At 31.9% G+C, this 57,671-nt stretch carries 48 protein-coding genes (1 of these 48 cut by a window edge); 28 read left to right on the forward strand and 20 right to left on the reverse strand.

What is annotated here, in order from left to right; genetic code table 11:
- Positions 1–292, forward strand: the 3' portion of a protein-coding gene (locus tag DFQ10_RS17500; RefSeq protein WP_115818738.1) for a LysM peptidoglycan-binding domain-containing protein. The gene continues 86 nt to the left of window position 1, outside the view; 292 of the gene's 378 nt are visible here — the last part of the coding sequence; its start codon lies beyond the left edge, outside the window; it ends in the stop codon at positions 290–292.
- A gap of 45 nt (positions 293–337) precedes the next feature.
- On the opposite strand, the gene cmk is transcribed toward DFQ10_RS17500, so the two are convergent.
- From cmk to lon, 4 genes are all read right to left on the reverse strand, one after another.
- Entirely contained in the window at positions 338–1,027 is a 690-nt protein-coding gene (gene cmk / locus DFQ10_RS17505; protein WP_115818790.1) for a (d)CMP kinase, read from the reverse strand.
- A 16-nt stretch (positions 1,028–1,043) separates the two neighbouring features.
- Positions 1,044–2,075 carry a type IX secretion system protein PorQ gene (porQ, locus tag DFQ10_RS17510; protein WP_147299244.1) on the reverse strand — a complete coding sequence of 344 codons (1,032 nt, stop codon included), beginning with the start codon at positions 2,073–2,075 and terminating at the stop codon, positions 1,044–1,046.
- A 73-nt stretch (positions 2,076–2,148) separates the two neighbouring features.
- Entirely contained in the window at positions 2,149–2,925 is a 777-nt protein-coding gene (locus DFQ10_RS17515) for a LysM peptidoglycan-binding domain-containing protein (RefSeq protein ID WP_115818739.1), read from the reverse strand.
- Positions 2,909–5,362 (reverse strand): endopeptidase La, encoded by a 2,454-nt coding sequence (lon, locus tag DFQ10_RS17520; protein WP_115818740.1) that lies wholly within the window; start codon positions 5,360–5,362, stop codon positions 2,909–2,911. The genes DFQ10_RS17515 and lon overlap by 17 nt, the downstream gene beginning before the upstream one ends.
- Positions 5,363–5,751: 389 nt before the next feature.
- Between lon and DFQ10_RS17525 the strand changes: the two genes are divergently transcribed.
- The 8 genes from DFQ10_RS17525 to miaE all read left to right on the forward strand — a co-directional run bounded on the left by DFQ10_RS17525 (position 5,752) and on the right by miaE (position 12,434).
- On the forward strand, positions 5,752–6,306 hold the full coding sequence (locus tag DFQ10_RS17525) for an RNA polymerase sigma factor (protein ID WP_115818741.1): 555 nt from the start codon (positions 5,752–5,754) through the stop codon (positions 6,304–6,306).
- An 8-nt stretch (positions 6,307–6,314) separates the two neighbouring features.
- The gene (locus DFQ10_RS17530) at positions 6,315–6,878 is read left to right on the forward strand and encodes a hypothetical protein (RefSeq protein WP_115818742.1); all 564 of its coding nucleotides are present in this window, start codon (positions 6,315–6,317) and stop codon (positions 6,876–6,878) included.
- Complete coding sequence (locus DFQ10_RS17535; RefSeq protein WP_115818743.1) at positions 6,856–7,944, forward strand: hypothetical protein; 1,089 nt, start codon at positions 6,856–6,858, stop codon at positions 7,942–7,944. Before DFQ10_RS17530 ends, DFQ10_RS17535 begins: the two co-directional genes overlap by 23 nt.
- A gap of 51 nt (positions 7,945–7,995) precedes the next feature.
- On the forward strand, positions 7,996–8,724 hold the full coding sequence (locus DFQ10_RS17540) for a head GIN domain-containing protein (protein ID WP_115818744.1): 729 nt from the start codon (positions 7,996–7,998) through the stop codon (positions 8,722–8,724).
- A 192-nt stretch (positions 8,725–8,916) separates the two neighbouring features.
- The gene (gene dnaX / locus DFQ10_RS17545) at positions 8,917–10,638 is read left to right on the forward strand and encodes a DNA polymerase III subunit gamma/tau (protein WP_115818745.1); all 1,722 of its coding nucleotides are present in this window, start codon (positions 8,917–8,919) and stop codon (positions 10,636–10,638) included.
- 3 nt (positions 10,639–10,641) lie between these two features.
- Positions 10,642–11,235 (forward strand): DUF6985 domain-containing protein, encoded by a 594-nt coding sequence (locus tag DFQ10_RS17550; protein ID WP_245940764.1) that lies wholly within the window; start codon positions 10,642–10,644, stop codon positions 11,233–11,235.
- Positions 11,236–11,265: 30 nt separating this feature from the next.
- Positions 11,266–11,850, forward strand: a complete 585-nt coding sequence (locus DFQ10_RS17555; RefSeq protein ID WP_115818747.1) for a hypothetical protein — start codon at positions 11,266–11,268, stop codon at positions 11,848–11,850.
- Positions 11,851–11,852: 2 nt separating this feature from the next.
- Positions 11,853–12,434 carry a tRNA-(ms[2]io[6]A)-hydroxylase gene (miaE, locus tag DFQ10_RS17560; RefSeq protein WP_115818748.1) on the forward strand — a complete coding sequence of 194 codons (582 nt, stop codon included), beginning with the start codon at positions 11,853–11,855 and terminating at the stop codon, positions 12,432–12,434.
- Positions 12,435–12,532: 98 nt separating this feature from the next.
- Here the strand turns inward: miaE and DFQ10_RS17565 are convergent, their stop codons facing one another.
- Genes DFQ10_RS17565 through DFQ10_RS17580 form a run of 4 tightly spaced genes read right to left on the reverse strand, consistent with a single transcriptional unit; the run spans position 12,533 to position 17,700 of the window.
- Positions 12,533–13,486 (reverse strand): AAA family ATPase, encoded by a 954-nt coding sequence (locus DFQ10_RS17565; RefSeq protein ID WP_115818749.1) that lies wholly within the window; start codon positions 13,484–13,486, stop codon positions 12,533–12,535.
- A 6-nt stretch (positions 13,487–13,492) separates the two neighbouring features.
- On the reverse strand, positions 13,493–14,947 hold the full coding sequence (locus DFQ10_RS17570; protein ID WP_115818750.1) for a peptidylprolyl isomerase: 1,455 nt from the start codon (positions 14,945–14,947) through the stop codon (positions 13,493–13,495).
- Complete coding sequence (locus DFQ10_RS17575) at positions 14,895–15,746, reverse strand: peptidyl-prolyl cis-trans isomerase (protein WP_245940765.1); 852 nt, start codon at positions 15,744–15,746, stop codon at positions 14,895–14,897. Before DFQ10_RS17575 ends, DFQ10_RS17570 begins: the two co-directional genes overlap by 53 nt.
- Before the next feature lie 10 nt (positions 15,747–15,756).
- Entirely contained in the window at positions 15,757–17,700 is a 1,944-nt protein-coding gene (locus DFQ10_RS17580) for a peptidylprolyl isomerase (RefSeq protein ID WP_115818793.1), read from the reverse strand.
- A gap of 247 nt (positions 17,701–17,947) precedes the next feature.
- On the opposite strand from DFQ10_RS17580, the gene DFQ10_RS17585 reads away from it, so the two are divergent.
- Both DFQ10_RS17585 and DFQ10_RS17590 read left to right on the forward strand, forming a co-directional pair.
- The gene (locus DFQ10_RS17585) at positions 17,948–18,406 is read left to right on the forward strand and encodes an SRPBCC family protein (RefSeq protein ID WP_115818751.1); all 459 of its coding nucleotides are present in this window, start codon (positions 17,948–17,950) and stop codon (positions 18,404–18,406) included.
- Positions 18,407–18,420: 14 nt separating this feature from the next.
- Complete coding sequence (locus DFQ10_RS17590) at positions 18,421–18,660, forward strand: hypothetical protein (RefSeq protein WP_115818752.1); 240 nt, start codon at positions 18,421–18,423, stop codon at positions 18,658–18,660.
- A gap of 16 nt (positions 18,661–18,676) precedes the next feature.
- On the opposite strand, the gene DFQ10_RS17595 is transcribed toward DFQ10_RS17590, so the two are convergent.
- The 4 genes from DFQ10_RS17595 to DFQ10_RS17610 all read right to left on the reverse strand — a co-directional run bounded on the left by DFQ10_RS17595 (position 18,677) and on the right by DFQ10_RS17610 (position 23,689).
- Positions 18,677–19,816, reverse strand: coding sequence for a lycopene cyclase family protein (locus tag DFQ10_RS17595; RefSeq protein ID WP_115818753.1), 1,140 nt, complete (start codon positions 19,814–19,816; stop codon positions 18,677–18,679).
- Between the two features lie 100 nt (positions 19,817–19,916).
- Positions 19,917–20,720, reverse strand: a complete 804-nt coding sequence (locus tag DFQ10_RS17600; RefSeq protein ID WP_147299245.1) for a hypothetical protein — start codon at positions 20,718–20,720, stop codon at positions 19,917–19,919.
- A 117-nt stretch (positions 20,721–20,837) separates the two neighbouring features.
- Positions 20,838–21,722 (reverse strand): patatin-like phospholipase family protein, encoded by an 885-nt coding sequence (locus DFQ10_RS17605; protein WP_115818755.1) that lies wholly within the window; start codon positions 21,720–21,722, stop codon positions 20,838–20,840.
- Positions 21,722–23,689 (reverse strand): M1 family metallopeptidase, encoded by a 1,968-nt coding sequence (locus DFQ10_RS17610; RefSeq protein WP_115818756.1) that lies wholly within the window; start codon positions 23,687–23,689, stop codon positions 21,722–21,724. The genes DFQ10_RS17605 and DFQ10_RS17610 overlap by 1 nt, the downstream gene beginning before the upstream one ends.
- A gap of 344 nt (positions 23,690–24,033) precedes the next feature.
- Between DFQ10_RS17610 and DFQ10_RS17615 the strand changes: the two genes are divergently transcribed.
- From DFQ10_RS17615 to DFQ10_RS17635, 5 genes are all read left to right on the forward strand, one after another.
- A complete protein-coding gene (locus tag DFQ10_RS17615; protein WP_115818757.1) occupies positions 24,034–24,636 on the forward strand; it encodes an acyltransferase in 603 nt (200 codons plus the stop codon).
- A gap of 136 nt (positions 24,637–24,772) precedes the next feature.
- The gene (locus tag DFQ10_RS17620) at positions 24,773–25,024 is read left to right on the forward strand and encodes an acyl carrier protein (protein WP_245940766.1); all 252 of its coding nucleotides are present in this window, start codon (positions 24,773–24,775) and stop codon (positions 25,022–25,024) included.
- Positions 25,025–25,048: 24 nt separating this feature from the next.
- Positions 25,049–27,046 (forward strand): asparagine synthase (glutamine-hydrolyzing), encoded by a 1,998-nt coding sequence (asnB, locus tag DFQ10_RS17625; protein WP_115818759.1) that lies wholly within the window; start codon positions 25,049–25,051, stop codon positions 27,044–27,046.
- Positions 27,047–27,048: 2 nt separating this feature from the next.
- The gene (gene nadE, locus DFQ10_RS17630; RefSeq protein ID WP_115818760.1) at positions 27,049–28,029 is read left to right on the forward strand and encodes an NAD(+) synthase; all 981 of its coding nucleotides are present in this window, start codon (positions 27,049–27,051) and stop codon (positions 28,027–28,029) included.
- A 12-nt stretch (positions 28,030–28,041) separates the two neighbouring features.
- Entirely contained in the window at positions 28,042–29,502 is a 1,461-nt protein-coding gene (locus DFQ10_RS17635) for an AMP-binding protein (protein ID WP_115818761.1), read from the forward strand.
- A 73-nt stretch (positions 29,503–29,575) separates the two neighbouring features.
- Here the strand turns inward: DFQ10_RS17635 and DFQ10_RS17640 are convergent, their stop codons facing one another.
- Positions 29,576–32,761, reverse strand: coding sequence for an endonuclease (locus tag DFQ10_RS17640; RefSeq protein WP_115818762.1), 3,186 nt, complete (start codon positions 32,759–32,761; stop codon positions 29,576–29,578).
- A gap of 276 nt (positions 32,762–33,037) precedes the next feature.
- Between DFQ10_RS17640 and recG the strand changes: the two genes are divergently transcribed.
- Positions 33,038–35,140 (forward strand): ATP-dependent DNA helicase RecG, encoded by a 2,103-nt coding sequence (gene recG / locus DFQ10_RS17645; protein WP_115818763.1) that lies wholly within the window; start codon positions 33,038–33,040, stop codon positions 35,138–35,140.
- 102 nt (positions 35,141–35,242) lie between these two features.
- On the opposite strand, the gene DFQ10_RS17650 is transcribed toward recG, so the two are convergent.
- Both DFQ10_RS17650 and DFQ10_RS17655 read right to left on the reverse strand, forming a co-directional pair.
- A complete protein-coding gene (locus tag DFQ10_RS17650) occupies positions 35,243–35,803 on the reverse strand; it encodes a type 1 glutamine amidotransferase domain-containing protein (protein ID WP_115818764.1) in 561 nt (186 codons plus the stop codon).
- Positions 35,804–35,874: 71 nt separating this feature from the next.
- Complete coding sequence (locus DFQ10_RS17655) at positions 35,875–36,516, reverse strand: SDR family oxidoreductase (protein ID WP_115818765.1); 642 nt, start codon at positions 36,514–36,516, stop codon at positions 35,875–35,877.
- A gap of 324 nt (positions 36,517–36,840) precedes the next feature.
- On the opposite strand from DFQ10_RS17655, the gene DFQ10_RS17660 reads away from it, so the two are divergent.
- Both DFQ10_RS17660 and pheT read left to right on the forward strand, forming a co-directional pair.
- Positions 36,841–37,611, forward strand: a complete 771-nt coding sequence (locus tag DFQ10_RS17660; RefSeq protein WP_115818766.1) for an SDR family NAD(P)-dependent oxidoreductase — start codon at positions 36,841–36,843, stop codon at positions 37,609–37,611.
- Between the two features lie 138 nt (positions 37,612–37,749).
- The gene (gene pheT / locus DFQ10_RS17665; RefSeq protein ID WP_115818767.1) at positions 37,750–40,176 is read left to right on the forward strand and encodes a phenylalanine--tRNA ligase subunit beta; all 2,427 of its coding nucleotides are present in this window, start codon (positions 37,750–37,752) and stop codon (positions 40,174–40,176) included.
- Between the two features lie 106 nt (positions 40,177–40,282).
- On the opposite strand, the gene DFQ10_RS17670 is transcribed toward pheT, so the two are convergent.
- Positions 40,283–40,990, reverse strand: coding sequence for a hypothetical protein (locus DFQ10_RS17670; RefSeq protein WP_115818768.1), 708 nt, complete (start codon positions 40,988–40,990; stop codon positions 40,283–40,285).
- A gap of 312 nt (positions 40,991–41,302) precedes the next feature.
- Between DFQ10_RS17670 and tpx the strand changes: the two genes are divergently transcribed.
- From tpx to ribB, 7 genes are all read left to right on the forward strand, one after another.
- The gene (tpx, locus tag DFQ10_RS17675) at positions 41,303–41,803 is read left to right on the forward strand and encodes a thiol peroxidase (RefSeq protein ID WP_115818769.1); all 501 of its coding nucleotides are present in this window, start codon (positions 41,303–41,305) and stop codon (positions 41,801–41,803) included.
- Between the two features lie 52 nt (positions 41,804–41,855).
- Positions 41,856–42,224: a diacylglycerol kinase family protein gene (locus DFQ10_RS17680; RefSeq protein WP_115818770.1), complete on the forward strand. Its 369-nt coding sequence runs from the start codon at positions 41,856–41,858 to the stop codon at positions 42,222–42,224.
- Positions 42,225–42,361: 137 nt separating this feature from the next.
- The gene (locus DFQ10_RS17685; RefSeq protein ID WP_115818771.1) at positions 42,362–43,135 is read left to right on the forward strand and encodes a M15 family metallopeptidase; all 774 of its coding nucleotides are present in this window, start codon (positions 42,362–42,364) and stop codon (positions 43,133–43,135) included.
- A gap of 54 nt (positions 43,136–43,189) precedes the next feature.
- A complete protein-coding gene (locus DFQ10_RS17690) occupies positions 43,190–45,628 on the forward strand; it encodes an FtsK/SpoIIIE family DNA translocase (RefSeq protein ID WP_115818772.1) in 2,439 nt (812 codons plus the stop codon).
- 52 nt (positions 45,629–45,680) lie between these two features.
- Positions 45,681–46,322: a LolA family protein gene (locus DFQ10_RS17695; RefSeq protein WP_115818773.1), complete on the forward strand. Its 642-nt coding sequence runs from the start codon at positions 45,681–45,683 to the stop codon at positions 46,320–46,322.
- An 88-nt stretch (positions 46,323–46,410) separates the two neighbouring features.
- Positions 46,411–48,396, forward strand: a complete 1,986-nt coding sequence (locus DFQ10_RS17700) for an LptF/LptG family permease (RefSeq protein WP_115818774.1) — start codon at positions 46,411–46,413, stop codon at positions 48,394–48,396.
- Positions 48,397–48,427: 31 nt separating this feature from the next.
- The gene (gene ribB / locus DFQ10_RS17705) at positions 48,428–49,576 is read left to right on the forward strand and encodes a 3,4-dihydroxy-2-butanone-4-phosphate synthase (RefSeq protein ID WP_115818775.1); all 1,149 of its coding nucleotides are present in this window, start codon (positions 48,428–48,430) and stop codon (positions 49,574–49,576) included.
- Between the two features lie 98 nt (positions 49,577–49,674).
- Here the strand turns inward: ribB and DFQ10_RS17710 are convergent, their stop codons facing one another.
- From DFQ10_RS17710 to DFQ10_RS17725, 4 genes are all read right to left on the reverse strand, one after another.
- On the reverse strand, positions 49,675–51,414 hold the full coding sequence (locus DFQ10_RS17710) for a hypothetical protein (protein WP_147299246.1): 1,740 nt from the start codon (positions 51,412–51,414) through the stop codon (positions 49,675–49,677).
- A gap of 363 nt (positions 51,415–51,777) precedes the next feature.
- Entirely contained in the window at positions 51,778–54,399 is a 2,622-nt protein-coding gene (locus tag DFQ10_RS17715) for a response regulator (RefSeq protein WP_115818777.1), read from the reverse strand.
- Positions 54,400–54,491: 92 nt separating this feature from the next.
- A complete protein-coding gene (locus DFQ10_RS17720; protein ID WP_115818778.1) occupies positions 54,492–55,688 on the reverse strand; it encodes a DegT/DnrJ/EryC1/StrS family aminotransferase in 1,197 nt (398 codons plus the stop codon).
- Positions 55,689–55,763: 75 nt separating this feature from the next.
- Positions 55,764–56,393 carry an NAD(P)H-dependent oxidoreductase gene (locus DFQ10_RS17725; protein ID WP_115818779.1) on the reverse strand — a complete coding sequence of 210 codons (630 nt, stop codon included), beginning with the start codon at positions 56,391–56,393 and terminating at the stop codon, positions 55,764–55,766.
- 123 nt (positions 56,394–56,516) lie between these two features.
- On the opposite strand from DFQ10_RS17725, the gene murQ reads away from it, so the two are divergent.
- Positions 56,517–57,329, forward strand: coding sequence for an N-acetylmuramic acid 6-phosphate etherase (gene murQ, locus DFQ10_RS17730; protein WP_115818780.1), 813 nt, complete (start codon positions 56,517–56,519; stop codon positions 57,327–57,329).
- On the forward strand, positions 57,316–57,555 hold the full coding sequence (locus DFQ10_RS17735) for a DUF6095 family protein (RefSeq protein WP_115818781.1): 240 nt from the start codon (positions 57,316–57,318) through the stop codon (positions 57,553–57,555). Before murQ ends, DFQ10_RS17735 begins: the two co-directional genes overlap by 14 nt.
- Positions 57,556–57,671: the final 116 nt, after the last annotated feature.

The raw sequence follows: 57,671 nt of genomic DNA on the forward strand, positions 1-57,671 counted from the left end.
ACTTCAAGTAAAAGGTACAGCTGCTACACAATACGATAAAAACTTAATCTGGGATAAGATCAAAGAAGTTGGTGGAGATAATCCTGCTGATATTATGGCAGATATTAAAGTAGCTGATGAATCAGTTTACGCAAGACATACTGTAGTTTCTGGTGAAACTTTAGGTAAAATTGCTAAACAATATTATGGTGAGCCAGGTAAATATCAAAAAATATTTCAAGCTAATACTGACATTTTAAAGAATCCAGATGTTATTCATCCTGGTCAGGAATTAATTATTCCTAATCTTTAATAAGGAAACAGACATTTTTAAAAAGCGACTTTAGAGTCGCTTTTTTTATTTAGAAATAATTTGATTTGCTTTTTCAATCAATGTATTCAATTGCTCATCTATTGTTAAATCAGAATTATCAATTTCTATAGCATCTTCTGCTTTTACAAGTGGCGAATCTTCTCTTGTAGAATCGATATGATCTCTAGTAGTTACATTTTCTAAAACATCTTCGTAGCTTAAGTTATGGCCACGCTCTAATAATTCTTTATAACGACGTTTGGCACGTGTTTCTGCAGAGGCTGTCATAAAGATTTTTAATTCGGCATTAGGAAAAACAACAGTTCCAATATCTCTTCCATCCATTACAATACCTCTATCTTTTCCCATGAGTTGTTGTTGCTCTACTAATTTGCGTCTTACTTCAGATAAAGTTGCCACAGGACTCACATATTTTGAAACTCTAAGTGTTCTAATTTCGGCTTCTATATTTTTACCATTTAAATACACTTCTGCAAAACCAGCGGCTTCATTAAACTTAAAAGTGATACTAATATCTCCTAGCCTATCAATTAAGGCAGCTTCATTAAAAAAATCTTCTCCAATAAATTCATTTTCAAGCGCAAAATAAGTGACCGCTCTATACATTGCTCCAGTATCTACATAGATATAATTAAGCTCTTTAGCTAGTTGTTTAGCAACTGTACTCTTTCCTGTGGAAGAAAAACCGTCTATTGCAATGATAATTTTATTCATTATAAATGTGTTTAATTTATCTTCGTCTACCATCTAAATCAATCTGCAGTCCGAAAAAACTAGTATTTGAAGCACTTGTATATCTTGCATGCGTATAACTAAATCGCATATTATTAATTTTAATTCCTACACCTACTGAGAGTCCAGAAAAATTTCTTTGATCCTCAATTCTTAGCTCTTCTGCACGTCTAAAATTATAACCTAATCGGATATTAAAACCTCCTTCCGGAAATAATTCAGCTCCCAAGATAAGATGACGCAAGCCTTTATTAAAAAAACTAACCTTCTCTTCTGTTTGGTTGCCATCTAAATCTGTTGTTGCTCTAGCCGGATTAGAGACTCCTATAGGCCATTTTTGCAAATTCTCTAATGTTAAATGCCAACGTAATGGCACATTCTCTAGAGTTTGAGACATTCCAAAATTAATTTCAAATGGCAATGGTTCATGTTGTCCTGCATAGGTAGAAAACTGAGTTCCCACATTTCTTACTGTTAAGGCTGCATGGAAATCTAGCTTTTCATTAATATACATGGCTCCAAAATCGAAGGCGCCTCCTACAGAGTTATATTGTTCTAAAAGCGATGTTATAATTTTTAAATTAGCACCAATGTAAAAATCGGTGTAAGGAATATTGTAGTTGTAACCAAAAGATATAGCCGTCTCGTTTCCATTAAAGGATCCTGTAGAATTACCACTTACATCATAACCATCAAAAGAACCATAATTGATATAAGTGACTCCAAAATGAAAAGTTTGTACATGCCTATCCCAAGTATAAGCGTAAGCTGCTGTTCCGTAACTAATTCCACCTAAATAGCTCGAATAATTAACCGCTAACTGATTGTTCATCTTCCAATTAATAGAAGCCGGATTGTAAAGTGCTTCAGTAACATCGTGATCAAAATTAGTTATAATTTTACCACCTAAAGCAGCCTGTCTCGGTGAAGATACTAAATTAAGAAATTGATAGGTAGATTCCCCACCCAATTGCGCAAACGCAGGCAATGCCAAAAGCATAATAAATAAGGTAAGAATCCTCTTAATCATAGATTTTGCAAAATAACTAAATCTATCTTAAAACGACGATATGATTTTTTTATTTTTTCAGTCGAAAATTTTTCTATCGCAATAGTAATTTCTGACCTACTGTTATAAGGTTACTTGATAATCCGTTTAAACGTTTTATTTCGTTAACAGACGTTCCGTTTTTTAAAGCAATACGATATAAGTTATCTCCAGTCTTAACGATATAAACGGATTGCTTAGTATCTTCAGTTGAAGTTTCATTTTTTTTAACTCGTAGTTTTTGACCAACATTAATAAGGTTGGTCTCTAAACTATTTATTCTTTTTAAGTCTTGTACGCTTAAATTATATTGTCTAGAGATACTAAATAAGGTATTCCCTTTTTGGACTATATGATAATTAGCATTTGCATTTTCAGATAAATCATCAGTTGATGTCATCGTTTCTGATTTTACATCAAAATTTCTAACACGTAGTCTCTGTCCTTTATTTATTAATGTGGTTTCTAAATTATTAGCTTGTTTTAATTGCGTTAAAGAGACATTGTATCTCCTTGCAACATCCAATAAGGTCTCATTATCTTTAACAACATATATATCAGAAGCATCATCAACTTCTCCAACACCTTTAGAATTAATAATGCCATCCGAATTGGATGGCATTATTGATTTTGTAAGCACTGAATCTATATTAGACTCAACAACGTTATCTTCTATTTTAACTAATACAATTTCACCAGTAGCAATATTTAATTTTGCAGGCTTACCATCTAATAATACATCCTTAAATTTAACTTGAGTTTGGGCAATAACAGCCAATCCAAAAGCATGACAAATTAAAAATGTAACTATTAGTTTAAAGCTCTTTTGCATTTTTTACTTTTTGTTTAGTAAGTGCTAGTTTTAGAACATCACTCATATCCGTAACGTAATGAAACGTTAACCCTTTTAAATATTCTGGTTTAATCTCATTGATATCTCTTCTATTATCTTCACAAAGTAAAATCTCTTTAATACGCGCACGCTTAGCTGCCAAGATTTTTTCTTTGATCCCTCCAACCGGTAATACTTTACCTCTTAAAGTGATTTCTCCTGTCATAGCCAAACTCTTTTTCACTTTACGTTGTGTAAACAAAGATACTAAAGAAGTTAACATAGTAACACCTGCACTTGGACCATCTTTTGGAGTTGCTCCTTCTGGCACGTGAATGTGAACATTATATTTTTCAAATACTTCAGGATTAATCCCAAATTCTTCTGCGTTTGCCTTTATATATTCCATAGCAATAGTAGCAGATTCCTTCATCACCTTCCCTAAATTACCTGTAATACTTAAAGTCCCTTTTCCTTTAGATAAAATAGATTCTATAAACAGAATATCACCTCCAACGCTTGTCCATGCTAAACCTGTTACAACACCTGCAACATCATTGTTTTCATATTTATCACGTTCCATTCTAGGACTTCCTAAAATTTCAATGATATCTTCATTAGATATTTTTATATTGTACTCCTCTTCCATTGCAATATTCTTGGCCGCATAACGTACCATTTTTGCAATTTGTTTTTCTAGTCCTCTTACTCCAGATTCACGTGTGTAACCTTCAACAATTTTTTCGAGTTGTGGCTTTGCTATTTTTAAAGCTTTGTCATCTAAACCATGCTCTTTTAATTGTTTTGGCAATAAGTGACGCTTAGCGATTTCTACCTTTTCTTCAATCGTATAACCAGTAACATTAATAATCTCCATACGATCTCTTAATGCTGGCTGAATAGTATTCATGCTATTAGACGTAGCAATAAACATCACTTTAGATAAATCGTATCCCATCTCTAGGAAATTATCATAAAACTCATTGTTTTGCTCCGGATCTAACACTTCTAACATGGCAGACGAAGGATCTCCTTGGTGACCTGCAGATAATTTATCTATTTCATCTAAAACAAAGACAGGATTTGAAGTCCCTGCTTTCTTTAAACTCTGAATAATTCGTCCTGGCATAGCACCAATATAGGTTTTTCTATGACCTCTAATTTCAGCTTCATCTCTTAATCCGCCTAATGAAATACGCACATATTCTCTACCCAAGGCCTCTGCAATAGATTTACCCAACGATGTTTTACCAACACCTGGAGGTCCATATAAACAAAGAATTGGCGACTTCATATCATTTCGCAGTTTTAAAACCGCTAAATACTCTATGATTCTCTTCTTAACATCTTCTAATCCAAAATGGTCACGATCTAAGATTTTTATAGCTCGTTTTAAATCGAATTTATCCTTACTAAACTCATTCCAAGGCAAATCTAAAAAGAGATCTAAATAATTACGTTGAATAGAATACTCAGCTACCTGAGGATTCATACGCTGCATTTTTGCTAATTCTTTTTCAAAATGTTCCTTTACTTTATCGTCCCATTTTTTATCCTTAGCACGCATTTTCATATCTTCTATATCTTCACCAGAAGACACGCCTCCACCCAATTCTTCTTGAATGGTTTTCATTTGCTGATGCAAGAAATATTCGCGTTGTTGTTGATTCATATCACTCTGAACCTTATTCTGAATATCGTTTTTAAGCTCTAGCTTTTGATATTCAAGATTCATGAATTTTAAAGTTTGAAGCGCACGTTCTTTAAGATCATTAATCTTTAATAATTCTTGCTTCTCCTCTACTCTAAGATTCATGTTAGAGGATACAAAATTCACTAAAAACGAATCACTTTCAATATTTTTGATAGCAAAACTTGCTTCAGAAGGAATATTTGGACTTTCCTTTATAATATCTAAAGACAATTCTTTAATAGAATCAATTATAGCTCTAAATTCTTCATTCTCTTTTGCTGGTTTAGCTTCAGGAATATCAGATATTGTTGCTGTTAAATAAGGTTTTTCTGAAACCACTTCATTAATAGAAAAACGCTTTTTACCTTGAATAATTACTGTGGTATTGCCATCTGGCATTTTCAGCACCTTTAAGATCCTAGCAACGGTTCCTGTTTTATAGATATCTTTTGCTGTAGGGTTTTCAACAGCCTCATCTTTTTGAGACACCACTCCAATGACTTTTCCTCCTTTGTTAGCATCATTAATTAACTTAATTGATGCATCTCTACCTGCAGTAATAGGAATAACTACACCAGGAAATAAAACCGTATTTCGTAATGGCAAAATTGGCAAAGAGTCTGGCAGAGACTCGCTATTAATTAATTCTTCATCTTCAGGTGTCATTAATGGAATTAATTCTGAATTCTCATCGAAATCCTGAAATGACAGATTGTCTAAATTTAAAAATTTTGATTTTTTCATATATATTTTATAGCCATTCTGTCATAAACTCTTACAGATCAGCATTATTTTAAATGTATTAATAATTAACTTTACACTGAATACCAGTACATTATAAGATATTCAAAGTTATTCACACTTATGTAATTTCAATTGTTATGCCATTACCTTTGATTGACATGAAACCTTTTCTAATTTTAAATAAAATTAGTGACTTCAAGTGAATTTATATAATGATAATCAGGATAATTAGCATCGAGACATAATTAAAAAAAATATTCTCGATACATAATAGTCGTGACTTAGCTAATACTCTAACGAACTAAAGGCATTAAAAATTTAAAACTTTTTTCATTAAAACTGTAACACTTTAAAAAAGATACCATCTATTAATAAAAGCAAATGTTTTTTTGACATCAACCAATCAAAATATCGAACAGTTATTACTGCTTTGTCAATCTGGAAACCAACGTGCACAGTTGGAAATTTATAACAGATACCACAAAGCGATGTATAACACAGCCATAAGAATTGTAAAAGATTCCTTTAAGGCTGAAGACATAATGCAAGAGTCTTTTTTAACGGCTTTTACAAAAATAAACACTCTAGATGACACTCAGTTATTTGGTGCTTGGTTAAAACGGATTGTAATTAATAATAGTATTGGTTACTACCACAAAACCATAAAACAAAACGAAGTGCCTTTAGAATCTGTAATTTATAAAGTTGAAGACGACGATGGCATTGTTGAGCCAGATCAGAATAATGAGAAAGTGAAACAAATTTTAAATGTTATGAAAACTTTAAAACCCAATTACAATTTGAGTTTAACATTACATTTAATTGAAGGTTACGATTACGAAGAAATCTGCGAGATTATGAATATCTCTTATGCCAATTGCAGAACTTTAATATCGAGAGCGAAAGAGAGCTTAAGAAAAAAATTAGTACTAAAAGCATCCTAAAATTAATTATGGAAAAAGATAATTTAGAAAGTTTATTTGATGGTTTGAAGGATCAATTTGATATTGAAACACCTCAAAGCAATCATGAACAACGATTTTTAGACAAGTTGAAATCTAATACTATAGCTTCAACCGAAGTTAAAAAGATATCGCGTTTTAACTGGAAGCCTTTTTTAGCCGTTGCAGCTTCTATTATCATTTGTTTAGGTCTGTTTACAACGTTACAAAATCAGCCTGAAGATTTAGATTTAGCAAGCGTATCGCCAGAAATGTCAGAAACACAAGACTTTTTTACGGTTACTATTGAAAACGAATTAAAAAAACTAAACAAAGAACGTTCACCATTAACAGAACAAATTATCACAGATGCTTTAGTACAAATTCAACTTTTAGAAACAGATTATAAAAAATTAAAAACAGATTTAACTGAAAGCGGAAAAAACCAACGTGTTATTTACGCAATGATTTCAAACTTTCAGAATAGAATTGACATTCTAAACTCCGTTTTAGAACAAATTGAAACAATTAAAGAACTTAAAACAAATACAAATGAACCTAAAAATACAATATAGAATCGCTTTTTTGCTTTTACTCCTACCGAGTATTGTATTAGCAATTACAGGTGAAGACCTTATAAAATCCTCTAAAGAGCGAAGCATTAAAAAATCATTTAATGTATCATCTAATGCGACATTAAAAGTAGATAACAGCTTTGGGAATGTTGATGTAATTACTTGGGAAGAAAACCGAATTGACTTTGATATACTTATTAAAGTTACGGGTAACAATGCAGAAAAAGTTCAAGAAAAAATTGATGGTATTAATATAGAATTCTCATCTACTAACGATTTGGTATCTGCTATTACACATATCAGTAAAAATAAAAGTAACTGGTGGAATTGGGGAAAAAACATGAGCCTTCAAATTGAAATCAATTATGTTATTAAAATGCCTATTTCTGGTAATGTAGACTTAAGTCAAGACTATGGTTCTATAAATTTAGATCGCTTAAACGGTGTTGCAAAAATCAGTTGCGATTATGGTAAAATAACTACCAAAGAACTCATGGCTGATAACAATGACATAAGATTTGACTATAGCTCTAATTGTTATTTTGAATACATAAAAGGCGGAAAAATAACAGCAGATTATAGCGGGTTTACAGTCGCAAAAACTAAGAATCTAATCGTAAAAGCAGATTATACTAAGTCCATTATAGAAGTCGGAGAAAACGTTAGCTACAACTGTGATTATGGCTCATTGAAAGTGGACAATGTCAATAATTTTAATGGTAAAGGTGATTACTTAACTTTAAGACTAGGGAGTGTTTTTAAAAACGTAAAAATTGATGCTAATTACGGTTCTGTAAAAATTGACCGCATAGCATCTAAAGCAAAAAATATAGATATTAATGCCGATTTTACAGGTATCACAATAGGACATGATGTTGACTATAATTTCAGTTTTGATATTGATTTAGAATATGCATCGTTACGCGAATCAGACGGTTTTAATTTTATAAATAAAGAAATAGATATGACCGAAAAAAAATATAGCGGTTATTATGGTACACAAAATTCCGGGAATTTTGTAAAGATTAAATCAGAGTACGGAAGCGTGAGCTTCAAAAAGTTCTAAACATTCATTATTTCTAATAACACATAACATCAATTAAAAAATCAAACAATCATGAAACTATTACAATCAATTACAGTATTAGCTTTTCTTTTATGTACAACACTATCTTGTGCTCAATGGGGAAATGGAAAAAAGATTAAAGGTGATGGCAACATTACAACCCAAACCATAACAACAGCTTCTTACGACGGTATAAAAGCTGCAGGACCAATGGACTTTAAATTGGTAAAAGGCTCTGAAGGCGAAATTTCAATTAAAGGTGATGCCAACCTTATGGATTATATAATTGTCGAGGTAAAAAACAATTTAGTTTATGCTAAAGTAAAAGATGGTTATAATCTAAAACCCACCCAAACCATTGTAATTACAATTCCTTATGAATCTATAAGTTCAGTTTCGCTAGCTGGTTCTGGTGATATTGAAAACTCAGGCACCATAGAAGCTAATGACTTTAGTGTTGCCTTAGCAGGCTCTGGTGATATAGATTTAAATATTAACGCAAAATCTATAGAAAGTAGTATTGCTGGTTCTGGTGATATTGAATTAGAAGGCTCTGCTAAAGACTTAACTATAAAAATTGCCGGTTCTGGAGATTTTGATGGCAAAGCATTACAGAGTACTAATGTGACGACTAAAATTACAGGATCAGGATCTGCTAATGTGGTTTGCAACGGTGACTTATTAGCTAGAATAACAGGTTCTGGTGATTTAAACTATACAGGAAAACCAACACACAAAGACACTAAGATTACAGGTTCTGGTAGCGTTAGCAATAAATAATTAAATCTGTATTCTAATTGATAAATGGTTTATTAAATATGAGCTTTTAATTGTTATCAATCATATTTAAAATGAAAACTGTTAATAACTCAAATAAACTTAGCTCTATTTAAACCCTAAATTGAGCTTCTTTTTTTAAATTTGTATTTCAGATTATTAAAATAATATCACACAAGCAAATTCAGTATAGAATTGGAACATTTTGTAGTATCAGCTCGTAAATACAGACCACAAACCTTTAAGGATGTTGTGGGTCAGCAGGCTATTACAAATACTTTGCTTAATGCTATTGAAAATAATCACCTAGCCCAAGCTTTATTATTTACAGGACCTCGTGGAGTTGGTAAAACAACTTGTGCACGTATTCTTTCAAAAATGATTAATAGTGATGGCAACACAAGTGAAGACGAAGATTTTGCTTTCAACATTTTTGAACTCGATGCGGCTTCAAATAACTCGGTTGATGATATTAGAAGCTTAACCGATCAGGTTAGAATTCCGCCACAAGTAGGAAAGTACAAAGTTTATATCATTGATGAGGTGCATATGTTATCTCAAGCGGCTTTTAATGCGTTTTTAAAAACATTAGAAGAACCACCTAAGCATTGTATCTTTATTTTAGCGACCACTGAAAAGCATAAAATTATCCCGACGATACTATCGCGTTGTCAAATATTCGATTTTAAACGTATCACCGTTTCTGATGCTAAATCGTATTTAAAATATATTGCTGAAGAGCAAGGTATTAACGCAGAAGATGATGCCCTTCATATTATAGCTCAAAAAGCAGATGGCGCCATGCGAGATGCACTTTCAATTTTTGATCGTGTAGTTAGCTTTTCTGGTAAAAACTTAACAAGGCAAGCCGTAACTGAAAACTTAAACGTTTTAGATTACGAAACCTATTTTACAAGTACAGATTTTATCTTAGAAAATAAGATCCCTGATTTACTGATACAATTCAACACAATTCTTTCTAAAGGATTTGATGGTCATCATTATATTGCAGGTCTAGCGTCTCATTTTAGAGATTTAATGGTTTGTAAAAATCCTTCAACAATTCCTTTGTTAGAAGTTGGTGAAGATACCAGTCAAAAATACATGGAACAATCACAAAAAACGACTCATACCTTTCTAATGGAAGGCATTCGGATGGCGAATGACTGTGATTTAAAATATAAAACGAGTAAAAATCAACGCTTATTAGTTGAATTAACGCTTATGCAATTAGCCTCTATCACTTTTGATGGAGAAAAAAAAAATCTTAGGCACTTCATAATTCCGCCTTCGTATTTTAAAGCAAAAGGTATTACTCCTATTCCGGTTACTAAACCAAAAGTTGAAGCAAAAACACCTGTAAGCACCAGTACTACTAAAGAAAACACAAAGCCAACTGCTGCTGCAGTAGCTGAGCCTGTTATTAGTATTCCTAAGATATCCATAAATCAACCTAAAAAATCTACTTCTGGTTTATCATTAAGAAGTATTAGAGAAAAAAAAGAACATCAATTACGCCAAATGGATGTGGTTATTGATGAAGATGATTTACCAAAAGAGCCTGTAACGCAAGAAGCCTTAGATGAAGCTTGGAAAATCTATACGGCTCAAATGGATAAGAAAGGTGAAAAAATTATGGCATCTATTTTACAAATGGATCAACCAAAATTAAAAGGTACTACCATTTATTTAACCTATTCTAATAACACCAATAAGATAGAATTAGAACGTGCTGAGTTTCCGTTAATGACCTTTTTAAAGAAAAAATTGCTTAATTACGACTTAAAATTAGATATTACAGTAAACGAAGAGATTGCAAAAAAATACGCTTTTACACCCTTAGAAAAATACGAAAAACTAAAAGAAAAAAATCCGAATATTGAGGTTTTACGCCAAACATTTGGATTGGATATCTAAATAATGGCAAGTATTAAAAGTGACATAATCGGCGAATTAAATCAAGACAATCAATTTGAAGATTGGTGGCATAGTTTACCTATTAAAATTCCCTTTTTCAATAACAAAACGGTAGAAATTGCCTTTATGGGTTTTGTTCCCGAAAGTGATGCTTTATTTATTAAAGATGCTGATGAAGCTCTCAAAACATTTTTAGAAAAATCAGAAACTGATCGCTTATCACTATCTCATCTGGCCTATAAAAACTGTATGGACTTTTTAAATGCAATAGAATTTGATGAGGCCGACCAACCACTATGGAATATTAAAGATGAAAATGAAATTTGGAATTTTATTTATCCTCAAACTATTTTTGTCACTAGAAGACATAGACACGATGAAAACATTTATATTAATGTAACGTGTGAATGCGAATGGGAACAAGAGCATGGGCTTCAATTGGTGTTTAGGCAAGGAAAGATATTAACCAGAATTAGTGCTCAAGATGGACATATCACTGAAGCTGATGCCTACAACAAACCTGATAACGAAGATAAGTTACTCAGTCAATTTAACGCATCCACTACAACATCTAAATGGTGGAAATTTTGGAATTAAAATTATTTATAAATATATAATCAAATTAATATGAAACATGTATTAGGATTATTATTAATTATAGCTATTGGCTTCACAAGCTGTGAAAACAAAAAAACGAAACAACAAGCATTGTCTGAAAGTATTGAAGCATTCAAAAAAACAGTGAACTTTGAAACTCATGTTTATATACCAGAAACCTATCTAGAACAAGAAATAGATACTTTAATGAGTAATGGTTTCCGTGTGAAAATAAAAACCTATTCTGATATGTCTAATACTGTTCGTTTTTCAAAAATTAAAGACACTATAAATCATCAAACGCACTATAGAAATTTCAAATTTGATATTAGTGTTACCAAAGACAATAAGGAAATATATCGTGAGACTTTTGATAAACAAAAAGTGAATGAGGCATTCAGTTACAATGAAAATTTAGTGACTGGTTCTGATTTATATAATTTTGATACGCTTGCTATTTTAAAATCGATTAATGTTAATGATGACCCAACGTATACAAATATGGTATTAATAGACATTACGTATGCCATTCCAGAATCTGATAAATATTCGTCTCATACATTATTTATAGATGATAAGGGAAAGTCAAATATTGTTCACCTTGAAGTAAAATAATTATGTTAGGACTAAAATTACCAACCGATCCAAGATGGGTTAATATTGTAGAAAAAAATATTGAAGATATTTTAACCGACCATGCTTACTGCGAGCAAAAAGCGGCAAGCACAGCCATTTCTCTAATTGTAGGTTTCCCTGAGTACACAGATCTTGTTCAAGAAATGATAGCTTTGGTGGAAGAAGAAATGAGTCATTTTAAAATGGTGCATGATAGAATATTAGAAAACGGCTGGACGCTTGGTAGAGATCGTAAAGATGATTATGTATTAGCTCTTATAAAATTCTTCCCTAAAGGCGGAAGCCGAACCACACAATTAGTGCACAGACTTTTGTACGCTGCATTAATAGAAGCGCGCAGTTGCGAACGTTTTAGATTATTGTCTGAAGAATTAGAAGACAAGAAACTGGCAAAATTTTATCGTAAACTAATGATTAGCGAAGCAGGTCATTACACTATGTTTTTAAATTTTGCGAGACAATATGGAGACCGAACTGAGGTTGATGAAAAATGGGAAGCACTACTCGATTATGAAGCTGAGATTATGAAAAACTTAGGAAATAAGGAAACAATACATGGGTAAGTAGACATTTATTGATACTCAGCGTTACTAACTAAAACAAAAAACGACCATCAATTTTGATAGTCGTTTTTTTTATATTCAAAATATATTCAGAAGTCTTAAAACAAACTCTCAATAATCTTCTCGTCAGTAATACCTTCCGCTTCTGCTTTGTAATTTTTAATAATTCTATGTCTTAGAATTCCTGTAGCTACAGCTTGAATATTTTCTATATCTGGTGAAAATTTCCCTTTAGTAGCAGCATGTGTTTTAGCTGCTAATATTAAATTTTGAGAAGCTCTTGGTCCTGCTCCCCAATCTACAAACTCTTTTACAATATCTGCAGCTGTGTCCTCTTTTGGTCTTGTTTTACCCACTAAAGCTACTGCATATTCAATGACATTATCTGCTACTGGAATACGACGAATTACATTCTGAAAATCGATAATTTCTTGTGCCGTAAATAAAGCATTTACAGAAGCTTTAACATCTGTTGTAGTTGCTTTAACCACATCTACTTCCTCTTGAAACGAAGGATATTGCAAATTAATAGAAAACATAAATCGGTCTAATTGTGCTTCTGGCAAAGGATAAGTTCCTTCTTGCTCAATTGGGTTTTGTGTTGCTAAAACAAAATAAGGTAAACTTAGTTTATATTGATGACCAGCCACTGTAACCGAACGCTCCTGCATCGCTTCTAATAAGGCTGCTTGCGTTTTTGGTGGAGTTCTGTTAATCTCATCGGCCAAAATAATATTAGAAAAAATTGGACCTTTTATAAACTTGAATTGTCGATTTTCATCTAAAATTTCGCTACCAAGAATATCGCTAGGCATTAAATCTGGTGTAAACTGAATACGTTTAAAGTTTAAACCTAAAGCTTGTGCTATAGTGTTAACCATTAACGTTTTTGCTAAACCAGGTACACCAACTAAAAGTGAATGTCCTCCAGAAAAAATAGAAATCAATACCTCATCAACCACTTTATCTTGGCCGATGATAACTTTAGCAACCTCTTGCTTTAGCGCAGCGTATTTTTTAACAAAATTTTCAATTATAGCAACATCAGACATATTCTATTATTTTTTTAACCAGTTACTTTGAAAGTCACAATCTCTATACTCTCCATTAATTTTAATGTAAGTATCCACAATAGTTTCTTTTTGCCATTTTTCTACAGCTCTAATCTGCTTATCTTGTAAGGCTAGATTTTTAATCTTTAAATAATCTTTAGCAAAGTCTGCTTCGTGATCATCTATACGGTCTGTAACGGTTAAAATCTTAAATTTGATTCTATTTATACGATCTTCATCTTGTAACACTTCGCTAATTTCACCATCTTTTAAATCTTGTATTTGAGAATACAATTCTGGATCCATTCTGGTTAATTCAAAATTAAAATCTTGTGTTGTAGGATTTGTCATTTGTCCACCTTCAAATTTAGTTTCTTTTTGATCACTAAACTCTCTAGCTGCTTCAGCAAATGTTAGAGTACCATCAATGATTTTTGCTCTAACTTCATCAATTTCGTCCTTAGCTTTTTTAATAGCTTCTTGTGTTAATTCTGGACGTAATAATATATGTCTTACATCATATTCTTGACCTCTAATTTTCTCTAAGTAAATAATATGGTATCCAAAATCAGTTTCAAAAGGTTCAGAAATTTCACCTTCTTGCATTGAGAACGCAACATCTCTAAACTCTTTAACCATTCTTGGTTGTTTTCTGTTCAATGTATATTTTCCTCCATCTGGTTTAGAAGCAGCATCTTCAGTGTAAAACAATACTTTAGTTGTAAAACTAGAACCGTTTTCCTCTATATCTACTTTAAAACCTTTTAATTTATCAATTACAGCTTGCTTTGCTTCTTCTGTTACTTCAGGAATGATTACAATTTCTGCTAGCTTTAATTCTGTACCAAACGTAGGACGTTCGTCTTTAGGAATATCATTAAAAAAGGTACGCACTTCTTCTGGAGTAACTTCTATATCCCCTGTTACTTTACCTTGCATTTCTTGAGCGAGATAAGCATTTTTGTTAATTTCATACATTTCATCTCTCAATGCTTGCTCAGAATCCTTTTTATAAAATTTAAGTAATTTAGACATGTCGCCATTTAATTGACCTAAAATACCTTGAATTTGTTGGTCTACACGCGACTTTATGTATAACTCATTTACAATAACACTATCTTGAATTGCTTGGTGAGCATACAATTTACTTTCTAACAAACTACCAAAAAGTTCACATCTCGTTAAACCTTTTAAATCTGCTCCTTGTGCCTTTAACTGAGCAATTTCTCTGTCTAGATCGGATTCTAGAATAATAAAATCACCAACTACAGCAGCAACACCATCCGCTTTTATACGTGTGGTATTTACAACTGAATCTTTTGCTTTTTCAACCTGTGGAGCTTCGTCCTCAATGATTTCTTGAGCATTGCTAAAGTTGAATGACATAAAGCCAACCAAAAGGGCAGCTTTAATTATAAATTTGGAATTTATTGTTTTTAATCGCATCTTTTGTAATATCATTTTCGAGTTGCTTGATGAGCTCTAATTTTCTCTTGTTTATAACAATTTTATTAATTGACGTTTTTACATAATCCATTGGAGCGTAGTCGTTTTGAAGTCGTACGTCATTAACTTGCATCAAATATAGGTTTAATGAATCTTTGAGTTGTAAGAAATTAGTTTTTTTTAACAGTTGATTTTTATTTGAACTGTTTATTATCGGAATTTTTTCTGCTACACGATTTAATTTTACCCAAATTGAGTCATTTAAGGAATATGATTTAAATTGAACTGAAATAGAATCTAAATACCTCTTATCCTTAGCTTCAAACCGTTTAAAACGTGTTTTTATGGTATCTAGATTTATTGGGTTTAACGGTAAACTTACGTACCTAAACTGAATTAAATCGTCATTGAGCTTAAATGATTCTTTGTTGGCCTCGTAGAATAACTCTGCTTCTTCCGTTTTTACTAAACTATCAATATTTTTCTTAACCAAACCTTCTAAATAAGCCTTAGCATATAAATCGTTTTTATATTGTTCTACTAACCTAGAAAATTCATTTTGCTTTTTTTCTGATAAATTAATCAAAGCTCCATCCATTAAAAGCAGTTGCCTAGCCCAACGGTTAATGTAAGCGTTGACAACTAAAGTACTATCTTCTTTAGATGCTCCTTTTGGTACTACATCAATAATATCTTCTTTATAAAGATAAGTTTCATTAACTCTAGCCACTGGATCAACACCCTCTGACTTTTTAAAGAAGTCACAGCTTACCAAAAGCAGACTAATAAGAAATATGTATGGAGTATGTTTCAAAAAAAATAAATTAGTGTCCTATTTTAGCCTTAATAGTTTTTAATACGTCTTCGTTAACCTCTATCTTAAAACGATTATATAGATCATTAATCCAATTAGTTTCTATTTCTGATTGGTAATCATTAATAACATTTCCTTTAGCTTCCTCTAACGTTTTTTGTCCTGCAGGCATTACCGCTTTTACATCAATAACATGAAAAGCATCATGATGTGTATAAATATCAGAAACTCCTTTTTTAACCTTAAAGCCTTCAGGTAAAATAGAATCATCTATTTTGTATGTACCTTTTGTAAAAATAACATTCTGCTTATCTGAAGTATTTAAAGCTTTATTAATAGCTTCTTCAGATTTTCCTTTTTTCATCAATTTAAGGATTTTCTTCATGTTAGATTTTTCTGCTGAAGATGCCATAACCACATCTACGCGATCACTCCATTGGTATTTAGATTTATTTTTATTGTAGTAAGTCTCTAAACCAACGCTATCTTTTGATGCTTTGTTCCAAACTTCCTTTTCCATTAAATCGAATAACAAAAGTCCGTCTCTATATTCTTTTAATATGTTAGCAAATTCTTCGTTTTCTACTTCTAAGTTATCCTCTCTAAATTGAAAAATAGATTTTTCAAAAAAGCTTTTAAACTCCTCGTCTATTATACTTGTAAAAGGTGTGTTTTTACCAGTATAGATACGTTGTGCTGTTTTTAGATGATTTCCAAAATCCTCGTATGTAAATATCTTATTGTTTATAGAAAAAAGAGTTTCCTTCTTATTAAAATTATCTGGCAATTCCCATGTACGGTTATAAAACTCTTTAGTTAAAATTGACGTAAAATAAGCCTTAGCTTTAGCATTATAATCAATTTTATATTTCTTTTTCAGCTTAGCAACCATAGCCTCATTAATCAATTTAGATCTCGAGTCTCTTTTTACTTTAGTTTCAAAAGATGCTTTTAAATCTTCAAATGACTCAATTGGCTTAAGATGGATTCGTTTTACAATATGCCAACCATAAGCTGTTTTAAAAGGTTTACTAACATCACCATCATTTTTTAAATCAAATGCTTGGTTTTCAAATTCAATAGAACTTAATTGACCGCTTTTAAATGGAATAATTTCTCCACCTTTTGATGCAGAACTTTTATCTTCAGAAAATTGCTTCGCTAATGATTCAAATTTTTCACCTTGATTGAGTTTCTTATAAATTTCACTAATTCTTTGTTCCGGATCTCTCAGTGAATCTTTAGATGATAAGTTCACCATGATATGAGCAGCAGTAATAGTACCTCTAGATGCTCTTTTATCATTAACTTTTACAACGTGATAACCAAATTGTGTTCTAAACGGCATTGAAATTTCACCTACAGGAGTATTATATGCTGCGGATTCAAAATCATAAACCATTTTAAATGCTGAGAAATATCCTAAATCTTCAAGAAAAATAGTGTTTCCGTTGTGCATTTCTGCTTTAACCTCATCAAACCCTTCTTTTAAAACACGATTTCTTAAAGCTAACACTTCGTTGTATGCACTTATGGTATCTGTTGCAGTTGCGTCTAAACGCACTAAAATGTGAGCCGCATTAATATCTAAATTACTACGATCGTAAGCTTCTCTTACTAAAGCGTCTGTAACCTTGTTTTCTGAAATGTAATTATTAATAAGTTGCTTTTTATATCTAGCAAACTCACGTTGATAATTTTTGTCTTCGTCTAATTTTAAACGTTTAGCTTCTTTAAGCTTTAATTGATATTCAGTAAATAATTTTAAATAACCATCTATATCTTTCTGGCTTTCATCTTTTACTAAATCAAGGTTTTTATTATAAACTCTTAAAAATTCTGAAGCCATTATTGGTTGTCCATCAACCTTAAGAAGCACAGCATCTTTATCTTGTGAAAAAGAAAAATTTAGTGCAAAAAACACTAAAAACAAACATTTTAATTTAAGACTCATAATTAACTTCTTTTGTATTGCATTTTTAGTTATAAATAATTTGCTTTTCAAACTCAGCAAAAATAACATAAATAGCGTATTTAGCAAGTAGTTTACAAAGCAATATTTGCTAGTTACGTAGTAAAAATCATACCATAATAGCTTCTTATAATAATTAACGATGATTTTAACAATAATATCAGTCTAACGTCGATTAGATGAAACTATTGCCAACACTTTTTTATACATTTATAAAAAATCCCTCAGCATGCAATACGTTACTGAAATACTAATTAATAAGCCTATTTCAGAGGTCATTAAAAATTTAAGCTCTATTGACAACTTAAAACATTGGCAAGCAGGCTTAACTAGCACATCTCACATCTCTGGAACTCCAAACGAACTTGGAGCAAAACTAAAGCTTAATTATAATTTTGGAAATCGAAAAATGGAAATTATTGAAACCATTACAAAACAAAATTTTCCTAATGAATTTCATTTAACTTACAGCGGAAAAGGTGTACGTAATATTCAAGAAAACTACTTTAAAATTACAGACAACAATAGCACCAAATGGATTTCAGTAAATGATTACCAACCCACCAAATTAAAAATGAGCATGATGCTATTATTGATGCCAAGAATCTTTAAAAAGCAAACAAAAACTTACATGACAAACTTTAAGAATTTTGTTGAGAATGGAACTTCAATTCAGAACTATAATTAATAGCTATTGAAGCCATGCGAAAATTAAAATTGATTTGGGATTTTAGAGGACCTGCAGGACAAAAAACAGCCGAACATCACTTAATTCATTTAAAGGAATACATCGCCATTAACAAACTGGATATCACTATTACTGGTATTGAAACTATAAGCGACATGCATAGCTTAGCCTATTTGGTTGTAGACGAATCTGAAATGAAACCAATAAGAGATGCATTAAAACCTCATAGAGGACAAGTTTTTACAGAAAATTAAATGCCCCTCTTTTCTTTTAAAGCAAGCGCTTAAAAAATGCTTGAATAAATCGCTTTGGTGGAACAGACAGAATTATCTTTATATCTTCTAAAAGCGTTGATTCTTCATCTAAAAACCTAAAAATTGTCTTCGTTTTCGATTTTTTAAACATGGAAGAAAATAAGGCTGCACCTTCTTCATTATGATTAGCTAAAACATCTAGAAATATTAAATCGTAAAACCAGTACTTTGTCCATTTATGAAACTTAGACAGATCATTTTCACGTTTTAAAAATGTAATAACTTCTTTCGTCTTTACAGTGGTATTTTTAAAGGTGTAACCTGTACTTGCTTTGGTCCAACCTCCTGCTGTTCCTATATTTAAAATATGTTTTGAGTTTAATTCGCTAAACTTAAAAGACGTCATAGGTATATTGCCTTTTTCCTTTTCAATAATTTTATAATTTGTTATCTTATTATTCTTTAGATAATTCTCAATAGTGTCTTCATATTCAGACCGTTCTAACAATTCTTTTGAGAACAAAGTATATTCAAGCAAAGCTGTTTTTTTATCTATTGGCATTACATACATAAAACGCGTGTTTCCGTTTTGTGGCACTGTAAAATCCATAAAGGTTGCTGTGGCATCATCAAAAGCATCGTCTTCTGTTTTCACAAACCAACCTATAAAATGTTGATGAATTAATGGAAACTTATCTTGTGATTTATAAACTTCAGAATTTGCTAGACTATTGAATACTTTACTACCAAAATAACTACTCTTATCAGTTATTACCTCAACACCTGTGCTTAACTCAGTAAAAGTATTTACACTATCTTCAATAAAAGTAAAATTAGCTTTTGTGTGTATGTGTCCCCAAAGCGATTTGTAAAATGCTTCACTTCTAATCATTTTATATTGATAAGGAGAAATGGTATATGTTTTTAAAAATAAATCACTACCAAAGAAAATCTGCGACCATGTTTTAGTTAAAATCTCATCCCATTCACCTACTCCATCTTCCCAATAACACCAGGTTCTATCATTTCCTTTATCTTTTGCTTTATCGATAATTAAGATTGACTTATCATCAAAAAAAGTATCTTTAGACATTCGGTATGCTAAAAGTAACCCTGAAGCTCCAGCTCCTAAAATGATGTAATCGTAATTAGCCAAGATGATATATTATAAAAATTGAATTGTAAAGCTAAATCATTTTCTCTTGATTCAATAGTAATCATCTAGACTTTATTGATGCTATTTAGACACTTTAGAACTACTGAATTGAAACAGAAACTTTACCATTTAAAGTATCTCCATTTCTTAAAACGGTATTACAAAAAATTAAGGTTAATGTCTCTCCATCATTTTCAACAAATAATTCAGTTTCAGGAGTAGATCTACTTCCTATAAGTACTTGGTTAGTGGATTTAACAAGCTCTCTATTGAGATAAGTTATATCAAACTCATAATCCACACCGAAGTATTGACCCGTTTTTGGATAGCCATTATTCTGCTCATTAAAATTAATTTCATAGATGTTAGGCCAGTTTCCAAATCTAACTCCAACATTGCCTTCATCACAACATAGAGGATCCGTAATTTGAGTATAAGCACTTTGCCATGTACCTGAAATACTTACATAATTATTTTGTGTATGAGTACAAGAAATATCTGAAGTAGTAAACGACTCCCAATCAAATTCTTCACTAGATCCATTTTTTGTAGTGGCAGTATAGTAATAAGTTGTATTAGGTTCTAATAAATCAATATCATAATGAAAATTATAGATACCATTGTAATATGGCACTTCTCCTTCTAGCTCGATAACTTGACCATTACTAGCATCATTTTCATCACCTGTTCTAAATATAAACCCAACATTATAAGAGTCTTCTTCTTGAAAAACAATATTAGAAAAATCAATAAAACCATTAAGTGTTACAGAATTCTGAGAAGTATAAGACACATAAGATCTTACACTTGGAGCATCATAAATTTGAGAATCGTCACCACTAGAAGAATCACTACAAGAACTCACAAAACATATAACAAATAAGGAAATAAATAGATTTTTCAATTGAAATTATTTTTAGAATTAAGTGCTAAATATACCCAATTAGAACTAACTAAAACCACAAAAGCAGTTATGAATATTGCTTTAGGCTTAGGATTGATAAACCTTTAAGACAAAATCCTATTGATCATGTCGTTGCTCCGCGTACTCATAACCCTCTTTCCACCATTTTTCCATTAAGCGTTTGCTAAAAATCAATGAGTTCTCTGTAAGACTAGTTGGAGTATAATATAAATTCAATTTTACATTTCTATGTTTTGCTGCTAATTTTCCAATAATGATGTCATTTTTCTCTACTTGATCTAACAAATGACCAAACAGACTAATCATTAATGAAAATGGGTTTTTTCCTAAAACTTTTTGTTTCCCCAACGTCTCCGCTTCCAAAACAATAGCATCAACTTCGGTTGCTCCACGCCTTATAGCTTCTCTAATAGGTATTACACTGCCTAGTCCACCATCAGCATACTCATAACCATCAACTTTTGCTAAAGACATAAATGGAATATAGTTACAAGAAATCCATATCCAATTACAGAATTCCTCGTACGAACACTCTTGAATGGATTTATACTCAACACGATTCATAGACAAGTTTGAAACCGTCACTACAACATCATGCTTTTCTTTTCTAATTTTTAAATACTCTTCGTAAGTTACATGCTTTCTAATGTGTCTTCTTAAGGCCTTGCTTTCGCCAAAAGTACGTCTCCGTCTCATAAATTGCCAAAGTGAATTCACAAAATCAATAGACACATATTCTCTATCTCCTTTTTTTCGTTGTACAAAAGGACTGATACTAAAAATATCGTGCTGCTGTACGTTTGTAAAAATATCGTAGAGCTTTCCAATTTCATTTACGGCTAAATGTGGCACTAATAGACTTCCTGTAGAAGTCCCTAAAAACATATCGTAATTATGTTTTTCGCGTTCCATTAAATATTGCGCAACACCACCTGCAAACGCACCTTTACTTCCTCCACCAGATATTACTAAAGCTCGCATTAGTTTTTATTTTGTTCTAATTTTTCAGATAATTCTTTTGCAAACTTAACCAATCTCCAGTTATGATGTGACTTTGCTGATTCTAAATTCTTTTTACAATCTTCATTACAAGATTTAATTAGATCTAAATATTTAAATGCATTAATTCTTACATCTGCATTATATGATGCATCTGTATAATTAACTAACTCATTAAACAACTCATATTTACTATCGGCTTCATAATAAGGTGTATTTAAATTTAAAACAATCCACAGCATACGCACATTCTTATCACTAAAACCAACGATTTTTCTAGTTTTTGCAAGATATTTAGCACGTTCTAAAGGAAAATTCACCCAAAGATTATAAAGTGCTTTCTCAATAGTGATATAAGATTTATCATTAAGCAAAGACTCGTAATCTTCCTTTAACGATGCAGGTATTATAGTTACATGTTCCGAAATGGCTTGCCTAACTATAAAACTATTTTTAAAGGTATCTGAAGTCACCAACTCTGGCACTTGCGATATCACCTTTACTTTAGCTTCATCTGAAACATAATACTTAAGATAATCTGCACATTTAGAAGATTTAGCTTCACAGTCTACCATTGCATACTCATTTACAAACACGGATTGTCTTTTTAAAATTGTAAAAGCTTCATCGTAAGGAAAGGCTTTATTTTTAATCCAGTAATTAACAAAACTCGTTAAGGATTTCCCATACAGTTTTTCAACTTCCTCAATAAAATCTGACGTTTCTACATTTTCAAATTGGTACTTATTCAAGTAATTTTTAACAGCTTTCTTAAAAACGACATCACCAACTTTATCTCGTAGCACATGTAAAACCCATGCTCCACGTTGATAAAATGTTAAACTACTAGATTTAGGATCTAGTAGTGATGTACCGTTACCCGAAAGATCTTGCCTACTTAAATCAAGTACAGACTCAAGCAATTTATAATAGAAGTAATTATCACCAAAAACATCACGCTCTGCCAAAAGTGCATAATAGGTTGCAAATCCTTCTTGTAACCAATGATGTTCACCAGATTTAGCTGTCACCAGATCACCAAACCATTGATGCGCCAACTCGTGTGCATTAACGTTTACGTAGTTTTTATCGTTAAAAGCAATAGCATCAACAACAAAAGCATCTGAAAAAATTGTAAGACTTGTATTCTCCATACCTGCATATAAAAAATCGTGTACTGGCACTTGCTTATAGTTTTGCCAAGGATAGGCAACACCTATTTCTTCTTCTAAAAAATCGAACATTTGTTTAGAATAGCGATAAGTAGGCTCAACTTTTAAGGAATCTTCGGGATAAAAGTAGTATTCTAACGGAATACCACTTTTAGAAGTTTCTGTTTTTTTATTGTATTTACCAATTACTAATGCTGCTAAGTAGCTAGACATTGGTTGTTTCATATCGTATTTCCAAGTCGTTAAGGAATCTCCAACATGCTTATCTATTAGTTTTCCATTAGCCAAAACCTCATAATCATTTTGGTATGTAATTGAAAAATCATACTCAATTTTATCATTTACATCATCTAAACTTGGCAACCAATTACTGGTGTATTTGCCCTGTCCTTGCGTCCAGATTTGATTGTCATTATCCCTATTAAGAAAATAAAGTGCCTTTTTAGGATTAGCTTCAAATTTTAAACTTAAAACATTGTCTTTAGAAGGCTTAAACTTATGAATCAACCAAAACTTATCGTTCTCAACATAATAATTAATGCTATCATTATTATTCAACGACACTATGTAACCATTAATATTTTTCGAATCTAAAAATATAGAATCAACTGGCTTGAGTACATCAAACATATAATCTACCTTACCTGTTACCTTTTTTAAATTTTCATCAAAAGCATCTAGCGAAACTTCGGCTTTCTTAAAATCTACATATTCTGTTTGCTGAGCATAAAGAACACTCGATACAAATACATAAAATACAACAACAATTTTCTTCATAAATTAAAAATAAGCAAGAATAAGACCAAAATACAATATTAAGTCATTGCAGAGAAGCCTCACTCAAATTATATGATTTCTATCTTTGATAATAGCCAAATAAAAACACGAAATTTATTCTGTCTTGTATATTTAAACTAGACATAATTATAAATATTAAATGACAATTCTTTCTAAGCAACATTAAGCAAAAACCGAAAAAAGAATGATCTTATTGTGTCCTTAAATGGCTAAAAAAAAACTTATCAACTAAATGATAAATATCATTATAACTTTAACATTTAATCTCTACATTTATATAACAATTAGCTCTAAATAACTAATACCTCATTAAAACAAATATAATGAACACCAACCCATTTGAAATTGGCTATTACTATGACGATGAATTAAAATCATTGGGATTTAAATCTATTGGTTCTAATGTTAAGATTGCCAAGAATTGTTTAATTGTTGGTATTCCAAACATCTCAATTGGCAACAATGTAATTATTGATTCTTTTTGCTCAATTATAGCTTCTGGAAAAGGTTATTTAACAATAGGTTCTTATGTACATGTTGCATCCTTTTGTCATTTACTAGCTTCTGAAGGCATTGAATTAAAGGATTTCTGCGGAATATCTCAAGGTGTAAAAATATATAGTAAAACAGATGATTACTCTGGAAATTCACTAACAAACCCAACAATTCCTAACACCTATAAATCTATAAAGAAAGGAAAAGTTATAATTAACGAGCATAGCATTATTGGCGCAGGTTGTGTTATTCTTCCTAACGTTACTATTGGCGAAGGTACGTCGGTTGGAGCCTTATCACTTATTGGGTCTAATTTAGACTCATGGACCATCTATGTTGGTAATCCTCTAAAAAAACTCACAAAGAGATCTAAAAACTTATTACAAAAAAAACAAGATTTCCTTGCTGATTTAGAACAAAACAAGAACTAATTACGATACATGCATTTCAGCGTCAAAATGTATTAATTAATCAAATTTAATATGTAAAAATTGATGCAAGTATCACATTTAACTATCTTTAATATGCCTATTATTTTTATTAACTCCAAACTAAATGAACAACACTATGATGAATGTAGACACAGACCTAAAATCTAAGATAAAAGACTACATTATTGAATCTACATTAGACGATGTAGAAAAAATAAATGACAATACACTTATTTTTGAAGAAGGCATCCTTGACTCTATGGGATTACTGTTTTTAATTGAATTTTTAAAGGATGAATTCAATATTGAAACTAATGATGAAGAACTTGTAGTTGAAAATTTTCAATCTATCAATAGTATTTTGAATTTCGTAGAACAAAAGATTTAATTTATAATTTATAAATCTCGTATTATGTGTGGGATTTCTGGCTTTTATAATTGTAATTTAAGTCCAGACAATAAAACTAATATATTAAGGCATATGCTTACAAGAATTAAGCATAGAGGACCTGATGAAAGTGGAATTTACCTAGCTAAAAAAGTTGGGCTTGGTAGCGTTCGCCTAAGCATAGTAGACTTAGCAACAGGCACAATGCCATTGTCTAATGCCGACGAGTCATTATGGATTGTATTTAATGGCGAAATCTTTAACCATATAGAATTAAGAGAAGAACTATTAGCAAAAAACCACACCTTCAAAACACAAAGCGACACGGAAGTAATTGTTCATTTATATGAAGAATACGGTCCGGAGTTTCTTAATAAATTAAATGGCCAATTCGCTATTGCTATTTGGGATAAAACTAAACAAGAATTATTTTTAGCAAGAGACAGAGTTGGTATTAGACCACTGTTTTACACCACAATTGGAAACACTTTTGTATTTGCTTCTGAAATTAAATCCTTTTTAGAATTCCCTGGGTTTCATCCAAAGATTTCCGAAAAAACATTATCAGAATATTTCACATTTTGGACATCATTATCCGCTGACACAATTTTTGAAGGAGTCTCTGAGTTGCCGCCAGGAAGCTACATGACTATTAATGCGCATTCAAAATCCATTAAAACCTACTGGAAGCTACCTATTACAAAGCCGAACGAATATCAATTTAACACTCCAAAAGAAGCCGCAGAAGCGTTTGAAACTATATTTACTGATGCTGTAAAATTAAGATTAAGAGCAGATGTACCAGTTGCAGCCTATTTGAGTGGCGGCTTAGACTCTAGTATTACTACGGCTTTTATAAAAAAAATATCACCAAATAATCTTCGTACTTTTTCAATTGGTTTTACGGAAAAAGATTTTGACGAGTCATCATACCAAAACATTGCTAGAGATTATTTTGAGATACAGCATTCTAGCGTCACCTGCACCCCTAAAGACATTTCAGATAGTTTTAAAAATGTCGTTTGGCACGCAGAAGCACCACTGCTACGTACAGCTCCTACTCCAATGAGTATATTAGCCAAAAGCGTAAGAGATCAGAATATCAAAGTGGTGATTACCGGAGAAGGTGCAGATGAACTTTTTGGAGGTTACAACATATTTAAAGAAACCAAGATTAAACACTTTTGGGCTAAAGATCCGCAATCTAAGTATCGTCCATTGTTGCTAAAAAAACTATATCCATATATTCCACAAATTAGCAAAGCGAATAACAACATATTAAAACTCTTTTTTGGATATAAACTGAGCGAGACCTCATCACCTATTTACTCACATTTATTGCGATGGAATAACACCTCTCGCATCAATAATTACTTATCTAAAGACTATAAAATAGCCATTTCTAATTACCATCCAATTTCTAAAATTGAAGAACAATTAAAAGACCAACTAAACGGTTACGATTACCTCACAAAAGCGCAGTGGATTGAGATGACCTTTTTTATGTCTAAATATTTATTGTCTTCACAAGGAGATCGCATGGGAATGGCAAACTCTATAGAAGGTCGCTATCCATTTTTAGACCACAGAGTGATTGAGTTTTGCATGCAATTAAATCCAGATCTAAAACTTAAAGGCCTAAATGAGAAATATCTTTTAAAATATATGATGAAAGGCAGAATCCCAGAATCCATATTAAACAGATCTAAACAAGCCTATAGAGCACCAATAAGAAGTACTTTCTTTTCTGAAGAGATGCCTCCCTATTTAAGCAGCATGTTATCTGAAGAAAACATTACAGGTTATGGAATTTTTAATCTAGACTTTGTAAATCAGCTCATAAATAAAATGAAACTAAACAAACAAGTTTCTGAAATTGATAATATGGCAATTACAGCCGTTTTATCAACTCAAATATTATATGACCTATTTATTAATAAATCAATTCCAAAACTACAAGAGCATGAGCTCGTAATACTGAATAAAACAATAATAGATTCATCAACTATAACAATAAACTAATTATGAAAACACCAAATAAACCTTTTTCTAAAGACATATTGCATATTGAAAATATTGAAATCGTTTGCAATGACATCATAAAAAAACTAAAAACAGATGTTGCAAAAAAATTGCAACGTAGAGGTGCTGTGATTGGCATTAGCGGAGGCATTGACTCATCTGTTTGTTTGGCATTATCAGCTAAAGCTTTTGGACCAAATAAGGTTACAGCCATCATGCTGCCTGAACAAGACTCAAGTGATGACAGCAGAATACTTGCCGAAAAATTAGCAGCAAAATTTGATGTTACTGACACCTTAGTAGAGGATATTACACAAGCTTTAAATGGTTTTGGCTGCTACCAAAGACGAGATGAAGCTATCGCTAGAGTTATTACTGATTTTAACCCAACTGTTGATAAAGCAAAAATTGAAATAAAACAAGAGGCAGCCTCTAATTTACCACCAGCCTTTTCCGTAACGGTTATAAAACCAAATGGAGAAGTTATAAGTAAATTATTACCCGTTAGAGAATACCTTCAAATTGTAGCATCTACAAACTTTAAACAACGCAGCCGAATGAGCATGCTTTATTATCACGCAGAACGGTTACATTATGCCGTAATTGGCACACCAAACAAACACGAAGTAGAACAAGGCTTCTTTGTTAAACATGGTGATGGAGCTGCAGATGTAATGCCAATTGGTCATTTATACAAAACACAAGTTTATCAAATCGCAAAACATTTAGGAGTACCTCAAGAAATTATAGACAGAACACCTACCACAGATACCTATACCGCAGAACAAACCCAAGAAGATTTCTTTTATCAAATGCCATTTAAACAAATGGATCTCATGTGGTATGGTTGGGAGAACAACTATTCAGCTGAAGAAGTTAGTAAAGTGATGAATAAAACTAAAGAAGAGATTGAGAGCATCTATAAAAACTTTGAGCGCAAAAAAAAGACTACCGAATACTTAAGAATGCGACCAATATTTTAAAAACCTATTCTTATGAATGTTTTTGATTACCTGTTTAACACCTCTAAAAATCTTGATAAGGATTTCTTATTAGGCTCAAAAGAAACAGCCTCTTTTAAAAAATTATATAACGATAGTTTAAGTCTTGCATCGTACTTAAGAGATTCCGTAGGCGAAGGTCAAAACATCCTATTAATAAGTTCAAACTCTGCTTTTTTTATAACCGCCTATTTAGGAATTTTAAAATCTGGAAATACATGTGTTCCTATAGATTTTTCTATTGAACAAAGTAATTTAGATTACATAATTGACACTACAGAAAGTAAAACCATTTTTGTAGATAAATTAGCGCAACGAAAATTAGAATTCAATTCAGAAATCAATCTAATTGACGAAAACAAAAAACCACAACTAATTAAAAATAAAATAAATAAAACCATTACCTCAACTATTAGTTTAAATACTATTGCAGAGATAATTTTTACTTCTGGCTCTACAGGAAAACCCAAAGGCGTCATGATTAGCCATCATAATATCATATCAAACACTAATTCTATAATTGAATATCTTAAGCTGAGCTCCAAGGACATTATGGCAGTTGTATTGCCGTTCTATTACTGTTATGGCCTATCATTATTACATACACATTTAAAAGTTGGAGGTTCAATTGTTATAAACAATAATTTTATGTTTCTAGGAACAGTAATCAACGATTTAAAAAACTATAATTGCACTGGTTTTGCTGGAGTTCCTAGTCATTTTCAAATCCTATTAAAAAAATCGCAATCTTTTAAAACTGAAGCATTCCCAAGTTTAAGATATGCGACACAAGCTGGCGGAAAACTACATTCCGTTTTTATTGACGAATTCACAACAACACTCCCTACCAAAGAGCTCTTTATCATGTACGGACAAACTGAAGCCACAGCGCGCTTAACTTATTTACCTCCAGAATTCATAAAAACAAAAATAAGTTCTATAGGAAAAGCCATACCAAATGTTGAATTAAAAATTATTAATAAGAATGGGGAAATCACAAAAACCAACGAAGAAGGCGAATTATTAGCGCGTGGAGAAAACATTATGTTAGGTTATTACAAAGATGAAACAGCAACCAACCTAGCCATAAAAAATGGCTGGCTCCACACTGGTGATTTAGCGAGAATAGACGACGATGGTTTTATATACATTGTAGCACGTAAAAAAGAAATCATAAAAGCAGGTGGAAAAAGAATAAGTCCAAAAGAAATTGAAGAAGTAATTCTATCTATACCAGAAGTCATAGACTGTACAATCTCTGGTTACGAAGACGACCTTCTAGGAGAAGCCATACAAGCTATAATCACACTTAACACTTCAATTAACGAAAACGAAATAAAGGAAAGCATATTAAAAAAATGCGCCAAAAACTTAGCCTTTTACAAAATACCTCAAAGGATTATTTTTGAAAAAACGATACAAATGAGTGCTACCGGCAAGAAAAAGATTAATTAAATTCTACAATTAAGACTCCTACGTTTTCAGACACAACAAAATCAACTGGTTTGTAAACTTATTCGATAGGATATTATTTTATAATCAATTTCTTAGTTTTTACTTCATTTTTGTTAAATACTTTTACAATATATACACCTGAAGTTACAGTAGAAGCGTCCAAAGTATTAAACGCACTAGACTCATCTAAGGTCTTACTTATAATGAGTCGTCCTTGTATATCATATAAGTTAACACTAGTAGTACCACTTAAATTTCCGCTTATAATTACCTCTCTAGGGCTTGATGATGCATATATAACCAGATTATCCCAATTAATAGTTGCTACAGCTAATATAGAAGATGAAAACCTAAGAAAAAAACGACCTACACCACTTAAATCATCAATTGGAGTAAAAATATAATTCGAATCATTTAATAAAATTTGCGTATTAGTTGTGGTATCTTCTAAGTACACATTTATATTTCCTGGCAATGTTGATACGTCATCAATACCAATACTTAGTTGAACACCTCCTGCCGCATTTATTCCAAGCGGAATCACAACATCACTTAAATCTATAAAAGGTAAGGTTTGAATCGCCAAATCTAAGCCACTATTTTCTTCTACTAAATTTGAATAAATTGAAAATTCTGCCTCATTCCCATAATATAAACCTGCATCGTAGCCATTATCCAAACCTCGTGTAGTGCCTTCTATAAAAAAAACATCTGTTGAAGCCAACTTATCGTTTGTATTAGCAAGACTTAGCTTACACAGCACAGCGCTATTAGCTGATGATCTATTTAAAATAAAATCATCCGAAGATCCCGATACTCGCATTGCTGTAGTAAAATCAACCGATCCTCCTCCAGATTTTGCTTTCACAAAGAAACCTTGACCAGGAGCAATTAATTCAACTAAACTCCCTTCTTCAATCGTTGCTTGATTCCATACAGTCCAACCATCAGAAGCATCTCCATCATAACCATATATAGCCTGAAATGGACCTGAGGAATTAAACTCATCTTTATTAGCTTGAAAAAAAGTATCAAAATCAATATACGATGGATACGGATTCCCAATAAGATTCCAACCAAAACCAGCTGCGGTATCCAAAACAGAAACACCTAAAACATCAGCAGACCCTATACTTCCTGTGAAATTTAGATTACTACCAGTATCTGTTGCCGCTCTAAAACCTATACCACTAGCTATTAATGTCCCATTATTAACAGTTGTATCATAATTTTCATAATTACCTGTTGTAGTATTATATGGAGCAAAAGCACGTACAGTTCCTGATGCTGCTAAATCAGCATTCGCAGTATTAAAATCACCAAAATTTTGACCTATAAGTGGTGCCGAAATTAAATCATTAGAACCAGCCGGAAATACTTGAGCTGTATACCTACTATAACTCACCGTACCATATATTGTTCCATTAGAAATTATACTCGAAAAAGATTGTGATGTAGAGTTAAGAGCGACTGTATTTGTTGTTAAAACAACACCAGAATTTACAGTAATTGAAGCACCCGCGTTTACAATAAGATTATTGCAGTTTAAATCATTGTCCAAAACTAAATCTCCTGAATCTACGATAACATCATCTATCATTGTGGATACTCCCGTGGGATTACTAGGAGACCAGCTACCTGAATAAGTGTATACAACAGCCAATGGTGTTATTGTATGTATACCAAGATCTGAACATGAATCTTGAGAAGAATTAGACCATTGAGCTGAAATATAAGTTGTACTTGGCTCTAAAATATCTGGATCTCTTATTAATGTGGTATTCACAGCAAAATTGCCGCTTCCACCACCTAAAGTTCCAATAATATCAATTAAAACATCGTTATTAAATAATCCTACAGGATCGTTTCCATTAAATTGAAACACTGAAGAATTTGTTAAATCATCAACCGCACTAGTGACGCATGTACTTGTATTTATAGAATTGTTTGCAACCACATATACATCTCCATCAGTGATTTGCGCGCTACTAGGAAAAGAATACACCGTTGTATCCCAACTTGCATTTCCATTTACACTTTTTTTGATAGTATAAGTTGATAAATCTACTGTTGCTCCTGTAAAATTCGCAATCTCTAAGACCTTATTATTACTACTTCCTTCTACATATTCCGAAATAAACAATTCCGTTGCTCCACTTGATCCTTCAAGTGTTGCCGTACAATCTTGATTGCTCACTGCAGATATATTTCCGGATGCATCTTTAGCAAAGAGTGTAAAACAATAGCTAGTTTCACTATTGAGTCCTGTAACCGTATAGAAGGTTGCCGTTGAATTTGTATTCACATAAAAAGAACCATCTACAAAAATATCGTAAGAGGTTACAGCTATATTATCTGTAGATGCTGTCCAAGTTAGATCTACAGTACTTGATGTAGGGTTAGATGCCACTAAATTTGTTGGATCAGTTGGATCTTCAGTATCTGCGATTGGATTCCAAATTAAGTTAGCATATTCTGGGTGACTGATAAAAGGGTTTGCATTTCCTTGAAAATTATATGCTGCATTATTTCTATCAATATCTCTTTGATCTACTGGGTCAACATTATAATGCCAATCTAATAGCATATCAATTGCCCAATTTTCAAAAACATGATCTTCAGTGCCATCAAACATATCAAATGGATAGCCATCTACAGTGGTTTCATATCTGGTTGCAAAATATAATAATGCTCTAGCGACATCACCTTTAAATTCATCAATAGGCTCAAAAACAGTTCCCGAATACCCAGAAACGGAACTACTCCCTAGCTTAGAGCCATTTGAAGAGGTCGCTGAAACTGATGCCACGGTTCCAAAAGGATAATTACTTCTTAACCCATTCACTTTTCCATCAGTTGGGTAAACTTGATGAACATCATTTCTCATTGGTGACGCCTCGTTAAACACTGATTGCGGTACAATATGCTCTCTGTTATAACAATCACCTTCTATTGAATATGTTCCACATTGATCAGAGCCTTGAGTAAAATTATACACATCAGAACCAGTTGGGTTTTCAGAATAGATATCTAAAATAGTATTATCATTTTCATAATACAAATCTCTATCTGTGGTTTGGTAGGCCACCCAAAGACCACCATAACCTTGATCACTATGCCCAGTAGTAATAATATTATTAAGTTGCGTTTTTAATGTGTATCCACTTAAACCATTTGCAGAATCATAATAATCTGTAGGTACCTGTGAATATACATTTGTCGCTAATACTAAAATGAATAAAAAATAAAATTGTTTCATTAAATTTGAGGTAAAATAATTTTGACTAAACTATAATTTTAACAGACCAAATACAAAGCTTATCGACAACACACCAATATAATTAACTTTTGGAGGTTTTTTCTTTCTAAAATCATCAAATAAAATCTGTCAAAATAAATCTAATTATATGCAAACGAGATAGATTCAGATAATAATCTACTCATTTATGAGAATAAAATCAGCTAAAGAAAAAATTCACCTAACCGACAACAAATCAAATTCTAATTTAAAAAGGAATTTGGTAAATTCGCATTTATGAGTGTGAATCTACAAACTCCCATTGATTATCTCAAAGGCGTTGGCCCAAACCGAGCAGATTTATTGCGCTCAGAGTTAGGTATACAAACATATCAAGACCTCATAAATCTATTTCCTAATCGCTATATAGATCGCACTAGATATTACAAAATAAACGAATTGCAGCGCAACAACGCTGAAGTTCAGATCATTGGTGTTATTACCGGATTTAAAGAAGTCGCTCAAAAACGAGGCAAACGCTTAGTCGCTAGTTTCAAAGACGACAGTGGAATGATGGAACTCGTATGGTTTAGAGGACAGAAATGGATACGGGAAAATCTAAAAATAGGTCAACCTTATGTAATTTTCGGAAAAACCAATTGGTTTAGCGGTAAATACAGCATGCCACATCCCGAAATTGAATTGAAATCAGAACACGAAAGTAATTTGCGTTCTGCCATGCAAGCCATTTACCCTTCTACCGAAAAACTATCAAATAAAGGAGTTACCAATAAAGTTGTAACCAATATAATGCAGCAATTATTTTTAGAAACCAATGGTCGATTTATTGAGACCTTACCTGATTCAGTAATGACTGAATTAAAATTAATTTCGAAATCAGATGCCCTTTTTAATATTCATTTTCCGAAGACTCCAGAGCTATTAGCAAGAGCTCAATTTCGATTAAAATTTGAAGAATTATTTTACATTCAGCTGCAATTAATTATTAAAAATCTTATCCATAAATCAAAAATAAAAGGCTTCTCTTTTGATAAAGTTGGCAACTATTTTAACACCTTTTACAAAGACCATTTACCCTTTGAATTAACCAATGCACAGAAGCGTGTTTTAAAAAAAATTAGACTCGATTTAGGTAGTAATGCACAGATGAATCGACTTTTACAAGGAGATGTGGGCTCAGGTAAAACCATTGTTGCCTTTATGTCAATGCTTATGGGACTTGACAATGATTTTCAATGTTGCCTAATGGCTCCGACTGCTATTTTGTCAGCTCAGCACCACCAAGGAATAAGTGAATTATGCAAACCATTAAACATCAGTGTTTCACTACTAACTGGTTCAACTAAAACTTCAGATAGAAAAATAATTCATGAAAATCTAGAAAATGGCAATTTACAGATCTTAATTGGCACACATGCACTACTTGAAGATAAGGTAAAATTCAAAAATCTAGGCCTCGCCATTATAGATGAACAGCACCGTTTTGGAGTCGCACAACGAAGTAAATTATGGCATAAAAATGAATTGCCTCCAAACGTTTTGGTTATGACTGCTACTCCAATTCCGAGAACCTTAGCCATGTCCGTTTACGGAGACTTAGACATCTCAGTAATTGACGAATTACCTGCAGGTAGAAAACCGATAAAAACAGTGCATCGTTATGATAATAATCGACTGAAAGTTTTCAAATTTATGAAAGATGAAATCGCTTTAGGAAGACAAATTTATATCGTCTACCCCTTAATTCAAGAAAGCGAAAAAATGGATTATAAGGATTTAATGGATGGCTACGAAAGTGTCTCTAGAGAATTCCCTATGCCAGATTATCAAATTTCGATTGTACATGGTAAAATGAAACCAGCCGACAAAGATTACGAAATGCAACGTTTTGTAAAAGGCGAAACTCAAATTATGGTAGCCACTACAGTAATTGAAGTTGGAGTTAACGTGCCCAATGCTTCGGTAATGATTATTGAAAGTGCAGAACGCTTTGGTTTATCGCAATTACACCAATTACGTGGACGTGTTGGTCGTGGTGCAGAACAGAGTTATTGTATTTTAATGACGAGCCACAAATTGAGTCAGGATAGTAAAACCAGACTGGAAACCATGGTACGTAGCAGTGATGGCTTTGAAATTGCTGAAGTGGATTTAAAACTGCGTGGACCTGGTGATATTATGGGCACACAACAAAGTGGTATTTTAAATTTACGTATTGCAGACATTGTTAAAGACAAAGACATCTTAGAACAATCGCGCTATTACGCTAAAAGTATTCTAAAACAAGACCCTAGTTTAGCCGCGCCAGAACACAAAGTTATTTTACACACTTACAGACAGATGAGCAAATACCGCAATATTTGGAATTATATTTCTTAATCGCATCTCACCGATAGTGCAAACCAACCTAGTCCGCAATAAAAAAAAGAGACGCATAATGCGCCTCTTTCCCCTACTTAACTTAACCTAACTAACCTAATATTACGCTGTTTGCGCTTCGTGCTTACCTTCATAAACTTCTTCTACTAATTTCGCATTAAATGCTGGTAAATCCTCTGGAGATCTACTAGTAACTAATCCAGAATCTACTACTACTTCTTCATCTACCCAATTAGCTCCTGCATTAATCATATCTGTTTTTATTGAACTGTAAGATGTAATTTTTCTACCTTCTAAAACTCCAGCTTCTGCCAATAACCATGGTGCATGGCAAATCGCTGCAACTGGCTTATGATTTTCGAAAAATGACTTTACAAAATCGACAGCTTTTTTATCTTTTCTTAACAAATCTGGATTGATTTGGCCACCTGGAAGCATTAAAGCGTTATAATCGTTTTGACTCACCTCACTTAACGTTTTATCAACTTTATAAGATGTACTCCAATTTCCATCAGACCACCCTTTTATTTCGCCAGACTCTAAAGACACAATATGCACTTCTGCTCCTGCTTCTTCTAAAGCCTTTTTTGGTTCTCTTAATTCACTTTCTTCAAATCCGTTTGTTGCTAATATTGCTACTATTTTTTTATTTAAATTTTCCATTTTCTTTTAATTTTAGAATTATTGTACTTTAATTTAATTGTGAAATTTGTGTTACTGTATATAGGCAAAACCTAACTAACACTCATAGTCATTTCATTCATCGCCTCACCTATTAAAGTATCACCTTCAAGTATTTCAAAAGTTATATTACAAGGTGCATCATCATGCAAAGCTCTAACTAATGTTTGTGCCACATCTGCTCTACTAATTTCACCATGCTTATTCAATTTTTCCTTTAATTCAATTTTTCCTTTTCCTTCTGAATTATTCAAGGTACCAGGTCTTACGATAGTGTAATTTAATTTACTAGCCTTTAAATGCTGGTCTGCATTCTGCTTTGCTTTCATATAGTCTTCCATACCTTCTACTTCCTCAGGAGTATCAGCGCCCATTGAACTTAACATTACAAACTTTTTAACATTTGCCATTTTAGAGACTGCCATTAAACGTTTTGCACCTTCTTGATCTACTTCTACTACGTTTTTTCCGCCTGATCCTGCAGCGAAAACAACTTTATCAACTCCTTCTATTGCATGTGTTAAATCCTCGGTTAAATCAGCTAAAACAGTATCCACACCTTGAGACTTAAACTGCTCTATTTGCTCTTGCTTTCTTACCATTGCAATAGGATTAAAATATTGTGATGATTTTAGAAGGTTAACTATTTTTTTTCCAGTGGTACCGTTAGCACCAGCTAATAATATATTTTCCATAAATCTTTTTATTTATTGTTAATATAAAATGTACGTATGCCCTATTTTATATCTGTTTATATGATTCCATACAAAATTAAAGACTATAACTCCTACCTATTAACTTGTATGCAATTAATCTTAGCGCATATTAAAAACGCGATAATTTATAAAGCAGTCTTAGACAAATAAAAAAACATTAAGAGATGCTCGCCAAGAATAATACCATGGCATTAAAAAACAGATATGGTATAATTTAGAATTTAAATAAGCCTATTAAAAACAATTTGAAATTTAAAAATCATTATTTTTAGCATTACACAAAATGAAATTATAAATATTAAAATGAGTGCATTAAACAAGTTTGAACTCAAAGGAAAAATTGCTTTAGTAACAGGATGCAAAAGAGGAATAGGTAAAGCGATGGCAATTGCCTTAGCAGAGGCAGGCGCTGATATTATTGGTGTTAGTACATCACTAGAAAAACAAGATAGTGATGTAGAAAAGGAAATACTTGAGTTAGGAAGAAAATTTTCAGCATACCAATGTGATTTTAGTAACCGAGAGGCACTGCATAGCTTTATTAAAAAGGTAAAAACTGATTTCCCAATTATTGACATTCTCGTTAATAATGCTGGTACTATAAAGCGAGCTCCTGCCGCAGATCACGAAGACGACCTTTGGGATCATGTGATTGAAGTTAACCAAACAGCTCCGTTTATATTGACTAGAGAATTAGGCAAAGAGATGCTAAAACTAGGAAGTGGAAAAATAGTATTTATCGCATCCTTATTAACTTTTCAAGGAGGCATAAATGTACCTAGTTATGCTGCTAGCAAAGGAGCTATTGGACAATTAACCATGGCGTTTTCTAATGAATGGGCATCAAAAGGCATCAATGTAAATGCTATTGCTCCTGGCTACATTAACACAGACAATACCACTGATTTAAGAAAAGACACTAAACGATCTGAAGCTATTCTTTCTAGAATTCCCGCTGGACACTGGGGAGAACCAGAAGATTTATCAGGTCCAATTGTTTTTCTTTGCTCAGACGCCTCAAATTACATACATGGCAGCACGATACTTGTTGATGGAGGTTGGATGGGCAGATAATTTAAGGCTATAAAATGTTATTTTGAGTCATTTAATTATCTAAAAATAATATCTATAAAATCAATTCTAAATTTTATCCTTTCACATTTCATTACAAATCAACTATTACTATCTTTGTGGCTTGACTAAATTTACAAAATGAAGATTTCATACAACTGGCTAAAACAGTTTATAAAAACAGATTGGGACGCAGAAAAAACTGGCGAATTACTTACCGATCTTGGTTTAGAAATAGAAGGTATTGATATTTACGAATCTATAAAAGGCGGATTAAAAGGCATCGTAATTGGTGAGGTTTTAACTTGTGAGAAACACCCAAACGCAGACCGACTAAAAGTAACTACTGTAAATATTGGAGCAGATACGCCTATACAAATTGTTTGTGGCGCACCAAATGTTGCTGCCGGACAAAAAGTTCCTGTTGCAACTATTGGTACAACCTTATACACAGAAGAAGGTGAAGCTTGGACCATAAAAAAAGGAAAAATTAGAGGCGAAGAAAGCCACGGAATGATTTGTGCAGAAGACGAATTAGGTCTTGGTAAATCGCACGATGGTATTATGGTTTTAGATACCGAAATAAAAGTAGGTACTCCTGCTGCAGAATTATTTGAAGTAGAAAATGATCAAGTTTTCGAAATTGGATTAACACCAAATAGAGCTGATGCCATGAGCCATTATGGTGTAGCACGCGATTTAAAAGCGGGTTTACTGCAAAAAGAAGTATCATTAGAGCTCATTACACCATCCGTAAGTTCTTACCATGTAGATGCGAGAGCACTTAAAATTGATGTCGATGTAAAAGACAAAGATAAAGCACCTCGTTATTGTGGTGTAACAATCTCTGGACTTAAGGTTGAAGCATCACCTGCTTGGTTACAAAACCGACTAAAATCTATTGGCTTGTCACCTATTAACAATCTTGTTGATATTACCAATTACGTATTGCACGAGCTTGGTCAACCTCTACATGCATTTGATGCTGATAAAATAGCTAATCATAAAATTGAAGTTAAAACCTGTGAAGCGGGTACAAAGTTTACAACTTTAGACGGTGTTGAGCGCGAATTACATGAAGACGATTTAATGATTTGTGATTCTGAAAAACCAATGTGTATTGCTGGTGTTTTTGGAGGTATTGATTCTGGAGTCTCAGAATCAACCACCCGTATTTTCTTAGAAAGTGCATACTTTAATCCTGTTAGTGTTCGTAAAACAGCAAAACGACACGGATTAAATACCGATTCTTCTTTTAGATTTGAAAGAGGAATTGATCCTAACCTTACTGAATATGCATTAAAACGTGCAGCTTTATTAATTTTAGATATTGCAGGTGGTGAAATTACAAGCGACATTGTTGATGCTTATCCTAAAAAAATAAAAGATTTCGAAGTAAGGTTAAGCTTCGATAATGCTAAAAAATTAATTGGAGAAGAAATCCCAAAGGAAACCATTAAAAGTATTTTAGCATCTTTAGAAATAAAGGTAAATAACGTAACTGAAACTGGTTTGGGATTAACAGTGCCTGCCTACAGAAATGATGTGCAACGCGAAGCTGACATTATTGAAGAAATCTTAAGAGTATACGGTTACAACAATATAGCAACAACAACAAAGTTGAATGCTTCTATATCAAATTCTTCTAAATTTGAAGATTATAAACTTCAAAATATCATTGGTAATCAATTGGTTTCTCAAGGATTTTTTGAAATTATGGCAAATTCGTTAACCTCACCAAAATATGTGGCTTTAAGTGAAGATCTTAGTGAAGAGCATAATGTAAAAATGCTAAATCCGTTGAGTAACGATTTGGAAGTAATGCGACAGTCGTTATTGTTTTCTGGATTAGAAGCCGTAGCGCATAACATCAATAGAAAACGTGACGATTTAAAGTTATTTGAATTCGGAAAAACATATCACCAATACACAGAAGCGCGAGAAGAACATAAACACTTATCCCTTTTTGTAACAGGAAACAAAACTGAAGAACGATGGAATGCTGTAGCTAGTCCAGGTGATTTCTTCTACTTAAAAGGTACGATTGAAGTTGTTTTAGAACGTTTAGGACTGAGAAAATTAAAATCAGCACCAATTAAATCTGATGTTTTCAGCGAAGGCATGAGCTTTTCTATTGGTAAGAAAAAAATGGTTGATTTTGGTTTGGTAAAAAAATCAGTATTAAAACATTTTGGAATATCTCAAAATGTATTATTTGCAGATTTTAATTGGGATAATGTGTTAGATATGGCACAACATAATAAAATTAAATTTAATGCTATCTCTAAATATCCAGAAGTAAAACGTGATTTCGCTTTACTATTAGATAACAAAGTGACTTTTGAAGAAATTGACACTATAGCCAAACAAACAGAAAAGCAATTGCTTAAAAGCGTGAATTTATTTGATGTTTACGAAGGTAAAAAACTACCAGCTGGTAAAAAGAGTTATGCTGTTAGCTTTATTTTACAAGACGAACATAAAACGCTAAATGATAAGCAAATTGACAAAATTATGTCTAAATTACAAGCTAATTTCGAAAGTAAATTAGGTGCTGAACTACGTTAACCGACAACAAGTAGAAACAAATAAAAAGCCCTTAAAATTAAATTTTAAGGGCTTTTTTATATTCAAAAACAATTGAACTCAAGGCTTTCTTTTTATACCTAATGGTTTAGGCTTCGTTTGTACCAAAAGTAAAAGTTGCAGTTTTAAACTTCAACTCAATATATGATATTAAAGCGTAAAAGAAAATTGCAGCTCCAGACATTTCTAAAAATTCCTCAAAATTATACATTAAGGCATAAGTTAATGTCTCTTCGCCATGTATTTCCGCATGCATACCTCCTATCATCTCCATACCAACAGCACCAGAAACAAAAACAACACCTGCTAAAATAAAGAGCTTTAATATGTTTTTTGGTAAACGCATCATAAATTTAAAATAAGCAATACCGATAATTGCAACCATACCTATATAAGGAATAAACCATGCAAAATAAAGCAACCCAGAAGCACTAAAAAGTGCTTCCATTGGTGCTCTCAGCTGCTCATGGATTTGTATCATCTCATCTAAAGAGATAAAAACAAAAATACCCGATAAGCCTATCCAATGCCAAAATTTTTCACCTAGTGCTTTACTTCCATAAGCAATAAAAGCTAACAAAATAGCATCACCTAACAATACCAGTGCAGAAAAATAAGTTGGTAAATTAGCTTCCAAATTCACATTTAAAAGTTTAACCAAAAGTCTAGTCACCTTATCTTCCATACCAGCCGTACTAAATAATAAATAAACAGAAAACAAACTCCCTATAATTAATAGTGCTATTGCAATAAATAGATTGCGAAGAATCCTAGATTTTCTTACTTTAAATTTCATAAAAAAAAGTGTTTAAATGTAGACAAACAAAGAGATTGTCCTAATAAATAATTTGGTTGAGATAAAAAATTTCAAGGCTCGAAGGTAAAACTTTGTAATCAATTGCAGACAATATATTATTCAAACAACCTATAACTTCGTTTAAATGTTATTAAACACCATAAAAATATAAACTTATAATACTGACTACTAACAACTTATTAAAAACAAAACCAAAAAAAGAACTTTAAATATTCTTTTTCAAAAATTATACTTTATTTAATATTATTACGCTTAAAAGTCATTATTTTTAACACACAAAATTTATAAAAAATGGCAAATATTACATTAGGAGGAAATCCTATAGAAACTACAGGAAACTTACCAGCAATTGGAAGTACAGCTCCAGACTTTAAACTTACAGCAACCGATTTATCAGATAAATCATTATCAGATTATAATGGTATTCGCTTAATTTTAAATATATTCCCAAGTGTTGACACAGGTACATGTGCACAATCTGTAAGAACTTTTAACGAAAAAGCGAGTAAATTAAACAACACTAAAGTCTTATGTATCTCTAAAGATTTACCATTTGCATTAGCACGTTTTTGTGGTGCAGAAGGTTTAGATAATGTTGAAAGTCTTTCGGATTTTAAAACAGGAAACTTCGGTAAAGATTACGGTTTAACATTTAAAACTGGGCCTTTAGAAACATTACTATCTAGATGCATTGTTGTAATTGATACAGACGGTAAAATTATCCACACAGAACAAGTTGCAGAAATTAAAGACGAACCAAATTACGAAGCTGCATTAAAGGCTTTAAAATAAACATTTAATTAATTCTGAATTTACTTTAACGGATTTAGAATAGCGTCTTTACATGCAAAAAAAAGAATCCTTTATAGTAAATAGGCTAAAAAGTATAGGTTTTGCTTTTAAAGGCATGCTAATACTTATAAAAACAGAAGCTAGCATAAAAGTGCAACTATGTATTACAATAGTTATCACTTTTGCTGGCTTCTATTTTGAAATTTCAAAAACCGAATGGATGGTTCAATTAGCAATGATAGGATTAGTAATGAGCCTAGAAGGGATGAATACAGCTATAGAACATATCGCAGATTTCATTCACCCGGAATACCACAAAAAAATAGGACTAATAAAAGATGTTGCTGCTGGTGCAGTTTTCATAGCAGCTATTATTGCGACTATTATTGCTGGTATTATTTACGTTCCCAAAATATTTTAAACCAACAAAGCTTTCAATTTTATTTTTTAAACACCAATACAAATTTAATCTACCTTTACATACCAAACGCTTAACTATAACGTTTCATATTTGTATTTTTGTGCCTTTCAAATTCAACAAAACTTTTAGTAATTATAATGAAATCATTTTTTGCTGCATTTTCAATGGTATTCATTGTGTTGAGTTGCAACATGAAGGAGAAAAAAACAAGTACTGCTGAGGTTATTAGGATTAAAAAAGATACTACCATTACTATTGAAAAACCTAAACTGCATATTACAAAAACGCTAGTTTTAGGTAAGTTTGATTATAAAATAGATAGTACCTTTATTAAAGTTAATGCAGCACATTCTACCAAAACCTTATACCTTAACACAGAAGTTTATGATGCGTTTTTAAAAATGCATAAAGCGGCTAAAATAGATGGTATAGATTTAATTATATTATCTGGCACACGAAATTTTAATGAACAAAAAGCGATTTGGGAACGCAAATGGAGCAAGTATAATAGCCTTAACCCATTGGATCGCGCTTACAAAATTTTAGAATACAGTTCAATGCCTTCAACATCTAGACATCATTGGGGAACAGATTTAGACCTAAATAGTTTAAGTAATTCGTATTTTAGCAGCAGAAAAGGAAAAGCTATATATGATTGGCTGAATGCAAATGCTAACAATTTTGGATTTTATCAAGTTTACACCAATAAAGACAATGGGAGAACTGGATACAATCTTGAGAAGTGGCATTGGTCGTATTTACCATTAGCAAGTCCATATTTAGAATTTTATAACCATAATATCACCGATAAAGATATAGACGGTTTTGAAGGTTCTAATTTGGCAAAAGACCTAGATATAATTGAAAGCTATGTAAATGGTATATCTAGAAAAGCAAAAGATTACAAATAAATAATATATTTTTCCTTAAAATGGAATTAGATACCGAAATGAATTCGGCTTAAAATGGCAAAAAAAACAACAAAAAAGAAAACAACCACTAAAGCAAAGCCAAAAGAAAAAGCTAAGGCAAAGTTTAAAAAACCTTCTTTTAAACTATCTAGCCAACAAAAACTAATATTTGGTAGTTTCCTTATTATATTAGGGTTACTGCTGTTTATTTCTTTTTTATCTTTTGTCTTTACCGGAAAAGAAGACCAAAGTGTGCTGAATGGTTTCCCTGAGCGCTCTACAGAATACAAAAATTGGGCTAGCCAACTTGGAGCTTGGGTTAGCGAATTTTTTATCACTAAAGGTTTTGGTTTGCCATCCTTTATTTTTGCAGGTCTATTGTTTCTTTCTGGTGTTTATGTCACCTTAAATTTAAATAAAGTAAAACTTAGAAAACATTGGATTTGGGGCACACTAATCGTAATATGGTTATCAATTCTATTTGGCTTTTTTACTCATAAATACGATTTACTTGGAGGAACTATTGGTTTTGAAATGAATCAATTTTTTCAAGATTATATTGGCAAAATAGGAACAATACTATTATTAGCATTTGGACTTATAGCTTATTTAGCCATTAGATTTAAAGTGACAGGAGAAGGTATAGCTGCAAGTTTTAATCGTGCTAAAAGTTCGATTAAAGAAGACTTAAAATCTGAAGAAAACAAAAAAGAACCAACTGTAATCTTTGATAATAACTTAACAGAGGAAGCTGAAGCCATAAAATCTGCTTTTGAAATCCCACTAGAAAACAACGAACCAACCATTAGTAAGCATTCTAAACCTGAGGTAAAAACTGAAGTTAAAGTTGAGAAGCTAAAAATGGAAGTCATTGAGGAACCCAAAGAAGAAACAATTGATTCCCCAGAAATAACAATGGAAGTAGAAACGGTTGAAGAGGAAAAATCTGAAACCGATAATTTAGCTGATAAATTGGTGGAAGACTTCGGACAATTTGATCCTACTCTCGAATTAGGAAAATTTCAGTTTCCTCAATTAGATTTATTGAAAAAATATGATAACGAAGGCATATCAATAGATCAAGATGAACTTGAAGAAAATAAAAACAAAATTGTAGAAACTTTAAATAACTACAAAATAGGTATCTCTAGTATTAAAGCTACAATAGGACCAACAGTAACGCTTTATGAGATTGTACCAGATGCTGGAATTAGGATTTCAAAAATTAAAAACTTAGAAGATGATATTGCCTTATCGCTTGCTGCATTAGGAATTAGAATCATTGCACCAATACCAGGAAAAGGAACTATTGGTATTGAGGTGCCAAATAAAAACTCAACCATTGTATCAATGCGTTCGGTTATTGCATCTCAGAAATTCCAGAAATCAGAAATGCATTTACCTATTGCTTTTGGAAAAACCATTAGCAACGAAACCTTTGTTGTAGATTTAGCAAAAATGCCACACTTATTAATGGCTGGTGCTACAGGACAAGGTAAATCGGTAGGTTTAAATGCTGTACTGACCTCCTTATTATATAAAAAACATCCTGCAGAAGTAAAATTTGTTCTTGTAGATCCTAAAAAAGTAGAATTAACACTTTTCAATAAAATTGAGCGTCATTATTTAGCAAAACTTCCTGATAGTGAAGAAGCTATTATTACAGATAATACTAAGGTGATAAACACACTAAATTCACTTTGTATTGAAATGGATAACCGTTATGAGATGCTAAAGAATGCATTTTGTAGAAATATAGCAGAATACAATACTAAGTTTAAAGCTAGAAAGCTAAACCCTAACGATGGTCATGCATTTCTGCCTTATATCGTTTTAGTTGTAGATGAGTTTGCTGATTTAATAATGACAGCAGGTAAAGAAGTAGAAACACCAATTGCCAGACTCGCACAATTAGCACGTGCCATTGGTATACATTTAATTGTGGCAACACAGCGACCTTCTGTAAACGTTATTACAGGTATTATAAAAGCCAATTTCCCAGCACGTATAGCTTTTAGAGTAACTAGTAAAATAGATTCGCGTACTATTTTAGATGGTTCTGGTGCAGATCAATTAATTGGTCGTGGAGATATGTTATATACCCAAGGCAACGAACTTATTAGAATTCAATGTGCCTTTGTAGATACTCCAGAAGTTGAAAAAATCACAGAATTTATTGGTTCGCAAAAAGCATATCCAGATGCACACTTACTACCAGAATATGTTGGTGAAGAAGGTGGCACAAATCTTGATATAGATATTTCAGATAGAGATAAATTGTTTAGAGAAGCCGCAGAACTTATTGTTACAGCACAGCAAGGCTCAGCATCTTTATTACAACGAAAACTAAAATTAGGCTACAATAGAGCTGGTAGAATCATAGATCAACTAGAAGCTGCTGGTATTGTTGGTAATTTTGAAGGAAGTAAAGCACGTCAAGTATTAGTACCAGATTTAACATCTCTAGATCAGTTATTAGATAACGAACAATAGATTAAACGATAATAAAAGAATAAACTAAATAAGATTCAAAATAAATTAATAGATGAAAAATTTAATTATAATAGCGTTTATCACCTTAGGATTTACATCATTTGCACAAAATGATGCCAAAGCAGAAACTTTATTAAAAGAAGTAAGTACTAAAATAAAAAGTTATAAAAATATTAGTCTAGACTTTAAATACGAATTAAATAATTTAAGCGAAAATATTAAGCAAGAAACACGTGGAGATGTGGTTATTGAAAGCGAAAAATATAAACTTAATATTTTAGGTGTCACTCGTATATTCGACGGAAAAACATTATACACTATTAGTCCAGAAGATGAAGAAGTTACTATTTCTTCAGACAACACAGAAGACGAAAGTACTATTACTCCTAGTAAAATGCTATCATTCTATGAAGATGGGTATGCTTATAAGATGGATATAGTTCAAACTATAAAAGGGAGAAAAATTCAGTACGTAAAACTAAACCCTATAGATACCAATGCTGAAATAAAACACATTTTATTAGGTATTGATGCCACTACAAAACACATTTACAATTTAATTGAAGTTGGTAAAAACGGAACAAAAACAACATTAACTGTTAATTCTTTTAAAACCGACCAGCCTATTTCAAAAACCTTATTTACATTTGACAAAAGTAAATACAGTGACTATTTTATTAATAGAATAGATTAATACTGACTAAAATTATAATGTTGCATATAAATCGTTTCATTATATCGCATTATATATTCAAATTTGATTAAGGCTAAAACATAATTGTGTGAAAATATTAGATAGGTACATACTTATCACATTTTTAAGGACGTTCTTTAGCGTCTTTATTATATTCATGTTCATCTTTATTTTACAAGGGGTTTGGCTTTACATTGCTGAACTTGCTGGTAAAGATTTAGATGTCGCAGTGACCGCAAAATTCATTTTGTATTATATGCCAAGGTTAATACCATTGGTTGTGCCGCTTACCATATTATTATCTTCAATTATGGTTTTTGGTAATTTTGCAGAAAATTACGAGTTTGCAGCCATGAAATCTACAGGTATATCTCTTCAACGGGCTATGCGTAGTTTAAGTGTATTTATAGTTGCACTTGGTATTGCCTCTTTCTTTTTTGCTAATAACGTTATTCCTTGGGGCGAATATAATTTCCATAATTTACGTAGAAATATAGCAAAAGTAAAACCTGCTTTAGCCATTGCCGAAGGTCAGTTTAATGAAATAGGAAACATTAATATTAAAGTTGAAGAAAAAACAGGAGACAGAGGTCAGTATCTTAGAGGTGTTGTTATTCATAAAAAAAGCGACATACGTATAGGAAATTACACTGTTATTATTGCAGAAAAAGGAGAACTAAAAAGCAGTGAAGATTCTAATATTTTACAACTAGAATTGTTAAATGGAAATTATTATGAAGAAATAATTAATAGGGACTCCAGAAAAAACATTAATAAACCTCACGTAAGAAGTTATTTTGAAAACTACACATTTAATGTAGATTTAGAATTATTAAACTCTGAAGATTTAGACGAAAAACAGCTCGACGATAAATATACCATGCTTAATGTTAGTCAGCTACAAAGAAGAATTGACACTCTTGAAATACAAAAGAAAGCAGACTATTTAGCACTTTCAAACACCTTATACAATAGAAGTACTTACGAGGCATTAGGTACAAATATTGACACTTCAAAAATCAAAACAACCTATTCAGCTAAAAGCATACTAGATCTTTACCCTACCAAACAAAAGATTCAGATTATAAACTTAGCATTAAACTCATCCAATAGTACCAGACAGATTATAGAATCTAATGAAAAATCGTTTGAAAAGGATTCTTTTTTATTGAATGATCACATTATAGCTTTACACGAAAAATTTGTTTTAGCATTTGCATGTATCATACTATTCTTTGTTGGTGCACCACTTGGAGCTTTAATTCGCAAAGGTGGACTTGGTTTACCTATGGTTATTGCCATAGTCCTATTTTTAACATATCATTTCTTTAATATTTTCGCAAAAAACAGTGCCGAAAAAGGAAGTTTTGATCCTATAATTGGTGCCTGGTTATCTACGGCTGTTATGCTACCTTTAAGTGTTTATTTAACAACTAGAGCAACAAATGACAAAGGTGTGTTTCAATTTGATGCTATTACTGTGCCTTTAAAGCGCTTATTTACATCAAAAAACAAGCTTCAACTTTCAGAAAGTGATACAAAGACTTATAATTATTACAAAAAATACTCAATCGAAGAACTTGTTAGTATTATCAAAAATCAAGGTGAATTCGATTTAGATAAAAAACCTAAGGAAATTGCTCTACATAGTTTATTAGAGCGAAAAATTCCTCTAGAAGGTTTAAAATCTGAAGGTTTAGAAATTTCAGATAATCTAATTAAAGCCAGAGTTTTACTAAAGGACTATAAAGACTATTCCAAAACAAGCATGATTAGTTATACTGTTGGTGTCTCTTTATTATTGCTTCACTTAGTGTTTAAAAATAATAAATTACCAGAAATTGCAGAAGCGTCTTTAAGCTTATGTATTATTGCTTTTATCTTTTTTGCTATATATGTGGTAGTCGATGCTTTTATATATTCAAAATTCTACAAGACCATCAACCAAGAAGGTAAGCGAATTAATCCCTTAATTTTAATTTTATCGCTTCCACTCTATCCATTAAAATACATCATTTTAAGAAATAAGATTACGCAAGACTTCTATTTGAGCTGTCTTCAAAATATAAAATAAATGTATCTTTGTATCCTATAAAAAATGTATTATGATAACTAAAACCACAGATAAAAAAATGAGTCTAAATACCATTGAAGAAGCCATTGAAGACATTAGACAAGGTAAAGTTATTATTGTTGTAGATGACGAGAACAGAGAAAATGAAGGAGACTTTTTAGCTGCTGCAGAAAAGGTAACTCCAGAGATGATAAATTTTATGGCTACGCATGGTCGTGGTTTAATTTGTGCTCCTCTTACAGAACACCGTTGTGAAGATTTAGAACTGAACATGATGGTAAGAAACAACACAGATCCTATGGAAACGGCTTTTACAATTTCTGTAGATTTAAGAGGAAATGGAGTTAGTACTGGGATTTCTGCTGGTGATAGAGCGAAAACAGTAGAAGCTTTAGTAAAACCAGATACGAAGCCTTTTGAATTAGCGCGTCCTGGACATATTTTTCCGTTAGTTGCCAAAGAAGGCGGAGTTTTAAGACGAACCGGTCATACAGAAGCTGCAATAGACTTTGCACGTTTAGCTGGTTTTGAACCTGCCGGAGTTATAGTAGAGATAATGAACGAAGATGGCACCATGGCACGTTTACCACAACTCATGAAAGTGGCGAAAAAATTTGATTTAAAAATTGTGTCAATCGAAGATCTCGTGGCTTACCGCATGGAATATGATTCTTTAATTGACAAAAAAGAAGACTTCGATATTGAAACGCGTTTTGGTAAATTTAGGTTGCGTGCCTACCAACAAACTACAAATAATCAAATTCATATTGCTTTAACCAAAGGCACTTGGAAATCTGATGAGCCTATTTTAACGCGTGTAAATAATACGTTAGTCAATAGTGATATTTTAGGAACATTGACCAATAATACAGACCAGAAGTTAGATGACATGTTTAACGTCATTAATAAGAATGGAAAAGGAGCTATTATTTTTATTAATCAACAGCCCGAATCTATGAACTTATTAACACGTCTTTCTATTCTTAAAGAAGATCAAGTAGAAGGTAAATTGATTAAAGCTCCAAGCTTAGGTATGGATAACAAAGATTTTGGTATTGGCGCACAAATACTTCATGATTTAAAAATTAGTAAACTCAAATTAATCTCTAACAGTTTACAAGCCAAACGCGTTGGAATGATAGGTTACGGTTTAGAGATTGTTGAGTATGTAGGATATTAAATAAGAAAGCCGCTCCCTACAGCGACTTTCTATACGTTCTCACAAATATGAGAACTTCTCAAATATTGAGTTATTTTATTAACTTTTTCAGTTATTCTTTAATTCTTTTCAGATTTAATCTCTTCTTGTTGGTTTAAACTATGGTCTTCTTTTATTTCAGAACTACTATTTTGTGAGGTCACAGCACTAGGGTTTCCTTCTTTGTTTTTTTCTTTTGGACCATGAATAGCTTCTTGATCTACAACAAATTTTCGCCCAAAAGGCTTAAAGCGCATATCTGAATATTTTGACACTCTTCCACCTTGCTCTTCATCAGCTCTGTTTGCGATAATTTGATAACTAAACTTAGTATTAGAAACACCATGATTTAGCTCCACAACCTCAAACCCATTTGCTGTCTTGTTGGTAACATAGACACCATTACAATCCCCTTCTAACTGAACAAACACTTTCATTGGGTGATTTTCATCTACTGCTATATTTTTTGATAGAATTGGGTCTAATAAAATAGTTGCTTTACCATTTATTAACTGACCCATGCCATAATCTTGAAACAACGCTTCTGGAGCCTCTGGCGCTACCATGATGCGCTCTTCTCCAGCTGTGTCTCTTACCAAAGTTGAAACAATACCACGTCCAACAATTTTATAAACAGTGTTATCTATAACGGCACCTACTGCAGCAGCAGCTGGAACAACACTTCCAGTGCTTGATGAAACATTAAAGAACCCACCCATTTTATCTGTGGTAGTTACATTAGTATTGTTAGCTCTACCGTGTACTCCTACAACTTCAGCACCAGCATTTATTCCTGTAACACCAGTATCAATTGTTTCACCTCCTCCTGTCACCATACCTACATTGGCATAATAGCCACCAGAAACTGCTGTGATACCATGAGCATACTGGTTATTAGATCTACCTATAACAGCTAAGCCAGCAGCATTAGCCAATGAATTATTATTATTTATATATAATCCATATCTAGATCCATTATTATATATATAAGCAGCATCAGTAGCTCCTGTTGATTTTGTTACTCTTAATGCTGTTTCATTAACTGCAGTATTAATTTCTAGTTTTGCAACAGGAGCATTGTCTCCAATACCAATTCTATTAGTACCTCCATTTACAAATAGCATATTTACGTCACCATTAGACTCTACTCTAAAATCAAAATCACCACTATTTTCATTAAAAATAGCAGAGCCTCTAACGTCTAAAGTTGCACTAGGTATTGTTGTGTTAACCCCTATTCTATTTGTACTAGCATCTACATAAAGTGTATTTGTATCTACACTTAAATCTCCATTATTACCATTCTGCAAATACATTAATGTATCATCATTTGTAATAACTTCATTGCCATCTAATCGTAATGAATTTCCTATTTCTAAAACACCAGAGCCTGGAGTTCCATTAGCATCCGCAGTATTTGTAAACTCAACTCTGCCTGAGTTAACTTGAAAATCACCAGCATTTGCATTTATTGTTCTACCTGCACCTAGTCCACCTTGGTTATATGCTTGGTTTAATGTATTTCCTGCACGTGAAATTGGAATCCAATTTGATCCATTCCAAAAATAATAGCCTTCTCCATTTCCTCCAAGAACAGTAGCATTGGTATTCCAAACTAATAAACTGGTTGCAGGTGTTCCTATTGGTGAAGTTCCATTTGTAACATTTACTAAACTCACACGCGGAATTAACAATCCACTATCTGAAGATGTAATATCTAATGCAGACGAGGCATCTGGAGTGGTTGTACCTATACCAACTTGAGCATAAGTTATGAGTGTAAATAAGGATAAACTGAAAATAATTAATAGCTTTTTCATAATTGGTGGATTTTTTGAGTTTCTATTATTTACTAAAATGGGTAGTTTTAATAATTCTATTTTTATATACAATCTTTAAATTATATATGCCTTTTTCTAAATGATTGATATTTAAGTATATATTGGTAGAGGGCAACTCTTCAATATTACCTATGAGCTTTTCATTCTTCATAAAGCTGGGTTAAAAATGTTAGTTAGTAAAAAGTGGGATTCTTACAATTGTAAAATTAATTGAGATATAAGTATTCAATTATAATAGATGTAACAAATACTATAATTATTGTAACATCTTAGTAATAACCAGTGTTACAAGCTATTAATTAGGAAGGTAAATAATAAAAATAATTTTAGAAGAAGCTTAAATTATAACTTAGATATGAATTCTGAAGGAGAACAACCATACATTTCTTTAAAGCATTTAGCGAAGTAAGAATGGTCATTAAAACCAACAGCATATCCAATTTCTGAAACATTTGCATCACTCTTTTTTAATAAGTCTGCTGCTAATTTTAAACGTTGTGATCTTACAAACTCTGTTGCAGACAATCCCGTTAGTGCTTTTAACTTACGATGCAATTGCATACGACTCATGCCAACCGCTTTACTAAAATCTTCAGCGCTAAAAGACGGCTCTGCAATATTCTTATCTATAACAGTATTCACTTTTTCAAGAAACTGAGCATCAAAATTACTAATGGTAATATCAGTAGGTTTCAATATTAATTCTTGACTATAACGTTCACGAAGTTTAAGTCTAGAGCTTATTAGGTTTTTTACTCTAGTTTCTAGTGCTTTAATTTTAAAAGGCTTTGTAATATAGTCATCTGCGCCTGTTTCTAAACCTATAAATCGATCTGCATCTTCAGTTTTGGCTGTTAATAGTATAATAGGAATATGGCATGTACGTTCATCTTTTTTTAGAGTTTCTGATAATTGAAACCCATTTAGTTTTGGCATCATTACATCTGATACAATAATGTCTGGTACTAATGCAATAGCTTTTTCTACACCAATTTCACCATCTGATGCTTCAACAACTTGATAGTTGTTTTTAAATGCAGATTTAATAAAGGCACGTATATCCTCGCTATCATCTACTACTAATAAAATTGGAAGATTTTCATCTATAGCTGGTTGCTGTTCTTTTTCTTTTTCAACAATAAATTCTTTTTGTTCTATTACTGGGATTTCAATTGAAGTTTCTGTTAAATCTTCTGGCTTAAATTGAGATTTAAGAATTGGCAAATAAACTTTAAATACTATTGTATTAGCAGATGTATTATCTACAGTAATGCTTCCATAAGACAAGTTTACAATCTCTTTTACCAATGATAAACCTATGCCAACTCCTTCAGTGTTTTCGTCTGCTTGGTAAAAACGATTGAAAATATTATTAATCTGTTCTTTAGTTAATACATTACTATCATTCTCTACATATAACTCTAATTTATTACCAATAACTGCTGCAAAGTATTTGATATTTCCTTTTTCAGGAGTGTATTTAAACGCATTAGACAAAAGATTAATGACCGTTTTTTCAATGACATCTTTATCAAACCAAACCTTATCTATCTCCTCTATATTAATTGAATAATCTATTTGTTTTTGAAGTGCTTTATGTTGAAAAGCGGAAGCCATAGATTTTAGTAAAACCGACAAATTACCTTCAGCTACTTTAAGCTTTAAATGGCCAGATTCTAGTTTAGATAAATCTAAGAGTTGATCAACTAAATTGAGTAGTCGGTTAGAATTCCGCTGAATCATCTCAAAATCATTTTTATCTTCTTCACTAAGATCTAAAGTATGTAATCGTTTGTCTATTGGACCAGATATTAAGGTTAATGGAGTTCTAAACTCATGAGAAATATTTGCAAATAACTTAGATTTAAAATCATCGAGTTCTTTTAATTTAGTATTTGTTTTTTGTCGATTACGAAACATAAAAAAAAGAAATAATCCTGTAATACTAGTAAACCCAACAGCACTTAATAATATATTACGTTGATTTTTCTTTTGCTGTTCTACAATCTCATTTTTAGATTTTAGTAATTCTATTTCTCTTTTTTTCTTTTCAGTTTCATATTGGGTTTCTAAATTTCTAGAAACAGTTCTGTTTGCTTTTTTATTAAGCTCAATTTTTAATTTATAAGCATCCTTATAATAGTTACTAGAATTTTTATAATTACCCAAAGCATCATAGCAAATAGCCAAATCTCGCAAACAACGATGAAATACATCTCCTTCGATGTTATTCGTTTTTTGAAATAATTTTTTTGAATCTTCAAGAAAAATTAATGCTTTTTTATATTCTTTTTTATCATACCTCAAATAATGACCATAATAGTATTTTGCCTTTGCCATCGCTAGATCATTACCCTTTCCCTCTAAATATAAAACAGCTTTATAGCGAGACTCTTCTCCTTTTTCAGGATTATTTTGTTCTAAATAATATGCCGATTCTATTAAATAAAGACGAGAAATTTTATCTTCATCACCATTATTCTTATCTATATAATATTTAAGTCCTTTATCTACATATAATTTAGCTTCATCATATCGTTTAGTGAGTTGACAATAATCTGCCAGTTTTACATAAATAGAGTGAATAATTTCTTGAGAATTAATTTCCTCGGCTTGTTTTAGAGCTTGTTTACCTAACGAATATGAAACTTGAGAGCTTTCTTTTGTAAATGTTAGCTTAGAAATCTCTGCTCGTTTTAAAATTGATAAAACACTAGTCGAATTTTTAATACCAAAGGTTGTAGATAGAGAATCTATTTTTAATAATAAAGGTAATGCTAAAGCATAATCTTCAGTTTCATAAAAACTTTTTGCTTGTGAATAATATATTTCTGAAAGTGCATTCCAATTTTCATCGATTTTTGACTGCTGAACTAATTGATTTAATGAATCAAGCTTTTTCTGATCTTGACCATAAAAAATAAATGATAATAATAAAAAAAGAGTTAGTATTCTATATTTCATCGTATCTGAAATTTAACACATAAAAGATACGCAATAATATGAAAATGAATAACTTGAAACTATAATTATTGTAACACTTTATGTTACAACTCTTACAATAGGAATGAATTTATAACATCAACCATTTTTGAAGCTCGTTCTCGTACCTCTTTCTCCGTCCATGACATTTTTATTAAACAAGAAATATTTCTGGAGATATAATGATCAGACTGATCAAATGTTTTGGTTTGTAGATACTCTAATCCCTTTTTGACTTCTTCCGAAATTGGATAGAGTGATTTTATATTTTTAAGATGATGCCATTCTCTAATATAATGCCAACTATTATCGTAATAATTCCAGCATGCATCTACACCATTGTCTTTGAATGCACTTGAAACTTTACGCGCTATTTCTAAATCAGGTAAAAAGAAATTTAAAAATGAGTAACTTTCTACTCCACCTTCTGGAACCCTTCGAAAGGTTACCTCTGGAATTTGAGAAAGTGCCTCTCTTAATATTGTATAATTCTTTTTCTGAATTTGAACAAACTCATTTAAACGTCGTAATTGTGCCAATCCAACAGCTGCATGTAATTCTGAAATTCTAAAATTATACCCTAAAAAAGGATGTGTTTCGGCTCCTCTGTCATTACCAACATGGTCATGTCCATGATCTGAATAATGATCTGCATGTTTATAAAATTTCTCGTTATTTGTAAGTACAGCACCTCCTTCTCCTGCAGTAATAATTTTTACAAAATCTAAAGATAAACAACCTAAATCACCAATACTTCCTAATGGTTTATTTTTATATGTTGCTCCTGTTGCTTGTGAAGAATCTTCAATTAGTATTAAATTATGTGCATTACAGATAACCTTAAGCGCATCTAAATCAGCCATACTACCGCACATATGTACTGGCATAATCGCTTTTGTTTTTGAAGTAATAGCTTCTTTTACTTTTTCTGGATCTAACGTTAGTGTATCGTCAATATCAACTAAAACAGGAATTGCACCTAACATCATAATAGCTTCAAAACTTGCTACAAATGTAAAAGTTGGCATAATAACTTCATCTCCAGAACCAATACCAGCAGATGCTAACGCAACCGATACAGCAGCTGTTCCACTAGAAACCAATTGTGCGTGTTTAACTTGAAGTTGATTTTCAAGCTCATTTTCTAATTCTTTAGCTTTCCAATGGCCATTTCGCATACCTTCAAAACCATAACGCATTAAAACGCCATTGTCTAACACATCATGAACTTCTTTTCGCTCTAAATCACTAAATAATTCGAATCCTGGCATAAGCTTTAATAAAAAAATTGTTGAATTTATACTAACAAATATAATGTTTTGAAGGTTTTAGTTTTAGTAAAAACCTTACAATTCTATAATTGTTTTAGATAATTGTTTTCTTACCTTTTTAAAGCCAGCAAACATATCGTCATCAGCCCTATATCCTACAGGAAGCATCAAAACAGAATTTAAACCATATGATTCTAATTTTAGTATCTTATCAACTTCTTTGGGAATGAAACCTTCCATTGGACAACTATCAATCTCTTCAATCGCACAAACAGTCATTAAATTTCCTAAAGCAATATAAGCTTGGTTGGTTGCCCAATCAATTTTCTTGTCAGTTTTCATGTTAACAATTGTAGATTTCATTTGTTTTTTAAATGGTTCTAAAATTGAATCTGGAGTATTCCTTATAACTTTTATTGAATTAAAGTGCTCGTTTACATCAAGTTCATCTATTTCGGTCTGAATGCAAAGTACCAGTAAATGTGAAGAATCAACAACTTGTCGTTGATTAAAACAATGTAATAAGAGATTTTCTCTTATATTTTTATCCTCAATAATAACCATTTTTAAAGTTTGTAATCCATAAGATAGTGCCGTTAAATTAAAGGCCTCTTTTAAGATTTCTAATTTCTCGTCAGAAAGTTTTTTAGCAACATCGAATTTTTTTGTTGCATAACGCCATTTTAATTTTTCTATAATGGACATTGTCATATTTTTTTTTTGCAAAAATACGGAATATAGAATTGACTCAATTAAATTGAATGAAGACTTAAATATTTTCAATTATTACTATACAAATCCGCCATAATTATTTCTTACCTTTAAGCCATGAATTTTATAAAAATAACAGAACAAGATTCCAACTACAATAATCTTGAAGAAATGTCAATTCGCGAGATTATAACTTGTATAAATAATGAAGATAAAACGGTACCATTAGCAGTTGAGAAAGCATTACCACAAATTGAAGCTCTAATTAAGCAAGTTGTTGCTAAATTAAAAAATGGTGGGCGTTTATTTTATTTGGGAGCTGGTACAAGCGGAAGATTAGGCATTCTTGATGCTTCTGAATGTCCGCCAACTTTTGGAGTTCCTCATGAGCTAGTTATAGGTATAATTGCAGGTGGTGATAATGCTATTAGAAAAGCAGTAGAAAATGCTGAAGATTCACTCACTCAAGGTTGGATAGATTTAAAAGAACGGGATATAACAAGTAATGATATAGTAATAGGTATTGCAGCCTCAGGTACAACACCTTATGTTATTAGTGCTTTAGAAAAATGTAATGAAAATAATATTATTTCAGGTTGTATTACATGTAACAAGCAAAGTCCATTAGCCCTTACGGCAAAATTCCCAATTGAAGTAACTGTTGGACCTGAGTTTTTAACAGGAAGTTCTAGAATGAAGGCTGGTACCGCTCAAAAACTTGTATTAAACATGATTACTACTTCAGCAATGATTCATTTAGGAAAAGTTAAAGGCAATAAAATGGTAGACATGCAACTCAGTAACAATAAATTAGTTGAGCGAGCTGTAAATATGATTATGAGTGAACTAAATATCTCAAAATTTGAAGCATCCCTTTTGTTAAATAAATATGATAACGTAAGAGACAGTATATATCATGGACGAAAATAACCGAACAGATAAGGATATTTTAATAAAAGGAATTAAACGATTAGGAATCTGTTTAGGTTTAATGTTTGCTGGTCCAACATTATTACATTTAGCATTAGATAATCAAGACAAGCCACTATATGTTCCTCTTCTTATTCTAGCATTTATACTCTGTATTGCAGCTATAATTTTCTTATTTCTGGGAATAAATACTATTTTGGATAGTATGTTTAAGAAGAAAAAGTAACTAGTATTCTTTTTAAAAAAGATGTACTCGGCATACTTTCTACATTCTTTTAAGCAACAAACCATCTTCTTTATTAATATACTTAAAAGTATAAGCATCATTTTTTCTTATTACTT

This window comes from Winogradskyella eximia (genome assembly GCF_003386165.1).
Taxonomy (GTDB): Bacteria; Bacteroidota; Bacteroidia; order Flavobacteriales; family Flavobacteriaceae; genus Winogradskyella; species Winogradskyella eximia.

Bases quoted from the DNA above. Each gene is read 5' to 3' on its own strand.
- DFQ10_RS17650 (WP_115818764.1), bottom strand. From the start codon at position 35,803: ATGGAAAATTTAAATAAAAAAATAGTAGCAATATTAGCAACAAACGGA.
- DFQ10_RS17635 (WP_115818761.1), top strand. From the start codon at position 28,042: ATGAATGTTTTTGATTACCTGTTTAACACCTCTAAAAATCTTGATAAG.
- DFQ10_RS17685 (WP_115818771.1), top strand. From the start codon at position 42,362: ATGAAATCATTTTTTGCTGCATTTTCAATGGTATTCATTGTGTTGAGT.
- DFQ10_RS17640 (WP_115818762.1), bottom strand. From the start codon at position 32,761: ATGAAACAATTTTATTTTTTATTCATTTTAGTATTAGCGACAAATGTA.
- recG (WP_115818763.1), top strand. From the start codon at position 33,038: ATGAGTGTGAATCTACAAACTCCCATTGATTATCTCAAAGGCGTTGGC.
- DFQ10_RS17690 (WP_115818772.1), top strand. From the start codon at position 43,190: ATGGCAAAAAAAACAACAAAAAAGAAAACAACCACTAAAGCAAAGCCA.
- DFQ10_RS17620 (WP_245940766.1), top strand. From the start codon at position 24,773: ATGATGAATGTAGACACAGACCTAAAATCTAAGATAAAAGACTACATT.
- DFQ10_RS17670 (WP_115818768.1), bottom strand. From the start codon at position 40,990: ATGAAATTTAAAGTAAGAAAATCTAGGATTCTTCGCAATCTATTTATT.
- DFQ10_RS17515 (WP_115818739.1), bottom strand. From the start codon at position 2,925: ATGCAAAAGAGCTTTAAACTAATAGTTACATTTTTAATTTGTCATGCT.
- pheT (WP_115818767.1), top strand. From the start codon at position 37,750: ATGAAGATTTCATACAACTGGCTAAAACAGTTTATAAAAACAGATTGG.
- DFQ10_RS17585 (WP_115818751.1), top strand. From the start codon at position 17,948: ATGCAATACGTTACTGAAATACTAATTAATAAGCCTATTTCAGAGGTC.
- tpx (WP_115818769.1), top strand. From the start codon at position 41,303: ATGGCAAATATTACATTAGGAGGAAATCCTATAGAAACTACAGGAAAC.
- ribB (WP_115818775.1), top strand. From the start codon at position 48,428: ATGATAACTAAAACCACAGATAAAAAAATGAGTCTAAATACCATTGAA.
- DFQ10_RS17615 (WP_115818757.1), top strand. From the start codon at position 24,034: ATGAACACCAACCCATTTGAAATTGGCTATTACTATGACGATGAATTA.
- DFQ10_RS17555 (WP_115818747.1), top strand. From the start codon at position 11,266: ATGAAACATGTATTAGGATTATTATTAATTATAGCTATTGGCTTCACA.
- DFQ10_RS17695 (WP_115818773.1), top strand. From the start codon at position 45,681: ATGAAAAATTTAATTATAATAGCGTTTATCACCTTAGGATTTACATCA.
- porQ (WP_147299244.1), bottom strand. From the start codon at position 2,075: ATGATTAAGAGGATTCTTACCTTATTTATTATGCTTTTGGCATTGCCT.
- DFQ10_RS17550 (WP_245940764.1), top strand. From the start codon at position 10,642: ATGGCAAGTATTAAAAGTGACATAATCGGCGAATTAAATCAAGACAAT.
- lon (WP_115818740.1), bottom strand. From the start codon at position 5,362: ATGAAAAAATCAAAATTTTTAAATTTAGACAATCTGTCATTTCAGGAT.
- DFQ10_RS17590 (WP_115818752.1), top strand. From the start codon at position 18,421: ATGCGAAAATTAAAATTGATTTGGGATTTTAGAGGACCTGCAGGACAA.
- DFQ10_RS17655 (WP_115818765.1), bottom strand. From the start codon at position 36,516: ATGGAAAATATATTATTAGCTGGTGCTAACGGTACCACTGGAAAAAAA.
- DFQ10_RS17570 (WP_115818750.1), bottom strand. From the start codon at position 14,947: ATGATATTACAAAAGATGCGATTAAAAACAATAAATTCCAAATTTATA.
- DFQ10_RS17540 (WP_115818744.1), top strand. From the start codon at position 7,996: ATGAAACTATTACAATCAATTACAGTATTAGCTTTTCTTTTATGTACA.
- DFQ10_RS17680 (WP_115818770.1), top strand. From the start codon at position 41,856: ATGCAAAAAAAAGAATCCTTTATAGTAAATAGGCTAAAAAGTATAGGT.
- asnB (WP_115818759.1), top strand. From the start codon at position 25,049: ATGTGTGGGATTTCTGGCTTTTATAATTGTAATTTAAGTCCAGACAAT.
- nadE (WP_115818760.1), top strand. From the start codon at position 27,049: ATGAAAACACCAAATAAACCTTTTTCTAAAGACATATTGCATATTGAA.
- DFQ10_RS17580 (WP_115818793.1), bottom strand. From the start codon at position 17,700: ATGAGTCTTAAATTAAAATGTTTGTTTTTAGTGTTTTTTGCACTAAAT.
- DFQ10_RS17530 (WP_115818742.1), top strand. From the start codon at position 6,315: ATGGAAAAAGATAATTTAGAAAGTTTATTTGATGGTTTGAAGGATCAA.
- DFQ10_RS17535 (WP_115818743.1), top strand. From the start codon at position 6,856: ATGAACCTAAAAATACAATATAGAATCGCTTTTTTGCTTTTACTCCTA.
- DFQ10_RS17610 (WP_115818756.1), bottom strand. From the start codon at position 23,689: ATGAAGAAAATTGTTGTTGTATTTTATGTATTTGTATCGAGTGTTCTT.
- murQ (WP_115818780.1), top strand. From the start codon at position 56,517: ATGAATTTTATAAAAATAACAGAACAAGATTCCAACTACAATAATCTT.
- DFQ10_RS17565 (WP_115818749.1), bottom strand. From the start codon at position 13,486: ATGTCTGATGTTGCTATAATTGAAAATTTTGTTAAAAAATACGCTGCG.
- cmk (WP_115818790.1), bottom strand. From the start codon at position 1,027: ATGAATAAAATTATCATTGCAATAGACGGTTTTTCTTCCACAGGAAAG.
- DFQ10_RS17720 (WP_115818778.1), bottom strand. From the start codon at position 55,688: ATGCCAGGATTCGAATTATTTAGTGATTTAGAGCGAAAAGAAGTTCAT.
- DFQ10_RS17605 (WP_115818755.1), bottom strand. From the start codon at position 21,722: ATGCGAGCTTTAGTAATATCTGGTGGAGGAAGTAAAGGTGCGTTTGCA.
- miaE (WP_115818748.1), top strand. From the start codon at position 11,853: ATGTTAGGACTAAAATTACCAACCGATCCAAGATGGGTTAATATTGTA.
- DFQ10_RS17710 (WP_147299246.1), bottom strand. From the start codon at position 51,414: ATGAAAAAGCTATTAATTATTTTCAGTTTATCCTTATTTACACTCATA.
- DFQ10_RS17715 (WP_115818777.1), bottom strand. From the start codon at position 54,399: ATGAAATATAGAATACTAACTCTTTTTTTATTATTATCATTTATTTTT.
- DFQ10_RS17735 (WP_115818781.1), top strand. From the start codon at position 57,316: ATGGACGAAAATAACCGAACAGATAAGGATATTTTAATAAAAGGAATT.
- DFQ10_RS17725 (WP_115818779.1), bottom strand. From the start codon at position 56,393: ATGTCCATTATAGAAAAATTAAAATGGCGTTATGCAACAAAAAAATTC.
- DFQ10_RS17660 (WP_115818766.1), top strand. From the start codon at position 36,841: ATGAGTGCATTAAACAAGTTTGAACTCAAAGGAAAAATTGCTTTAGTA.